Here is a 54,635-nt window from a genome sequence, read left to right on the forward strand (position 1 = left end):
GCTCGGTCTCCTCGCCGCGCGCGGTCAGCATGATGATCGGCACCCGCTCGGTGTCACGCCGCGCCCGCAGACGCCGGCAGAGCTCGATGCCGGACAGACCGGGCAGCATCCAGTCGAGCAGCACCAGATCGGGCGTGTTGTCACGCAGGTGCAACTCGGCGTCGTCGCCGCGCGCAACGCTGTCGACCTCGAAGCCCTCGGCCTCGAGATTATAGCGCAGCAGCAGGGTCAGCGGCTCCTCGTCCTCGACGATCAGGATGCGGGCGGGCATGGCGCGGTTCCATTTCGGTCTCTGGGCCGATGCACACCGTCATGCCCGCCCTCGTGGCGAGCAGCCACATCTTGAACACCGCATTCGAGCAGCGAAGACATGGATGGTCGGGACAAGCCCGACCATGACGCGGGAGACCTCAGCGCAGTCAAATTATCTCAGTTTCCCGTCACCGCCTCGACGCTGATGTCGGTGGTGTCGAGCTTGGGTCGGTTCAGGTCGAGCGACTCGCCAGTGACGAGATAATGGATCGTCTCGGCGATGTTGGTGGTGTGGTCGCCGATGCGCTCGACATTCTTGGCGCAGAACAGCAGATGCGTGCAGAAGGTGATGTTGCGCGGGTCTTCCATCATATAGGTCAGGAGTTCGCGGAACAGCGAGGTGTAGAGCGCGTCGATCTCGCCATCGCGATGCCAGACCTCGAGCGCCTTCTGCTCGTTGTTGGCCGCATAGGCGTCGAGCACGTCCTTGAGCTGGGCCTGGACGAGCCGGCTCATATGCTCCAGCCCGACCACGGCGCGGTGCGGCGGCGAAAACTGGCCGGAGATCGCGACGGCCCGCTTGGCGATGTTCTTGGCGAGGTCGCCGACGCGCTCGATGTCCGCGGCGATGCGGATCGCCGAGATCAGCTCGCGCAGGTCGTTGGCGAGAGGCTGGCGCCGCGCGATGGTCAGCACGGCGCGTTCCTCGACATCGCGCTGCAGGTTGTCGAGGCGCTGGTCGGCCGAGATCACCTTCTGGGCGAGCGTGGTGTCGCGGCGGACGAGCGCCACGGTGGAGTCGCCGAGCATGCGCTCGGACATGCCACCCATCTCGGCAAGGCTGCGGCGCAAGCCCTCGAGCTCGGCATCGTAGGAACGGACGATATGTTCGGTCATCGACGTTTTATCCCTGTGCAGCGCGTGCGGTTCAGCCGAAGCGGCCGGTGACGTAGTCCTGCGTCTGCTTCTTGTTCGGGTTCATGAAGATCGTGTTGGTCGGCGCGAACTCGATGACCTCGCCCAGATACATGAAGGCGGTGTACTGCGAGATACGCGCCGCCTGCTGCATGTTGTGGGTCACGATCACGATGGTGAAGTCGCTCTTGAGCTGCTCCAGCAGGTCCTCGATCTTGCCGGTCGAGATCGGGTCGAGCGCCGAGGTCGGCTCGTCGAACAGGATCACTTCCGGCTTCTGCGCGATGGTGCGGGCGATGCACAGGCGCTGCTGCTGGCCGCCCGAGAGGCCCATGCCGGAGGTCTTGAGCTTGTCCTTGACCTCGTCCCACAAGGCCGAGCGGCGCAGCGCGCCTTCGACGCGGTCGTCGAGTTCCGACTTCGGCGGCTTCTCGTAGAGGCGGATGCCGAACGCGACGTTGTCGTAGATCGACATCGGGAACGGCGTCGGCTTCTGGAAGACCATGCCGATGCGCGAGCGCAGCTCGTTCACGTCGATGTCGTTGGAGATGACATTGCGGCCGTCGAGCATGATCTCGCCGGTGGCGCGCTGTTCGGGATAAAGCGAGTAAATCCGGTTGAAGATGCGCAGCAGGGTCGACTTGCCGCAGCCCGACGGGCCGATCAGCGCCGTGACGTGCCGGTCCCGGAAATCGAGATTGATGTTCTTCAGCGCCTTGTGCTCGCCATAGTAGAAATCGAGGTTCTTGACCGCGATCCGCACGGGGGCGTCGGCATCGAGCGTTTGGGGGCTTAGTTCCAGCGTCGAAAGCATCGACTTTTTCCTTCAGATCGAACGCGACGAGGGTTCAGTTTCACTGCTCACTTGGAACCGCGCACAATGCGGCGGGCAACAATTGAGAGCAGCAGGATCGACATGGTGATGATCAGAGAGCCGGCCCAGGCGAGCTGCTGCCAGTTCTCGTAAGGCGCCGAGGCGAACTGGTAGATCGTCACCGGCAGGTTGGAGACGCCGCCCGAAAGGGTGGGCGAGAACCAGAAATTATTGTTCAGCGCGGTGAAGATCAGCGGCGCCGTCTCACCGGCGATGCGGGCCAGCGCCAGCAGAATGCCGGTGACCATGCCCGACTTCGCCGCCCGCCAGGTGATCGCGGTGATGACGACGGAAGGCGGCGCACCGAGAGCGGCGCCAGCCTCGCGCAGCGGGCCGGGCACGAGACGCAGCATGTCCTCGGTGGTGCGCACGATGACCGGGATGGCGATGATGCCGAGTGCGACGCCGCCGGCCCAGCCGGAATAGCCGCGGAACGGCTCGACCATGATGACGTAGACGAACAGGCCGATCAGGATCGACGGCGCCGAGAGCAGGATGTCGTTGATGAAGCGGATCAGGTTCGCGAGCTTGGATTTCTTGCCGTATTCGGCAAGATAGGTGCCGGCCAGCACGCCGACCGGCGTCGCCACGGCGATGCCGAGGAAGGTCAGCACGATCGAGCCGACGATGGCGTTGGCGAGACCGCCGCCTTCCGAGCCCGGCCCCGGCGTGATCTGGGTGAAGGTCGCGACGGAGAGCCCGCCGAGACCCTTCACGATCAGCATGCCGAGGATCCAGAACAGCACGAAGATCGCGAGGAAGGTGAAGCCGGCGGCCGTGACCTTCATCAGGCGGTCGGCATTGCGGCGCGACTGACGCACGCGGCCCCAGGTCGCAGGGGGCAGTGCGCGGACGGTGGAGGGGGTCGTCAGGCTCATGATCCGCTTGCCTTATCAGTAGCTCTTGACGCGCGAGACGAGGATGCGCGCGATGATGAGGACGACGAAGGTGACGAAGAACAGGATGCAGCCGAGCGCGATCAGCGCGTTCAACTGCAACCCCATGGCCTCGTTGAACTCGTTGGCGATGCGCGACGCGATGGTCGAGCCCGGATCCATGATCGAGGCCGAGAGCCGGTTGGCGTTGCCGACGACGAAGGTCACCGCCATCGTCTCGCCGAGCGCCCGGCCGAGGCCCAGCATGATCGCGCCGATGATCGAGACGCCGGCCTGCGGCACCAGCACATGGCGTACGACCTCCCAGGTCGTCGCGCCGATGCCGTAGGCGCTCTCGCGCAGCACGGAGGGAATCTGCTCCAGCATGTCGCGGGTGATCGAGGCGATGAAGGGGATGATCATGAAGGCCAGGATGAAGCCGGCCGTCAGGATGCCCAGCCCCGAGGGCGAGCGCGAATACAAGACCGTGCCGACGATCGGGATGCCCTCGACGATGTTCGAGAGGGGGATCTGCACATAGGCGGCAAACAGCGGCACGAAGACGAACAGGCCCCACATGCCGTAGATGATCGAGGGCACGGCGGCGAGAAGCTCGATGGCGGTCGAGACCGGCTGCTTGAACCAGGGCGGCGCCAGCTGGGTGAGATAGACCGCGATGCCGAGCGAGAGCGGCACCCCGATGACGAGCGCGATCAGCGCGGTCGACAGCGTGCCGACGATCGCCGGCCAGGCGCCATACTGCTCGTTCTGCGTGTCCCAGACGCTGGAGGTGATGAAGCCGAGGCCGAATTCGCGGAAAGCCGGCCAGCCGCCGATAACCATCGACAGCATGATGCCGGCGAGCAGCACCAGCACGAGCAGCGCCGCCAGGAGACTGGCATTGCGGAAGACGACGTCGAATGTGCCCTTGGGAGTCTTGCGAATGACGGGGGCGGCAGGCCCGGTCATCGTGTCGGTCACGGCAGCCATCCGTGGGTACTCCGGTCGCGAAAGCAGGGATACGGGAAAGCAGAAAGCACGGTCAAAGAACCTGTGTCGAACCCTCAGCCCTGATCCCGAGGAGCGCGCTTCGCGGGATCAGGGCTGAGGGGAACTGGCGAGGCAGGGGAAACCCCGCCTCGCCAGGGACGTCGTGGCAATCAGAAGATCGGCTTGCCGGCCGGGTCGGTCACGCCCTTCCAGGCGTTGCGGACCTGATCCTTGACGTTGGCCGGGAGCGGCACGTAGTCGAGGTCGAGGGCGAGCTGGTCGCCGCTCTTGTAGGCCCAGTCGACGAATTTCAGCGCAGCCTGAACCTCTTCCGGCTTCTCCGGCTTGGCGTGGACCAGCAGGAAGGTGGCGGAGGTGATCGGCCAGGCCTGGGCACCCTTCTGGTTGTTGAGCGAGATGCCGAAGCCGGGAGCCTCGTTCCAGTTGGCGTTGGCGGCGGCGGCCTGGAATGCCTTGTCATCCGGAGCCGGGAAGTTGCCGTCGGCGTTCTTGACGAGGGCATGGGCCAGCTTGTTCTGCTTGGCATAGGCATACTCGACATAGCCGATTGAGTTGGCGACCTGCTTCACCGAAGCCGACACGCCTTCATTGCCCTTGCCGCCGATGCCGACCGGCCACTGCACGGCCGTGTTGGTGCCGATCTTCGTCTTCCATTCCGGCGAAACCTTGGAGAGGTAGTCGGTGAAGACGAAGGTCGTGCCCGATCCGTCCGAACGGTAGACGGGGTTGATGTTGGCGTCGGGCAGGGTCACGCCGGCATTGATCGCCGTGATCTTCGGGTCGTTCCACTTCTTGATGGTGCCCAGATAGATCTCGGCGATGATGTCGCCCGAGAGCTTGAGCTGGCCCGGCGCGACGCCGGCGATGTTCACGGCCGGGACCACGCCGCCCATCACGGTCGGGAACTGGATCAGGCCGTCCTTGGTCAGGTCCTCGCCCTTGAGCGGGGCGTCGGTGGCGCCGAACGCGACCGTCTTGGCCTTGATCTGGCGGATGCCGCCACCCGAACCGATCGACTGGTAGTTGAGACCGATATTGGTCTCCTTCTTATAGGCCTCGGCCCACTTGGCATAAATCGGGAAGGGGAAGGTGGCGCCGGCGCCGGTGATGTCGGCAGCCTGGGCCACGCCGGACAGACCGATCGTGGCGGCCGCGAGAATGAGAATTTTGCGCATGAGATGTCCTCTCTGGATCGCACGTTTAGCGAGCCGTTCAGAACACCTTCTGCATGACAGCTTCATGACACATCGTCACGCACTCTGTCATAAAGCTTTCATTAAGGCTTTCGTCACGGCTTTCTTGGCGGCGCTCCGAAGCGCGGCAGCACGGCCCGGAAAGTCGCCCCCTGCCCGAGCGCGCTCTCGATCGTCAGCCGGCCGCGATGACGCAGGACGATGTGCTTGACGATCGCCAGCCCCAGCCCGGTGCCACCCGCCTCGCGGCTTGCCGCCGTATCGACGCGGTAGAAGCGCTCGGTCAGACGCGGCAGATGCTCGGGCGCGATGCCCGGCCCGTCGTCGCGGACGCCGACGCTGGCCTCGAGCGGGCCATCCTCGACATCGATCACGACCTCGCCGCCGCGCTTGCCGTATTTGATCGCGTTCTCGACCAGATTCTCCATCAGCCGCAGCAATTCGTCGCGGTCGCCGGCGACTCTGACCGGCTCGGGCGGCGCGCGCAGCGTCAACGTGACCTCGCGCTCGCGCGCCATCAGCGTCAGCGAATCGACGATCTCGCGCGAGATGCCTGCCAGATCCACGGGGGTCTCGGGGGCCAGGTGGGCGCGCAATTCGATGCGCGACAGCGAGAGCAGATCGTCGACGAGCCGCGCCATGCGCAGGCCCTGCTCGCGCATGATCGCGAGGAAGCGGTCGCGCGCGCCGGCATCGTTGCGCGCCGGGCCCTGCAGCGTCTCGACGAAGCCGAGCAGCGAGGCCAGCGGCGTGCGCAGCTCATGGCTGGCATTGGCGACGAAATCGACGCGCATCCGCTCGGTGACGCGCTGTTCGCTCAGATCCTCGAAGGTCAGCACCACGGGTAGCCGCCAGCCAATGCCGGCCAGCGCCGCGATATGGATGCGGAAGGTGCGTTCGACGGGCACGCGCTCGATCAGTTCGATGACCTGCCGGCCACCCTGGCGGGCGACGCCGTCGATCGCCTCGATCAGATCGGGATCGCGCATGACGAGCGTCAGCGGCTGCCCGGTCTCCAGCGCCGGCATCAGCGCGCGCATGGCCGGGCTCAGCACCTGCGCCACCCCCTGCCCGTCGAGCAGGACGACGGCCGAGCCCATCGCCTCGATCAGCGCATGCGTCGCGGCGGCGTTGGGATCGACGGCATCGGGCATCGCTGGCGCCACCTTGACCTGCTCTGCCGTCACGATCCTCTTGGCACGATCCTGTCGCGGGACAGGGCGAGACCGGGGACGCGGCAGGCCGCCTTCCTGATCGGATCGGTTGCTTCCGTCAATTCCCTTCCGCGCGACGCGCCGCCGGATTCCCGAAGTCCGAGGCATTGCCGACGTGAAAACGGGTTCCCACTTTTTCACCCAATGCTCTAGCGTGGCATCCGATACAGGAACGATGCCATGGCTAAGACCTCCTCCGGCAAGAAGCCGAAGCATACCCGGGCCGCCGGGCGCGCGGTGAAGGACACCCTGCCCGTCGCGCCCGACGACCCGAGGCCGACCCGCACGGAACGCAAGATCTTCGACATCGAGGCCGCCTCGCTGCCCGAGCCGATCGTCGCCGCCGCCTTCCGCAGCGGCGGCTTTCCGTTCTCGAGACGGATGAAGCGCAAACCTTACGAGCGCGAGCTCGCGCCGCTGCAGATCGAGTTGCAGAAGCTGCTGCGCTGGACGCGCGAGACCGGCGAACGCATCGTCGTCGTCTTCGAGGGACGTGACGGCTCCGGCAAGGGCGGCACCATCGCCCGCTTCACACAGCACCTGAATCCGCGACAGGCCCGGGTCGTGGCGCTGCCGAAACCCTCCGACACAGAAAAGGGCCAATGGTATTTCCAGCGCTATGCGGCGGAACTGCCCACGGCCGGTCAGATCGCCTTCTTCGACCGCTCCTGGTACAACCGGGCTGGCGTCGAGCGCGTGATGGAATTCTGCACGCCCGAGCAGTCGGACGCGTTCCTGCGCGAGGCACCGGCCTTCGAGGGCATGCTGGTGCGCGACGGCATCCGGCTGATCAAGATCCTGATCGATGTCGGGCGCGAGATGCAGATGACGCGATTGCATGCGCGTTGGCACGACCCGCTCAAGCGCTGGAAGCTCTCGCCGATCGATTTCCAGGCGATCCCTCGCTTCGACGGTTATTCGCAGGCATTCGGCGAAATGCTGGAGCGCACCACGACGGACTGGGCGCCCTGGCATGTCGTGCGCGGCAACGACAAGCTGCGCGCGCGGCTCAACGCCATCCGCCACGTCCTCCTCTGCGTCCCCTATGAGGGTCGGAACGAGGCGGCGATCGGCGAACTCGACCGCAAGGTCGTGGTCAGCGCCGAGGATTATCTCCGCAAGGATAGCGAGAGCTGAGCACCGATCCGACCCGCCCCTCAACCGTCGTCCCGGGCGGCCGCAGGTCGTCCCGGGATCCATCGGAGGGCTCCGGAGCCTTGCGATGGACCCCGGAGCGGCGCGGCTTGTCCGGGATGACGATGCGGTTCCGGCCGCATTGATCCCGTTTTCGAATCCACCGCCACAGACCAACGACGAGGCACCACGATGAGCAAGACCATCCTGATTTCGGGCGCGACCGCCGGCTTCGGCGCCGCCACCGCGCGGCGCTTCATCGCGGCCGGCTGGCAGGTGATCGGGACCGGGCGGCGCACCGACCGGCTCGACGCGCTGAAGGCGGAACTCGGCGAGCGCTTCCACGGCGCAGCCTTCGACATCACCGACGAGGCGGCGATGTCCACGGTGCTGGCCGCCCTGCCCGAGCCTTTCAAGGCGATCGACGTACTGCTCAACAATGCCGGCCTTGCGCTCGGCACCAAACCGGCACCGCAGACCTCGCTCTCCGACTGGAAGACGATGATCGGCACCAACGTCACCGGGCTCGTGACGCTGACGCACCAGCTCCTGCCGGGGCTGATCGCGCGGCGTGGCGTGATCGTCAACATCGCCTCGGTGGCGTCGAACTGGCCTTACTCCGGCGGCAACGTCTATGGCGGCACCAAGGCCTTCGTGCGCCAGTTCTCGCTGGGCCTGCGCTCCGATCTGCACGGCAAGGGCGTCCGCGTCACCTCGATCGAGCCCGGCCTCTGCGAGAGCGAATTCACCCTCGTCCGCAATGGCGGCGACAAGGCGGCCTATGACGCGCTCTATGGCGGGGCCGACCCGCTGCAGCCGCAGGACATCGCCGAGACGGTTTTCTGGGTCGCGACGCAGCCGGCGCATGTCAACATCAACAGCCTGGAGATCATGCCGGTGAGCCAGTCTTTCGCCGGCTTCCAGATCCACCGCAACGCTTGACGCGCCGGGCCGTCATGAAGCCCAACATCCTGCTCGTGACGGCCGACCAGTGGCGCGGTGACTGTCTCTCGGCGCTGGCGCATGCATGCGTCAGGACGCCGAATCTCGACGCGCTGGCAGCGGAGGGCACGCTCTTCGCCCGCCATTATGCCGGGGCGGCGCCGTGCTCGCCGGCACGCGCCAGCCTCTATACCGGGCTCTACCCGATGAACCACCGGGTCTGCCAGAACGGCTCGCCGCTGGATGCCCGCTTCGACACCCTGGCGCGGCTCGGCCGCCGCGCCGGCTACGACCCGACCCTGTTCGGCTATACCGACACCGCGCCCGACCCGCGCGGCATGGCGCCGGGCGATCCGCATCTCACCAGCTATGAGGGCGTGCTACCGGGCTTCAGCGTCCGCCGGCTGCTGCCCGAGCATGAACGGCCCTGGCTGTCCTGGCTGCGCGAGCGCGGCCATGCCGATGCCACCGACCGCTCGGTTCACCGCGCGCGGGGACAGGTAGCCGAGATCGGCAACGGCCCGCCGGCCTATGGCCATGACGAGACCCAGACCGCCTTCCTGACCGACGAATTCCTGCGCTGGCATGGCGAGCAGGACGAAGCCTGGTTCGCGCATCTCTCCTTCCTGCGCCCGCACCCGCCCTTCGTCGTGCCCGGGCCCTACAACGCGATGTTCTCTCCGGAAGACGGACCCGCTTTCCTCGGTGCGGGCGACCGTGCGACGGAACGCGCCCTGCATCCCTATCTGGCCTGGCAGATGGCCGGGCAGACGAAGGGCAGCTTCGTGCAGGATGCCGACGGCCGCGTCGAGGATTGGGACCGGGCCGACTTCGCCGCCCTGCGCGCCGTCTATTACGGCATGATCGCCGAGGTGGACGCGCAGATCGGCCGCATCTGCCAGACCCTGCGCCAGCGCGGCGACTGGGAGAACACGCTTGTCGTGTTCTGCTCCGACCATGGCGAGATGGCCGGCGACCATTGGCTGCTGGGCAAGGGCGGCTTCTTCGAGGCGAGCTATCATATCCCGCTGATCATCCGCGATCCGGCAAGCGCCGCCGAGGGCGGCCGGCAAGTCTTTGCCTTCACCTCCGCCGCCGACATCCTGCCGACGCTCGCCGCGCGCCTCGGCATCGCGCCCGGGAACCATCAGGACGGCGCGTCGCTGTTGCCTTTCCTGAACGGCGCGGTGCCGGCCGGCTGGCGCGACGCCGCCTTCTGGGAGTTCGACTTCCGCGACATCGCGCAGGGCCGAGCCGAGGCCCATTTCGGGCTGGCGTCCAACGCCTGCAATCTCGCCGTGATCCGCGACGAGGCGTGGAAATACGTGCATTTCGCCGGGCTGCCGCCGCTGCTCTTCGACCTCGCCAACGACCCCGGCGAGACGCGCAACCTCGCCGGCGACCCGGCCCATGCCGGCATCAGGCTGGCCTATGCCGAGACGCTGCTGTCGCTGCGGGCGCGCCATCTCGACCAGACGCTGGCCTATACGCATCTCGGCGAGAGCGGGCCGGTGACGCGCCGGCCGGGTGCATAGACCCGGCCAGCCTTCTCGGAAACGCACCGCCGGGTCCTTCCATGGCCCGGCTAAAGGCCTCACCCGATGGCGGCCTGTCCGGCCGCGAAGCACAACCCTGTCCACCAGATGCCAGACCACGCCCGGCCGCGCCGGACGTGGCGCCGATCTTGCTTGGTTCCCGGACAGACCAATGGCGGCCCGACAAGGCCGCACCGGGCATCCGCCCGGCCACGATACCGAGGCCTTTCGACCAAGAAGCCAGCAAAACAACAGGGGATCACGATGTTCAAGACGCAGAGCAGGGGAACCGTCGGCCGCCGTGACTTTCTGAAGCTTGCCGCCGCCGCCGGAGCGGGCGTCGCGATGCCCGCGATCATCAGCAGCAGTGCGCTCGCCTCGTCCGGCGAGATCAACATCATGATGTGGTCGGACTATCTGCCCGAGAGCTTCGTCAAGGCGTTCACCGCGAAGACCGGGATCAAGGTCAACTTCACCGGCATCGGCTCCAACGACGACATCCTCAACAAGATGAAGGCCAGCAATGGCCAGGGCTTCGACATCGTGACGCCGACGGTGAACCGCAGCCCGCTCTGGGCCGATCTCGGCCTGCTGCAACCCTTCGACATGAAGAAGGTCCCGATCGAGAAGGTGAACCCGGCGATGGCGCTGGGCGAGACGCACTGGAACTTCGGCAACAAGGGCGTGCACTGGCTGCCGCATATCTGGGGCACCGAGGGCGTCTCCTGGCGCACCGACAAGTTCACGCCGGCCGGTCCGGCGCCGAGCTATTACGACGTCTGGGACGACGCCAACGCCGGCAAGACGATGGGGCGCGGCCATTCGATGATGCTGGGGCTGGGGCTCGGCCTCGAGCGGCGCGGCGAGATGGCGCCGGGCTCGATCTGGGAGGCCTACAAGACGCCGGAAAAGATGACGGAGGTCTGGACCAAGCTGGCCGAGATCGCGATCAAGAAGAAGAAGAACATCAAGCTGATCTGGAACGATGCCGACGCCCAGAAGAACGGCCTGCTGAACGAGGGCGTCATCGTCGGCCAGACCTGGGACGGCCCGCCGATCGCGCTCAAGACCGCCGGTGAGCCGGTGATGTACCGCGCGCCGGTCGAGGGCGCGATGGCCTGGGTCGACGGGCTTTCGCTGCCGATCGGCGTCAAGAACGTCGACCAGGTCTATGCCTTCATCGCCGCGGCCTATGACGCTCAACTCGCCGGCGAGGCGATCAAGACGCATGGCTACAACTCGCCGGTCGTCGGCGCCGACAAGTTCGGCGGCGAGATCTACGCCAAGAACTTCGCCGACGCCTATCCGGGCGATGCGCTGGCCAAGCTCAACCCCTGGCCGGCCGAGGCGCCGTGGTACGCCGCCAAGCGCTCGGAGTTCGTGAACAAATTCATGAGCGCCTGAGCGAGACATCGGTCGACGCGCCTTCAACGACCGCCGCCGTCATCCCGGGCCAGCCGCGAAGCGGCGCCGCTCGGGGATCCATCGCAGAGCGCAGTTCCCTGCGATGGATCCCGGAGATCCGTTTCGCTGCGTCCGTGATGACGGCGCGGTGAACCGGAAGCGGTGCGCCAGGCAGACCGGCTCACCACCCCCAGACCCTGATCCGATCCAGGACCCGCATGACGAAGGACGTCGTCCTCGAACACGTTTCGATCCGCTTCGGCGGCTACACCGCCGTCGACAACGCGCATCTGACGATCGCGGGCGGCGCGTTCTTTTCCTTCCTAGGCCCGTCCGGCTGCGGCAAGACCACGCTGCTGCGCTGCATCTCGGGCTTCGTCTCGCCGACGCAGGGCCGCGTCCTGATCGGTGGCGAGGACATGCGCAATGTCGGGCCCAACAAGCGACCGACCGCGCTGATCTTCCAGAATCTCGCGCTCTTCCCGCTGCTGAGCGTCGCGGAGAACATCGCCTTCCCGCTCGAGGTCCGCGGCATCGGGCGAAAGGCCCGCCGCAAGCGCGCCGACGAACTGCTCGAGATGATCGCGCTGCCCGGCACCGGCGACAAGAAGGTGCACGAGCTCTCGGGCGGCCAGCGCCAGCGCGTCGCGATCGCGCGCGCCCTGGCGGCCGAGCCGGACATCCTCCTGCTCGACGAGCCGCTGTCGGCGCTCGACCTGAAGCTGCGCCAGCACATGCGCACGGAACTGCGCGCGATCCAGCAGCGCGTCGGGCTGACCTTCATCTACATCACCCATGACCAGGGCGAGGCCCTGACCATGTCCGACCAGGTCGCGGTGATGAATGCCGGCGTCGTCGAGCAGATCGACGATCCCGAGACGATCTACAACCGGCCGAAGACGCCCTTCGTCGCCGCCTTCGTCGGCGAGACCAACGCGATCCCCGGCATCGTGCTGTCGCAGACAGGCAAGCTGGCGACGCTCGACACCCCGCTCGGGCCGCTCACCGGCCAGGCGGCGGGCGGGCGCAGCTACCAGCCGAAGGAGCGCTGCACGCTGTTCGTCCGGCCGGAGCAGCTCGTCATCTCCGAGACAGCACCGGAAACGAACGCGATCAAGGCGAAGCGCGTCAGCGAGCAGTTCGAGGGCTCGGTCCGCACGCTCCATCTCCAGGCCGGCGGCGAGACGCTTCGCCTCTACCATATGAATGCCGCCGTCTCGGCTGCGCTCGCCTCCGGCGACGGCGCGGTCACGGTCTCGTTCCTGCCGGAACAGGCAACAATTCTGCCGACGGACCCGGCTCCGAGCGGCTGACGCGATGACAGGTCTCGCCCACTTCTTCCGCGACTTCAGCAGCCGGCACGGCACCGGCGCCGCGAGCTTCGTCGGCGCAGCCGTGCTGTTCTGGATCGTCTTCCTGATCCTGCTGCCGCAGCTCGCGATGCTGGACGTCTCCTTCCGCCACAACCTGCCGCGCCCCGAGATCGGCGGGCCCAAGGACGTCCACACGCTGGCGAATTACAGCTATTTCCTGTTCGGCGGCAGCGGCGGCGCCGCACTGAACACGCTCGACATCGGCGTGCTGGCGAAGACGCTGGTCGCAGCCGTGCTGGTGACGCTGCTCGACATCCTGCTGTGCTATCCGATCGCCTTCATCCTCGCGCATTCGGCCAGTGGCGCGGGCGCCAGGCTGATGGTGATCGGGCTGATCGTGCCCTTCTGGATCAACGACATCCTGCGCGCCTTCGCCTTCCGCATCCTGTTCGGCGCCACGGGCGTGATCAACGGCGTCGGGCTGGCGCTCGGGCTGTGGAGCGCGCCGATCGACTTCATCCGCGCCGATGTCGCGCTCTATGCCGGCCTCGCCTACACCTATGTCCTGCTGATGGTGTTCTCGATCTACAACGCCGTCGAGACGCTCGACCGCAACCAGATCGAGGCGGCGCGCGACATGGGCGCGAGCTGGTGGCGGGTGCACTGGCGCATCGTGCTGCCGGTGGCCAAGCCCGGCATCGCGTCCGGCGCCACCATGGTGTTCATGCTCACGGCCGGCGCGCTCGCCGCCCCGCAGATCCTCGGCGGGCCGTCGAATCTCTGGTTCACCCAGTTGATCTACCAGTGGTTCAACGATGCCGGCGACTGGCAGCGCGGCTCGGCCTACGCCACCATCCTGCTCGTCGTCTGCCTCGCCTTCGTCTTCCTGATGATGCGGATCTTCCGGGTCTCGATCGGAGCGATCGGGCGATGACGCGAGGTCTTCTGCGATGACGCGAGGTCTTCTGCAATGACGCGTCTTGGCGGCGGCCTCTTCGCATTCAGCTACACCCTGCTGTTCTTCCTGTTCCTGTTCGGGCCGCTGATCATCATGGTGATCACGGCGTTCAACTCCTCGGCCTTTCCGAGGGTGGTGCCGTGGGAGTGTTTCACCACCGACTGGTTTCGCGTGCTCGTCGGCAACGAGCGGCTGATGACCGGGCTGTGGACCAGCCTGGCGATCGGCATCGCCGTGGTCGCGATCGCGGTGCCCTTCGGGCTGGCCGGGGCGCTCGCGCTCGCCGATATCGGGCCGCGCCTGCGGGCCGGGCTCTATGCCGTGCTGATCACGCCGATCCTGATCCCGGGCGTCGTGCTCGGTATCTCGACGATCGTGTTCTGGAGCCTGATCGGGCGCGGGCTCGGCGCCGGCTACGACACCATCTTCTATAACGGCCTGTTCCTGACCCTGCTCGGGCAGGTCGCCTTCATCGCCTCCTACGCCATGCTGATCCTGAGCGCGCGGCTGCAGCGCTTCGACCCGACGCTGACCGAGGCCGCACTCGACCTCGGCGCGACGCCGGGCCAGGCCTTCCGCAAGATCCTGCTGCCCTTCCTCAAGCCGGCGCTGGGCTCGGCTGCCTTCATCACCTTCCTGGCCTCGTTCGAGAACTACAACACGACGGTCTTCACCATCCTCTCCGGCAACACCTTCACCACCGCGCTGGCCTCGAAGATCAGGCTCGGCACCGACCCGTCGCTGTCGGCGCTCGCCGTCATCATCATCGCGCTGACCCTGATCGGCGCGATGGTGCAGGAGGCGCATCACCGCAGACGGGACCTGCTGCGCAGCGGCAGGCCGGAGCGCTCGCGGCTCTACGCCAATCCGCTGACGCGGCTCCTGACCCATCCCGGCGCGGTGCTCGCAATCCTTGTCGCTGTCACCGGCGCGATCATCTGGCAGGCCGGCCACCATGATGCAGAGGCCTGCCGCACCGGCATCCTGATCGAAAAGCAGCGCGTGCAGGAAAGGCTGCTGCAGGAGCAGCAGGAGCGGATGCGCCAGCGCCAGAGCGAGACGCCGGCCGCGCCCGCGGCACCGGCCGCACCGCGCAACAACCCCTCGCCTTTCGGCGGCGCCTTCAATCCGAACGCGCTGGCGCCGAAGTAGGCGGCCCCGTCAGCGCCCCATCACCAGCTTCGGAAGCCAGGTCGTCAGCGGCGGCCACAGCGTGATCGCGACGAGGACGGCGAGCAAGGGCAGCAGCCAGGGCACGATCGCCCGCGACATCGCCTCGAAGCTGATCTTCGCGATCTTCGAGGTGATGAAGAGCACGACGCCGACGGGTGGCGTGATCGTCCCGATCATCAGGTTGAGCACGAAGATCAGGCCGAACTGGATCGGATCGATGCCGAACTGCGCCGCTGCCGGCGTCAGGATCGGGATCAGGATCAGCATGGCGGCGAGCGCCTCCATGAAGCAGCCGACGAAGAGCAGCAGCAGATTGACGATCAGCAGGAACATCAGCGGGCTGCCGGCGAGATCGACCAGCATCGGGCCGACGACCTGCGGGATGCGCGAGATCGACAGGCACCAGCCGAGCGCCGCCGCCGTCATCACCAGCGCCAGCACGACGCCGGTGGTCTCGACGGTCTGGACGACGAGCTCCGGCAGGTCGTCGAGGGCAAAGCTGCGATAGACAAAGAGCCCGAGCACCAGCGCATAGGCCGTGGCGACGGCAGCGGCCTCGGTCGGCGTGAAGATGCCGGCCATCATCCCGCCGAACAGGATGACCGGCGTCATCAGCGCCCAGTGCGCTTCCTTGTAGGCGATCCAGAGCTGCGCCATGCCAGGGAAGGGATGACGCGGCAGATCACGCTTCTTTGCGACATGGACGACCATCGCCATCAGTGCGCCAGCCATCAGCAGGCCGGGGATGACACCGGCGAGGAAGAGACCGCCGATCGAGACATCGGCGGAAACGCCGTAGATCACCATCGGCAGCGAGGGCGGGATGATCGGGCCGATCGTCGCCGAGGCCGCCGTGATCGCGGCCGCCGTCTCGGCATCGTAGCCCTCGTCCTTCATCGCCTTGATCTCGAGCGTGCCGACGCCGCCGGCATCGGCCACCGCCGAGCCCGACATGCCCGCGAAGATCACGCTGGCGAGGATGTTGGCGTGGCAGAGCCCGCCGCGCAGCCAGCCGACGCAGGCCGTGGCGAAGGCGAAGATCCGGTCGGTGATGCCGGCCGAATTCATGATGTTGCCCATCAGAATGAACAGGGGCGCCGCCAGCAGCGGGAAGGAATTGGCCGATTGCGCGATCTTCTGCGGCACGATGCCGAGCGGGAAGCCGCCGAGGAAGGCAAAGGCGATCGCCGCCAGCCCCATCGAGACGAAGAGCGGCACGCCGATCAGGAGCGCGGCGAACCAGACCGGCAGGATCTGCAGCATGATGTTCGTCATAGCGGCTGGCTCCCGGGCTCCGGCGCCGCGAATTTGCGGCCGGCCACCACGTCGGCGATCTCGGCTGCGGCCTGCAGGATCAGAGCGAGGCCGGCCAGCGGCATGACGACATAGAGCGCCGCGCTCGAGACCGGCAGGGCGATCGATTCGACGTCCCAGTTGCGTTCGATCAGCCCGAAGGAATAGCGGATCAGCACGGCGGCAAAGACGATGATCGCGATCTGCGTGACGACCTCCAGCACGCGTCCGGCGCCCGCCGGCAGCTTGTCGGCGAAGACGGTGATGCGGATATGCGAACGCCGCCTTGCCGCGATGATCCAGCCGACGAAGCCGGTCCAGACCAGCAGATACTGCGCGAGTTCATCCGTCCAGGCCAGCGGCGCATTGAGCTGGCGCGAGAGCACGCCGAGCAGCACCGCCGCCAGCAGCGACAGGAGCAGGGCGACGGCGGACCAGCGCACGAGGCGGTCCGAGAGGTGGAGCAGGGATTTCATCGGCGTCCGTCCGGAGGCGCGGGGAACCCCTCTCCTGCATCGACGTCGGTATACCCGACTTCGACACTTTGGATACTGACCTCGGGCAAGCCCGAGGTCAGTGAGAGGGGCAGGGGGGAGGTGTCGGCCGTTGGACCAGTCGAGCACCGGATGCGCGGGTGCGGCGGGAAGATCGCGGCTACTCGCTAAGCGGCCGACCCCTCACCCTGCCCTCTCCCTACGGGAGAGGGTTCCCCGCGACCTTTACGGTTAGAGTACAGCCCTTAAAGCGCTGCGAGCGCGTCCCAGGTGCCCTTGCCCCATTTGGCTTCGAACTGCTTCGGCAGCGTCGCAAGGACCGGCTTCGAGAAGCTTTCGAGGTCGGGCTCGGTCACGGTCATGCCGGCGGCCTTCAAGGTCGCGACCAGGCTGCCCTCCTGGCTGGCGAGTTCCGCGTCCTGCCAGGCGACGCCGTCGGCAATGGCGGCCTCCAGCAGGCTCCGGTCGGCATCCTTCAGGCCCTTCCAGAAATCGCTGTTCACGATGACGAGGCGCGGCGTGATGATGTGCCCGGTCAGGATCAGGTGCTTCTGCACCTCCTGCAGCTTGGCCGAGTGGATCGTCGGCAGCGGGTTCTCCTGCCCGTCGACGGCGCCCTGGCTCAGCGCCAGATAGAGCTCGTTGAAGTTCACCGGCGTCGCCTTGGCGCCCCAGGCCTCGACCATGGCGCGGAAGGTATCGACCGGCGGCACCCTGAGCTTGAGACCAGCCACGTCGGCCGCGCTCTTCACGGCCTTCGAGCCGGTGGTGAGGTGGCGCTTGCCGTAATAGGTCACGGCCGCCATGCGCATGCCGCGCTTCTTTTCGAGATCGGCGTTCATCTGGGTGAAGACCGGGGCCTTGGCGACCTTCGCCATATGGGCGGCATCGCGCCAGAGATACGGCGCCTCGATCACCGAAAGCTGCGGCAGGAAGGAGCCGAGCGCGGCCGCCCCGTCCGTCGTCATGGTCAGCGCACCGGACGCAACCGACTCCATCATGTCCTTGCCGGAGCCGAGCTGGCCGGCCGGGAAAGACTGGATATCGACGCGGCCGGAGGTCTTCTCCTTCACCTGTTTGGCGATGCGCTCGACCATCTGCACCTGCGGATGGGTCGCCGGCAGCATCTCGCCCCAGCGCAGCACGGTCGCCTGCGCGCGCAGGATGGTCGGCATGAAAACGGCCGCGCCCGCGGCGGCGGATGCGGTCAGGAAATCGCGCTTCGTCAGCTTCGTCATGGTCGTTTCCCTCCGGGGTACGGCCGGTTTTCCCGGCTCGCTGAAAGTCTAGGGGTGATGATGGGTCGCCTGCCTCGTCAGTAGGTCATGGCCCGCGTCCGGGCGTTGCCGATATGCATGCTCATCGCCTCGGCGGCGCGGATCGGGTCACGGTCCTCGATGGCGCCGATGATCCGCAGATGGTCCTGCATCACCGGCACGATGATGCTGTTGTGGATACGCGTCTCGTATTGCCGGATCAGCCTGATCTTGAGCCAGGTGACGCGAAACGCCTTCGAGACGATGTCGTTGTCTAGATGATCGATGATCGCCTCATGCATCAGCCGGTCGACGTCCTCGGCCTCCTCGATCAGCGTCGGGTCGCCGCCGGCCTCGGCACGGGCAATGATCGCCTCGTGCCGGGCGCGCTGCTCGGCGATCTCGTCATCGGTCGCATTGGCCGCATAGAGCGCGGTCGCCTCCTTCTCCAGGAAGAGCCGGAACTGGAAGGCGTTGCGGATCAGGTTGAGGTCGACATGGGCGACCTGCATGCCCCGCTGCGGCACGGTCTTGATCAGTCCCTCGGCCTCGAGCCTGGGGATCAACTCACGGATCGCGCCGAGCGGCAGGCCGGTCAGCGCCACGAGCTCGCGCTGGGTGACGAACTGCCCGGGCTTGATCTCGCGTGCCAGCAGCCGCTCGGTGAAGGAGGCATAGGCGCGCTCCCTCAGCTTCAGCGGCTCAGCCTCGCGGGCATCGGGCTCGGGCTGGTTCAAGACTTGTTCTCCTCTCAGGCGGCCTTGTCAGGCGGCCCTGGTCAAGCTGCCTTGGCCTGCGTGATCCTGTCGAAGGCAGCGAAGAGCCGCTTGCGCGTGGCTTCGTCCAGTGCCTCCAGCGGCGGGCGCATCGCGCCGTAGCCGGCATCGCCATGCAAATGCCCGACCAGCGCCTTCACCGCCGGCAGCACCGGATGCGAGCAGATCTCGTCGACCAGCGCGTTCACCACAGGAGAGTCGGTGCCCTCATAGACCATCGGTCGCAGGAGATGGGGCACGAGATTGGCGACACCGCAGATCGAGCCCTGCGCGCCGTTGCGCACGGCCTTCGCCAGCTGGCGCTCGTCGCCGACGAGAATGGCGAGTTCGCCATGGGCCTTCAGCAGCGCCTCGGTGTTGGCGTAGCTGCCCGACGAATCCTTGACGCCGGCAACGATGCCGGGGAACGCCGTCTTCAGCCGCTGGACGAGGTCGACGCTGATGTCGACGGCGGTCACGGACGGGATGTGGTAGAGAATGACGTTGCGGACCGAGGGGCCGAGCTTCTCGAAGAGCTGCGAGAACCAGCGATAGAGCCCCTCGTCGCTGACGCCCTTGAAGTAGAAGGGCGGCGCGACCAGTAACCCCCTGGCCCCGGCATCGAGCGCCAGCCGGCCCTGCTCGACCGACTCGTTCAGCGAAGCGGCGGCGACGCCGGCATAGACCTGGCTGGCCGGGTCGATACCGGCACCGATCAGCGCGCCCATCATCGCGCCGCGCGCCGGCAGGCCGAGTGCAGCACCCTCGCCAGTGGTGCCATACAGCGTGACGCTGTCGCAGCCCTGCGCCAGCACATGCAGCGCGTGCTTGACCAGGCGCGGCAGGTCGACGCTGCCGCCCTCCTTCATCGGTGTGGTGATGGCGCAGGACAGGCCGAAACGGTTCGGATCGAGGGGCATGGAACTGGTCTTTCGGAAGGATGCGGCAACTGACATGTTAGAGCGATGATAGAGGCTGAAACAAGAGCGGGATGCAGGCTTCAGCCATCCTTGAGCCCTCCGGCGGAGAGCCCGGCGACGATCTGGCGCTGGGCCAGCACAGTCACCAGCAGCACCGGCAGCGTCACCAGCAGCGCGGCGGCCGCCAGCGGTCCCCAGGAGATCTGCTCGAAGGTCAGCGAGTTGTAGACGGCCGAAGGCAGCGTGCGGCTGTTCTTGCCGCCGAGCACGACCGAGAAGATGAAATTGTTCCAGGAGAAGATGAAGGCGAGGATGCCGCCGACCACGATGCCCGGACGTGCCAGCGGCAGCGCGACATGACGGAAGGCCTGCCAGGTGGTGGCGCCGTCGATGCGGGCTGCGTCCTCCAGTTCGATGGGAACGTTCTCGAAATACCCGATCATGATCCAGACGATGATCGGGATGGTGATGACGAGATGGGTGATGACGAGCGCCGTGATGGTGCCGACCAGCCCCGTCATCTGGAAGAGCAGGAAGAGCGGGATCAGATAGGACAGCGCCGGCGTCATCCGCGCGACCAGGATCAGGATCGCGAACTTGGTCGCCTTGCCGCGCGCGATGCCGTAGCCGGCAGGCACGCCGACGCCAAGGCCAATCAGGACGGCGCCGCCGGTGACCAAGATCGAATTCCAGAGGTAAAGCGCGAAATTGTTCTGCGCGAAGACGTCGACATAATTCTTCAGCGTCGGCGGGTTCGGAATGAAGACCGGCGGGAAGGCGGTGTTGTCGAGTTCGTTCTTGAAGGACAGCGAGATCATCCAGAGGAAGACCAGCACCGCCGGCGAAACGAGCACGAAGACCGAGGCGTAGAAGCCGAGCTTGGTGGCGAGGCGCTTCATGGGAAGGCCCTCGTCCCGTTCGCGATCCCCTCACCGTCATTCCGGACAAGCGGCACCGCCGCGCAGCTCCGGAATCCATCGAAGGGCGCCAGCGCTCTACGATGGATTCCGGGTCGCCCTTCGGTCGCCCGGAATGACGTGGAGGGTGTGAGTGCGCGCAGAGACATCACGCGTTCCACTTCGACTTCTGCCGCGCATAGAGCAGGAGCAGCGAGAGCATGATGATGACGACGAAGAAGATCACCACCACGGCCGAGGCGTAGCCGATCTTGTAGAACTGGAAGGCCTGCAGATAGAGGAAGATGTTCAGCGTCTCGGACGCCGTGCCCGGCCCGCCCTGGGTGATGACGAAGATGGTGTCGAAGGCCTTCAGCGCGTCGATGGTGCGGATCACGATCGCCACCATGATGAAGGGCCAGACCAGCGGCAGCGTGATGTGACGGAACATGTGCCAGGCATTGGCGCCGTCGATCAGCGCGGATTCGTAAGGCTCGCGCGGCAGGCCGGCGAGGCCGCCGAGCACGATCAGCATGACCAGCGGCGTCCAGTGCCAGACCTCGACCAGGATCAGCGTCGGGATCACGGTGTCGGGCGCATAGACCCAGGCCTGCGGCCCGATGCCGACGAGCGAAAGCAGGTAGTTCAGCACGCCGAGCTGCGGGTGGAACATCATCGTCCAGACCAGCGCGACGGCGACCGGCGTCGCCATCATCGGCATCACGAAGATCGTCCGGAGCAGGCCACGAAACGGGAATTCGCGGTGGAAGACCAGCGCGGCGGCCGTGCCGAACAGGATGGGGAGCACCACGGCCAGAATGGTGAAATAAAGCGTATGCCCCATCGACTCGATGAAGCGCGTATCGCGCCAGAGCTCGGCGAAGTTCTGCAGGCCGACGAATTCCGGCCCGCCGCCGATCTTCCAGTCATGGCCGGACATGTAGAGCGTGAACAGCCACGGGAAGACGATCACCGTCGCCACGACCAGCACGGCGGGCGCTGCGAACAGCCAGTAGCGCGGCGTGAAATCGGCCGAGTGGATGAAGGGCGCAGGCTGCGGCGGGGCGGCCGAGGTCGCCGATGGAAATGCTGTGGCTGTCATTCTGTCTGCCCGAGCCACGTCGTCATGCTCGGCCTTGTGCCGAGCATCCACGACTTGAACACCGCCTTCGATCGACGAAGACGTGGATGGTCGGCACAAGGCCGACCATGACGGCGTTGTCGCTTACCCCTGCTCGCTCTTGGCGAGCACCGGGGCGAAGGTCTCGGTCGCCTTCTTCAGCTCGGCTGCGACATCGGCACCGCCCAGCGCATTGGTCAGCGCCACGCCGAAGACGTCGCGGAACTCCGTCACCGGCACGATCTGCGGCAGCGCCGCGCGGGCGACCTTGGCCGAGCCGAGCAGGCAGTCGAAATACTGCTTGCCGAATTTCGACTGCGCGATCGTCTCGGTGTCGAGATAGGCCGAGGCGCGGCCAGGCGCGCCGGCACCGGCCTTGAGCATGGCGAGTTGCTGAGCCTTGCTGGTCATGAACTGGAGATAGAGCCAGGCGGCCTGCTTCTTCTGGGAGCCGCGCGAGATGCCCATGCCGTCGGCGAACATGCCGGCGTGATGCGCCTTCGGTCCCGGCGGCGTGATGCCGTAGCCGACCTTGCCGACGATGCGCGACTTGCTGGGATCCTCCAGCGGCGTGGCAAAGCCGATGCCGTCGAGCCACATCGCGGCGCGGCCCTGCATGAAGGTGGTCTGGCACTCGTTCCAGTTGAAGCCGACCTGGCCGACCGGGCCGGAGTCCTTGTTGAGCTTCTTGTAGAGTTCGCCGGCCCAGACGGCCTCCGGCGTGTCCGTCAGCAGCTTGCCCTCGGGCGAGGTCGTCTCGATGCCCTGGCCGAGCACGAGGCTGGCCCAGACCGGGACATTGGCGTTCTTCAGGCCGCGCGAGACGAAGCCGGCGATGCCCTTGGCAGGATCGTGCAGCTTCGCGGCGACGGTGGCCATCTCGTCCATCGACTTGGGGTAGGCCACGCCCTTCGCGTCGAAGATCTCCTTGTTGTAGTAGACCATCCAGTAGTCGACGAAGAACGGAATCGTATCGAGCGAGCCGTCGGCCTGGCGCGCATAGGCGACGGGGCCGGCGCCGAAATCCTCGAAGTTGAAATCGGGCGCGGTCAGCGAGGCGTCCTTGATATAGGGCGTCAGATCCTCGAACCACTTGCCCTTGGCGGCCATGCGCTTCTGGACATGCAGCGAGATGCCGCTCACATCGAAGCTCGGCTTGCCCGAGGCGAATTCGATCACCGCCTTCTGGCGTTGCTGCTGCTCGGGCACCTGCTCGGCCGAGACCTTGATGCCGGTGAGCTCGGTAAATTCCTTCTCGGCGGCCTGCATCAGGTCCGAACGCGGGTTCTTGACGAGCAGCACGTCGATGGTCGTGCCGGAGAAGCGCTTCCAGTTGAAAGCCGCCTGGGCACGCACCTCGCGCAGCACGAGCGGCGAGACGATCGCGCCCGTGGCGCCGAGCGCCGCGGCACCGCGCATCAACGCCCGACGGGTCGGCTTGAGTGGGGTCTCGCTCATCGACTTGTCCTCCCTGGACTTCATGATCCAGCCCTTTGCGGGCCTGTTGACGCGGCAGGCAGCGCCGGATTTCATCCGGTCGAGCCCACCATCTTGGGGTCGACGCTAATCCGGTTCGAAGACGGTTGCAAGCTAACATGTTGGTATGCACATAGTGCTGCCAACGATAACGGAAACGCCCCTATGCCTGCCGTCACCGCCCTCACGCTGCGCCGGCTCGGCCGCAGCGGATTGCCTGTCTCGACGCTCGGTTTCGGGGCCGCGCCGCTGGGCGACCTCTATGCGAGGCTCGACGAAACGCGGGCCGTCGCCACGGTGGAGGCCGCGATCTCGGGCGGCGTCACGCTGATCGACACCTCCCCGCTCTACGGCCATGGCCTGTCCGAGCATCGCATCGGGGCAGCGCTGCGCCGCGCCGGGCGCGAGGGCATCGCGCTCTCGACCAAGGTCGGCCGCGTCGCGGAGCCCTTCGCCGGGCGCGGCGACGGCTCCGGCTATCGCGGCGGCCTGCCGCATGGCTTGCGCTTCGACTATTCCTACGATGGCGCGATGCGCTCGCTGGAGCAGTCGGCCCTGCGCCTCGGCGTCGACCGCATCGAGATCGTCCTGATCCACGACGTCGATGTCTGGACCCATGGCGCCGCGATGATCGAGCAGCGCTTCTCCGAGGCGATGGCGGGGGCTTATCGCGCGCTGGAGAAACTGCGCGCGTCCGGCGCGGTCAAGGCCATCGGGGTCGGCGTCAACGAAGCGGAGATGTGCGAGCGCTTCGCCCGCGCCGGCGACTTCGACACGATGCTGCTGGCCGGGCGCTACTCGCTGCTCGAGCAGCCGGCGCTGGCCTCGTTCATGCCGCTGGCGCAGGAGAAGGGCATCGGGCTGATGCTCGGCGGCGTCTTCAACTCCGGCATCCTCGCCACTGGGCCGGTGCCGGGCGCGACCTACAACTACAACCCGGCTCCGCCTGCAATCGTCGCCCGCGTCGGCGCGATCCAGGCCGTCTGCGAACGCCATGACGTGCCGCTGCGCCGCGCCGCGCTGCATTTCCCGCTCGGCCATCCGGCGGTGGCGAGCCTCGTCATGGGCGCCGTCTCGCCGGCCGAGGTCGAGGACCAGATCGCGGAGCTGTCGAAGCCCGTCCCGGCCGCGCTCTGGGCGGAGCTCAAGGCCGAGCGCCTGCTCGGCGCCGATGTGCCGGCGCCGAGGTGACGCCGATGCGGATCGACGCCCACCAGCATTTCTGGCAGATCGCGCGCGGCGATTATGGCTGGCTGACGCCGGCGCTGGGCCAGATTCACCGTGATTTCGGCCCCGAAGACCTCGCCCCCCTGCTCGCCCGCCACGGCATCGCGCGCAGCATCCTGGTCCAGGCCGCGCCGACGCAGGCCGAGACGCGCTTCCTGCTCGACATCGCGGCGCGCACGCCCTTCGTCGCGGGCGTGATCGGCTGGTGCGATTTCGAAGCGCCCGGCGCCGCCAGACGGATCGCCGCGCTGGGCGCGAACCCGCTCCTGCTGGGCTTGCGGCCGATGGTCCACGACATCGAAGACGAAGGCTGGCTCGCGCGGCCTGCGCTCGCACCGGCTTTCGACGCGATGATCGCCCATGATCTCGTCTTCGACGCCCTGCTGAAGCCGCGCCATATCCCGGCCACGCTCGCCCTGCTCGACCGTCATCCCGCGCTTGCCGTGGTGATCGACCACGCCGCCAAGCCCGATCTCGTGGCGGGCGATCTCGGTCTCTGGCGCGACGGCATCGACGCGCTCGCCGCCCATCCGCAGGCATCCTGCAAGCTCTCCGGCCTCGTCACGGAGGCTACCGCCGGCTGGACGATCGAGACGCTGGCCCCGGTGGTCGAACATCTCCTCGCCCGCTTCGAGCCGCAGCGCCTGATCTTCGGCAGCGACTGGCCGGTCGTGACGCTGCGAGCCGACTATGCCCGCTGGTTCGAGATCGTGACCGCGCTGCTCGGCGGCTGCAGTCAAGCCGAGCGGGAGGCCATCTTCGGCGGCAACGCCGCGCGCATCTATCTCTCCCGCCGGGGACGGCGATGATCCCGGCTCTGCGCTTCGCTCCGCCCGGGATGACATGCGCTCCAGATGTCAGGACGACGCCGCCATGCTGAAGAACCTCGACCCCGTGCTGTCCGCCGACCTGCTCTGGGTGCTCGCCGCGATGGGGCATGGCGACGACCTCGCTCTCGTCGATGCCAACCACCCGGCCGAAACGATCGCCCGCGCCACCACCAGCGGACGGCTGGTCCGCCTGCCGGGGCTGACGATGGAGCGGGCGGCACGGGCCATCCTGTCGGTGCTGCCGATCGACGATTTCGAGGCGGATCCTGTGCGTCGCATGCAGGTCGTCGGCGATGCCGATGCCATTCCGGCGGTGCAGGCCGCCGTGCAGCGCGAACTCGACCACGCGCGGGGAGCGCCCGCGCCGCTCGCCGGCATCGAGCGCTTCGCCTTCTACGATGCGGCGCGCGCGGCCTTCGCCGTGGTGCAGGTCGGCGACCCGCGGCCCTATGGCTGCTTCCTGCTGCGCAAGGGCGTCATCGCCGGCGAGCCGGGCTAATTGTGCCCTGCGTTCCGCGAGGCTAACCCTCCGCCTTCGCCACGGCCTGCCGCAGCCGCGCCAGTGCCTCGGTCGCGCCGGCCTTGAGCGTGACCTCGGCGGATTCGGCGTCCTTCGCGATCAACTCCGTCAGCGCAGCGACGCTGATCGTCTCGCCAGCGGCCGTCAGCTTCAGCACGGCGTTGGCGATGATGTTGGGCCAGAACGCCGCACCGCCCTTGGCCAGCCCCTTGGCCTTGCGGCCCTCGAATTCGCGAGCGAGCTGTTCGGGGGTCTTCTTCGCCATGATGGGGCTCCGTCGGGATCGAAGCCGCCCGGTTAGCACATCGCGCCGACGCGCGCCTGCCATTCTCCGGGGCCGGGCGAATTTCGCGCCGCGAGACGGAGGACCCGGCAAGGGTCGCGGGCCATCGCTCTACTGGCCCGGCGGGGGGCGGCGACACCCTGTCATCGGACGCAAACCGTGAGACGCCATGAGGTGCTGAGGCAGGGGCGCTGATCGGCCATCTCTCCGGCGGGTTCCATCCGGCAAAGCATGGCCGCCAGACCCTGCTTGCTTGTCCTGCCTCTGGTGCATGGCTTTGGGTACTTATAGACTGTGCACCGCACAAAGACGCACGGACAGGCGCTGGATTTGATGGACAAACGGGTCGAGACGCAGGCGCATCAGGCGCCGATCGGCGCCGCGCCGCTGACCCATGAGGACATCCGCAGCATCCTGTTCGGCATCATGCTGGCGATGTTCCTGGCGGCACTCGACCAGACCATCGTCGCCACCGCGATGCCGACAATCGGGCGCGAACTTGGCGACGTCACGCATCTGTCCTGGGTGGTGACCTCCTATCTGCTGGCCTCGACGGCCGTGACCCCGCTCTACGGCAAGCTCGCCGATATTCACGGCCGCCGGGTCGTGCTGCTGTCCGGCATCGTCGTCTTCATGCTGGGCTCACTCGCCTGCGCGGTCGCACCGTCGCTCTGGCTCCTGGTGCTGGCGCGCTTCATCCAGGGATTGGGCGGCGGCGGGCTGATCGCGCTGGCGCAGACCATCGTGGCCGACATGGTCTCGCCGAAGGAACGCGGGCGCTATCAGGTCTATATCGCGACCGTCTTCATGTCGTCCTCGCTGCTCGGACCCGTTCTGGGCGGGGTGATCGCCGAGCGGCTGCACTGGTCGGTGATCTTCTGGATCAACCTGCCGCTGGGCGCCGCCGCCTACTGGATGACGAGTTCGGCGCTGAAGCGGCTGCCGCGGCATGAGCGACCGCACAAGCTCGACGTGCTCGGCGCCGTGCTGATCACCAGCGCGACGATGACGCTGCTGCTTGCGCTGTCCTGGGGCGGCACGCGCTACCCCTGGACATCCCCGCCGATCGGAGGGCTGGTCGGCCTGTCACTCGTACTCTGGCTCGCCTTCGCCCGGCGCCTCCGGACGGCCGATGAGCCGCTGATCCCGCTCGACATCCTGGCCAATCCGGTGGTCCGCATGGGCACCATCGCGGCCGGCTTCGGCATGGGCACCTTCATCGGGCTGACGATCTACCTGCCGGTCTATTTCGAGACGGTCGTCGGCCTTAGCGCCGCCTCCTCGGGGCTCGGCCTGCTGCCCCTGACCTGCGGCACGGTGTTCGGCGCGACGATGTCGGGCCGGGCGATGACGCGGCTGACGCATTACAAGCGCGTGCCGGTGATCGGGCTTTCGCTCGCGCTGGCCGGTGTCGCCCTGCTCACCGTCTATGCCGGGCGGATGCCGCTGGTGCCGTTCTGCATCCTGCTCGGACTGATCAGCATCGGGCTCGGCACGATGCTGCCGGTCTCCACTGTCTCCATCCAGAACGCCGTCGCCCCGCACCAGCTCGGCACGGCGACGGGAACGGCCAATTTCTTCCGGCAGATCGGCGGGGCGCTGATCGTGGCGGTGTTCGGGGCGATCGTGCTCGGCGGCGTCGGCGCCTCCGGGGCGGGCCTTTCGCATGAGGCGGTGAAGCTCGACGCCGTCGACCGCGACACGATGATCCGGCTCTTCCAGTACGTCTTCGGGGCGACCTGCATCGGTTTCGCCTGCGCGCTGTTCTTCCTGCTGCGGATGAAGGAACTGCCGCTGCGCGGCGGCGCGGTGGAGGCGGCAAAGGCGGCGGCCGGCGATTGAGAGACATCAAGACGTCCATCGCGCTTTGATCTAGCTTGCCACGTGCCCGTCACGAAGCGGGTCCAGGTCCTTACTCCTCAACCTCTTTTCACGCCTAACCCTGGCAGGAGAGCCCCATGTCCGATCTCGTCGTCATCGTCTATCCGACCGAAGCGCGCGCCGAGGAGATGCGCCAGAAGATCTTCGCGCTGCAGAAGGAATACCTGATCGAGATCGGCGACGCCGCCATCGCGGTGATGCATGAAGACGGCAAGGTGAAGCTGAACCAGCTCCTCAACACCACGGCGATGGGCGCCGTCTCGGGCTCGTTCTGGGGCCTCCTGATCGGCGCGATCTTCCTAATGCCGCTCGCAGGTGCCGCCCTCGGCGCGGCGTCCGGCGCACTCGGCGGCGCGCTGACCGATTACGGCGTCGACGACAAGTTCATGAAGGAACTGTCGACCAGCCTGCAGCCGGGCAATGCCGCGCTCTTCGTCCTGGTCAAGCGCGTGACCGGCGACAAGGTGCTGGAAGCCATCAAGGGCACGGGCGGCGTGGTGCTGAAGACCTCGCTCGACCACACCCGCGAGCAGGCGCTGCGCGATGCGCTGGCGGGTGCGACGACGGTGGCGCCCGAAGCCGGCGCGCCGACGCCGGTGGGCTGAGGAATACGCGTCATGGTCGGGCTTGACCCGACCATCTCGGAAACCGGCGCCTTCTCGTCCTGAGATTCTCGGGTCGAAGCTTTGCTTCGCCCGAGAATGAGGCGATGGCTCAATCGCGCAGCAGCTCGTTGATGCCGGTCTTGGAGCGCGTCTGCGCATCGACCGTCTTGACGATGACGGCGCAGGAGAGCGAGGGGCCCGGCGTGCCATCCGGGAAGGGCTTGCCCGGCAGCGAGCCCGGCACGACCACCGAATAGGGCGGCACCTTGCCGATGTGGACTTCGCCGGTGGCGCGGTCGACGATCTTGGTCGAGGCCGAGATGAAGACGCCCATCGAGAGCACCGAGCCCTCGCCGACGATCACGCCCTCGACGACCTCGGAGCGGGCTCCGATGAAGCAATTGTCCTCGATGATGGTCGGGTTGGCCTGCAGCGGCTCGAGCACGCCGCCGATGCCGACACCGCCGGACAGATGCACATTCTTGCCGATCTGGGCGCAGGAGCCGACCGTCGCCCAGGTGTCGACCATGGTGCCGGAATCGACATAGGCGCCGATGTTGACGAAGGACGGCATCAGCACGACGTTCGGGGCAATGAAGGAGCCCTTGCGAGCGGCGGCCGGCGGCACGACGCGGAAGCCGGCGGCGCGGAAGCGGTTCTCGCCCCAGCCCTCGAACTTGGACGGGACCTTGTCCCAGAACACGCCTTCGCCCGGGCCGTTGGCGATGATCATGTTGTCGGTCAGGCGGAAGGAGAGCAGCACCGCCTTCTTCAGCCACTGATGCACGGCCCAATCCGCGCCATGCTTTTCGGCGACGCGGGCCTGGCCGGCATCGAGCATCTCGATCGCCTGCTCGACCGCCTCGCGCACCGCGCCTTTGGTGTTGATGCCGATCTCGGAGCGGGCCTCCCAGGCGGCGTCGATGGTGGCGGCGAGATCGGTCAGCGACATGGCACGGCTCCGGCGGTTACGAAAACGCCGGAGCGATGGCGGAAGGCGGCGGCGACGTCAAGCATCGCGCGCCGGGCAGGCGATGCGCCAACGGCGTTCCCGGGGAACGACGGCGCCTGCAGTGTGTTAGGATGAGACCGCAGCCAGAGGTTCGCAGGAGGCCATCATGACGCGTTTCACCCTGTCCCTGATACTGGTGCTGGCGAGCGGCGCCGCGCTCGCCCAGCCGCGCCCCTCGACCCTCGACAGGACCTGCAACGTCAACCGGCAGAGCGTCGCCGCCAGCGGCGCGATCGTGCTCGGCACCGGCGGGCATACCTTCGACCGCTTCGTGCGCGACCGCGGCTTCTGCTCGCATGGCGACTTTCTCGAACCGGCCTGGGTGCCCAGTCGCGACACGCCGAGCTGCTTCATCGGCTATCGCTGCAAGGTCGATTCGCCCTGGGACTGAGGGGGCCCAGCATTTTATCCCCTCAATCCTCATCAACTCGGCCGGAACAGATCATGCGCCTCTGGATCAGGAATCCGCTCGGCATCGTCGCGGAGGCGGCCGGCGGCGGCGTCGTGGTCGAGGGCTCGCGCATCGTCGAACTGGTTCAACCCGGGCAGGCCCCCGCCCGGCCGGTCGACGACATCTTCGACGCCTCGAACCATGTCGTGCTGCCCGGGCTGATCAACACCCACCACCATTTCTACCAGACGCTGACGCGGGCCCACCCGGCCGCGATCGACCGCGAGCTGTTTCCGTGGCTGACCGCGCTCTACCCGCTCTGGGCCAGGCTCAACCCCGACGATCTGCGGCTGGCGGTCAGGGTCGCGCTGAGCGAGCTTCTGCTCTCGGGCTGCACCACGGCCGCCGACCACCATTATCTCTATCCGAAAGGGCTGGAGAGCGCGGTCGACATCGCGGTCGAGGAGGCGCGCACGCTCGGCATCCGCGCGACTATCTCGCGCGGCTCGATGAACCTGTCCCAGAAGGATGGCGGCCTGCCGCCCGACAGCGTGGTGCAGGACGAGGACACGATCCTCGCCGACAGCGAGCGCGTGCTGAGCCTGTTCCACGATCCGGCGCCGGGCGCGATGATCCAGATCGCGCTTGCGCCCTGCTCGCCCTTCTCGGTGACGCCCGCGCTGATGGCCAGGAGCGCGGAGCTGGCGGCGCGGTTTGACGCGCCGCTGCACACCCATCTCGCCGAGACCAGGGACGAGGACGCCTATTGCCTCGAAACCTATGGCAAGCGCCCGCTCGACCTGCTGGAGGAGACCGGCTGGATGCGGCCGAAGACCTGGCTGGCGCATGGCATCCATTTCTCCTGCGAGGAATGCGAGCGGCTGGGCAAGGCCGGGGTCGGGGTCTGCCACTGCCCAACCTCGAACGGCGTTCTGGCCTCGGGCTTCTGCCGGACGCGCGAGCTGGAGGCGGCCGGCGCACCGCTGGGCCTGGGCGTCGACGGCTCCGCCTCGAATGACGGCTCGAACCTGATGGAGGAGTTGCGCCACGCTCTCCTGATCAACCGGCTGCGCTATGAGAGCGCGACCGCGGTGACGGCGCGCGACGTGATCCGCTGGGCCACCGAAGGCTCGGCGCGCTGCCTCGGCCGCTCCGACATCGGGCGGATCGCGCCCGGGTTGGAGGCCGATCTTGCGCTCTTCCGGCTGGACGAGCTGCGCTTCTCGGGCGCGCATGACCCTGTCGCGGCACTGGTGCTCTGCGGCGCCAGCCGCGCCGACCGGGTGATGGTCGCCGGGCGCTGGCGCGTCGTCGACGGCGCGGTGCCGGGGCTCGATGTCGCAGCGCTCAGGCTGGCGCATGGGGCGGCTTCGCGCCGCTATGCCTGAGGCTCTTTCTCAATCTCGACGCATTTGCGGCCTTGGCTGTCGCGATGCCACGCCAAGCCGAAGGATGACGGGACATGAAGATCGCAGCGATCGCCGCCCTGGCCCTTTCACTCCTGGCCGGCGGCTGCATCACCATCGAAGAGCGTCGCGCGCTCGATGCCGAGCAGTGCCGCGGCTATGGCTTCCGCACCGGGACCGATGCCTTCGCGCAATGCCTGCAGGAGATCGATCTCGACCGCGCCGACAGGCGCCGAAGCTATGGCTATCAGGATTTCAGCGGCCCCTATGGCGGGTACGGCTTCGGCTACGGTTACCGGCGCTGGTGACAGGGGCGATGGCCCGGCTGCGCCTCACTCGCCGGCCCCGAACTGCCGCAACTCGGGCAGGCGTGCATGCAGCCGGCGCAGGAAGCCGATCAGTTGCGTGCGCTCCTGGGGCGTGAAGTCCTCCAGCATCAGCCCTTCGCGCGCCGTGGCCAGCGCGATCAGACCGTCATGCAGGGCATAGCCGCTCGGCGTCAGCTCCAGCAGCAGGCGGCGCGCATCGCGATCATCCGCGCTTTCCGCGACATGGCCGGCCGCGACCAAAGCCGCGACGCCACGGCTGACCGCGCCCTTGTCGAGCCCGATGACCTCGCAGATGCGCTGCGCCGCGATGCGGGGTTCGATGGCGAGCTGCGAGATCACGCGCCATTCGGTGACGCCGACGCCGAAGCGCTCCAGATAAAGCCGCGACGAGCTGCGCGACCAGGTGTTCGAGATCGCCGTCAGGAAATAGGGGACATAGCCGCCGAGATCGAGAACATCCCGTTCTTCGCCGCCGTCTCCGGCGGCCCTGTTGCGCTTCGTCGAAGGCATGGCTCGTCCTGCAATCCGTGGCGCGCATCTCACATGCGGCCGCCGCACGGGGCAAGCGGCGGCTTCCTGCGTCGGCGGAGGCGCAGGACCAGCGGCCGATCCTCGTCACCGCGCGCCCCAACGCAGACCGCCTCGCATCCGCTCGCGAGTCGGCCCGACGATCCTTTTCAGTATCTGCGGCGCCTCGTCGATGAGGCAAGATAGCCCAGCGCCAGCATCATGGCGGAGACCGAGAGGCCGACGCTGATCACGCCTGCCGGCGTGATCCTGGCACTGCCCTGCAAGGTCATGTGCCTGCCCAGGCGCAGTTCGAAAGCCGACCTGATTTCCTCGGGATGCGAGGGGACCGGGGCTGAAGGCTCGTCCGGAACAACCGACATTCTGAAACTCCCCATCGCGTGGGCCACCGCTCGCAGGAGCATGCATCCGCGACCGAGCCACTTGGAAGCCCCCATGATTCACCCGGGCCTTAAAGGCGCTAAGCCTCGCGACGCCGCAGCAGATAGGTATCCATGATCCAGCCATGCCGCTGGCGCGCCTGGGCGCGGACCTGTTCGATCTCGCCCGCTACATCGGCGAGGCGGCCCGCGATCAGGATTTCGTCCGGCGTTCCGAGATAAGCGCCCCAGTAGATGTCCAGATCCCCGGGCGCGATCCGGGCGAAGGCCTGCTCGCCATCGAGCATGACGACGACGCTGTCCTGCCCCGCCGGGAAGCCGGCAGCGAGCTTGCGCCCGGTGGTGATCATGACCGGCTCGCCGATGCGGTTCAGCGCGATCCTGTGACGCGCGGCCAGCACCTGCACGCTGCTGATGCCGGGAATGACCTCCCAATCGAGCGCCAGACCGCTGGCGCGGACACGCTCGACGATGCGCAGCGTGCTGTCATAGAGGGCGGGATCGCCCCAGACGAGGAGCGCGCCATGCTGGCCCTCCGCCAGCTCGGCGCGGAAGAGGCGCTCGTAGTTTTCCGCGATGCGCGCATGCCAGTCGTCGACGACACCGCGGTAGTCGGACGCAGCCGGCGCGCGCTGCGGCGTCTCGACCGTGACCGTCTTGCAGGGCTTCTCGATGAAACGCGCGCAGATCTCCTCGCGGAGATGGCGCAGCGCCGCCTTCTCCTCGCCCTTGTCCGGCAGGAAGACGACATCGGCCCGGTTCAGCGCCCTGATCGCCTGGACCGTCATATGGTCCGGGTCGCCTGCGCCGATGCCGACGATCAGCAGTTTCCGCATCCGCGCCTCGCGATCTGTCGTGAAACGGGCCGCATAGCATGCCGCGCCGCGCGAAGGGATAGGGTTCAGGCGCGGCCGGCGACCTCGGCGCGGGCGAGGTCGATGCCGGGCGGCGGCGCAGCGATCAGCGTGAGCGCCGCCTGAAGCGTCGCCAGATCCGCCGGGAGGCTCGGATGCCAGCCGCAAGGGCATGGCCGATCGCCGAGATGAGCATCCGCGACCTCCCTGTAGATCGAGCCGACCGCCTCGGCGGCGAGTTCGAGAACCGCGATCGGCGGCAGCCGCGTGGCGTGCAGCACGCCACAAAAGGCGCTCATCAGCGCCTGCCGGATTTCGAGACGGGCCGCGTCGAACGGCATCCCGGCGTCGGGCTCACGCCGCATGGCGCGCCGTCCCGTTCTGCCGGCCGAAGCCATGGCGCGAGGGCAGGCGCTCGGGCTCGGGCAGCGCGACCATCAGCAGATCGACCAGCCGCTGCATCCGCGGCGGCAGGGCGCGGCCGGCCTCGACACCGAGCGGCTGCCGCGCCAGCAGGAGCGCGCGGCGCAGCTCGTGGCGGCTGGCCTCCGTCCGGACGACCTCGCGGATGATGATCTCGTCGATGCGCCCGATCGCGGCGGCGACATCCGCTTCACTGACTCCGCCCATCGGCCATCTCCATCCGTGCTGGTGAATCGGATCGGGCGAACAGATAGGCGCGAATGAACGCGTCAGCAAGTCTTTGTTTTTATTAAAGAAATAGAACTATCCGAATGCACGGACGCCCACAGGCCGGGCCAGTTCCGAGCGCTCGCGCGCGACATGGCAGCCCTGCCCCGGCTTGCCGGCCAGCGCGCCGTCGCGCACCACGACCTGCCCGCGCAGAATCGTGGTGACCGGCCAGCCCGTCACCGCGATGCCTTCATAAGGGGTGTAGTCGCTGCCGTGATGCAGCAGCGACTGGCTGATCGTGACCTCGCGCTTAGGGTCCCAGATCGCGATATCGGCATCCATGCCGATCGCGATCGAGCCCTTCTTCGTCAGGCCATAGGTCTTCGCGTGATTGGTCGAGGACAGGGCGACGAACTGATTGAGCGTGATCCTGCCCTTGGCCACCCCCTCCGAGAACAGGATCGGCAGCCGGGTCTCGACGCCGGGAATGCCATTGGGCACCCAGCGGAAGGAGGTGCGGCCCTTCGGCGTCAGCTTGCCGGCCGGATCGTCATAGCGGAACGGGCAATGGTCGGAGGAGAAGACGCTGAAGATGCCGTTCGCCAGCCCCTCCCAGCAGGCCTGCTGCGATGCCGTATCGCGCGGCGGCGGCGAGCAGACATATTTCGCGCCCTCCATGTTGAGGCCGTCCATGTCCTTCTCGGTCAGCACGAGATATTGCGGACAGGTCTCGCCATAGACCTTGAGGCCGCGCGAACGGGCCCGCGCGATCTCCTCCATCGCCTCGCGGTTCGAGACATGGACGATCATCACGGGGACGTCGACGAGTTCGGCGAGCGAGATCGCGCGATGCGTCGCCTCGCGCTCGACCGGGATCGGCCGCGAGGTGCCGTGGAATTTCGGCGCGACATGGCCGCCGCGTTCGAGCCTGTCGGTCAGGAAGCGGATCGCGTCATCATTCTCGGCATGGACCATGACGAGTGCGCCGGTCTCGCGGGCGACCGACATCACCTCGAGCATCTCGCGATCATTCAGGGCGAGCCCGTCATAGGTCATGAAGACCTTGAAAGAGGTGTAGCCATCCTCGATCAGCGCCGGCAGGTCCTGGCCGAGCACCTGCTCCGTCGGGTCGCTGATGACGAGGTGGAAGGCGACATCGGTGTAGCAGCGGCCGTCGGCCTGCCTGTGGTAATCCTTCACCGTCTCGCGCAGGCTCGTTCCCTTCTCCTGCATGCAGAAGGGCATCACCGTGGTGTTGCCGCCGAAGGCGGCCGAGAGCGTGCCCGAGGCAAAGTCGTCGGCCATGACGATGCCCTCGCCGCTCGGCTGGGCGATGTGGACATGGCTGTCGATGCCGCCGGGCAGGACGAGCAGGCCGCTCGCGTCGATCGTCTCCGCCGCTGCGCCGAGATCATGGCCGAGCGCGACGATGGTGCCGCCCCGGATGCCGATATCGCAGGAAAAGACGTCTGAGGCGGTGGCTATCGTGCCGTTGGCGATGATGAGATCGTAAGCCATGGGATGCCTTGAAGTCTTCCGGTTGTCGCTCTGCGCCAAGGCGGCAGCCCCATCGTGATGCAAGCGATGGGCCTGAAACAAGTCACGGACCTGAAACAAGCCATGCGGTCATTGACGCCGTCATTCCGGGCCAGGGAAGCGCAGCCCCGGAAGCCATCGTAGCGTTCGGCCCCTTACGATGGATTCCGGATCGGCGCGGCTTCGCCGCTTGTCCGGAATGACGGTGCATGTGGTGGCGCGCCCCTCACAGGGCCTTGACGATCTCCAGCCTGGCGCCATGGGCGAGCGCCCGGTCGAGGCAGCGATCGGCGGGGCCGAAGAAGGATATCGCATAGGCGCCCTGCCCGCGCCGGCCGAGATGGCGCGTCAGGCTCTCGCAGGCATCGCTGCGCGCTTCCGTCAGCGACAGCACCTGCCGGCCGAGCCTGAACTGGGCGAGGCCGAAGCCGAGGCCCGGCACGGTGCCGCAGGCGACGGGCTCGAGCCCGGTCAGCGCACGATAGCGCGCGACCGAGGCCGCGAGGTTGCGCACCGCGACCGTGACCCCGGCAACGCCGGTGACGCCATTGGCATGCTTGCGCGCCTTGCCCTCTGGCACGCGCAGCGCGCGCGGCGTGACATCCTCGCAGATGAAGGGAATGTCGGGCTCGGGCGGGCGAGCCGAGCGCCAGGCGATGCGCGTGCCGTCCGGCTGCAGGCGCTCGCCATCGATCGGGCCTTCGATCTCGATGCCAGCCGCGCGGGTGCGGGCGAGATCGAGATCGAGCGTGTCGGCCGGCAGCAAGGCGTAGTCGACGAGGCCGCTGCCGGCCTCGTCCAGCACCTTCCACCAGCGAAAGCTTGGCACCGGCCGCGCGAAGGCGATGATCTCGAGATAGGCGCCGTCCGCCAGCACCACGAGCGCATTGCGCGAGCCGCGCGGATGCTCGCCGCCCGGCAGCACGGTGAAGCCCAGCGTCTCGTAGTCGCGCACCGCCTGGTCGAGATCGGCGACGGCGATGACGATATGGTCGATGGACTGCGGCATGAATGTGGTTCTCCGGATGCAGACAGGGTGGTGGGTTCAGGCGCCGGCGGCGATGGCCTCGATGCGGTCGAGCCCGCCGAGCTTCGACGCGAAGGCGGCCCAGACCTTGCGGGCGCCGGCCTCCCAGGCCGGCCGGTCCTCGGGTTGCGCGACCTTGCCGCCCTCGGCGGCGGCCTTCGCCATCGAAGCCTCCTCGTCGGTGACGATCAGTTCGTCGAAATAGCTGGTTCCCTCGGCGGCAGCAGCGGCAAGCGCCTCCCTGTCGCCGGCCGAAAGCCCCTTCCAGAACGCGGCCTGGACCATGATGACGCCGCTCGCCCAGATATGGCCGGTCTCGATCAGCCAGGGCACGACCTCGTGCAGCCGGAAGCCGACATAGGCCGATTCGGTCAAATCCATGCAGTCGACCACGCCGGTCTTCAGGGCGTTGTAGGTCTCGGGGATCGGGATCGGCGTCGGATAGGCGCCCAGACCCGACCAGAGCTCGGTGTGGAGCGGGCTCTGGATGACGCGGATGCGCTTGCCCCGAATGGCGGCCGGCGTGGTGAGCGGCTCCTTGGCGAGGAGATGGCGCGCGCCGTAGTTGATGAAGCCGAGCACGACGAAGCCCTGCGCCTCGTATTTGCCCTTCAGTTCGGCGCCGAGCGGCCCGGCCAGAACGCGCTTCAGATGGCCCCGGTCGCGGAAGAGGAAAGGCAGGTCCAGGAGCTGGCCATCGGGCACCCACCCCGAAAGCGCCGAGATGGTCGAGAGCGAGGCCTGCACCGAGCCGAGCCGCATGCCCTCGGCGACCTCCTTCTCGCCGCCGAGCGCGGCATTGCCGACGATGCGCAGATCGAAGCGGCCGGGCGCCGTCCGCTCCAGGATCTGCGCCATGCGCCGCCAGATCCTGGTCTCCGGCTTGTCCTCGCCGAAGAGCGAGGCGACCGTCACCGGCCGGCCGGCGGCCTGGCCCGTGCGGGCGGCGAGAAGGGCGGGGGCGGCCAGCAGGCCGGCACCGACCATGCGGCGGCTCGGAAACATCACGGGAACTCCTCGGCAGGGCCGCTGAAACGCCTGAGCGGGGCCACTTCCTGCCTCGGCCGGAATGCGCCCCACCGCAAGATGGGCCGACGCATCGCTGGAATGTAAGGGCGCAGCTTGACGCAGCCATCCCCAGCCAAAGCAACAGACAGCGCGTCCCAAGGGCGGCAGCACAAAATCTCGTATTGATACGATTCGCGAAGAGTCGATAGTTTGATTCACTGATTCGCGTTGGCGTTCCCGAAGCTCCTCAAGCGCGATTTTCGAGGCCCTCACTTGAACGCCCTCCCGGTTGCCCGTTCGAACGATTGGCTGGGCTCTCCCTCGCTGCCCGAGGCGCAGCCCGGCGGGTCGTCGGCATTTCCGGACGACGCCAGCCGCCCGGCGCCGGAGGCCGGCAGTTTCGCGCAGGATGCCGACCCCATCCACAGGCTGTCTGCGGCGCAGCAGGCCTTCCTGGAATTGCGCCTTGAAGCCGCGCTCGGCCGTCTCGCGGCGACGGAAACCCTGCTCGGAGCGGAGCGGCTGCATGCGCGCGAGACGCAGGCGGCGCTTGGCGTGGCCGAACGGTCCCTGCAACGCCACCGCGAGACGATCGTCGCAGCCGATCAGCTCCGCCGCACGGCCGCTGCGGAGATCGAGCGGCTGAAACAGGGCCTGCACGAGGCCGCCCTGGAGAAGACCCGGCAGGACCATCACATCGCCGCGCTGGCCGCAGCGCTGGCCGGCAAGACGGCCGAGATCGAAGAACTGCGGAACGCCGGCGCCGCCGTCGAGAGCGATCTGCGCGCGAGCAGGACGAAGCACAGCGCCGCCTCGGACGCGCTGCAGCGGGAGTGCCTGCGCCTGGAAGAAGCCTTGCAGGGCGAGCGTCGCGACACGCTGCTGCTGCAGCGCGCGCTGAATCTCGCCCGCGCCAACCGGCGCGCGCTGGAGGATCAGATCCGCCTGCAGCCGGTCCTGCTGCCGCCGCCGGAGCCGAGACTGGCCCTGCGCGGGCCGGCTCGCCTCGATGCCATTCCGGCGCATCTGACCGCTCTGCCTTCCCCGCAATCCCTCGAACACGCGGCCGCCGATGCGGCCGTCCTGCTCGGCTCGAACGGAGCACATCATGCAGCCTGCCGTTAGCGACCTCGCCACCGTCACCACCCTGCCGCGACAGAATGCGCAGTCATCGGACTCGTTCCTGAACGCCTCGGACAAGATCGCGGCGTTTCCGGCCGCGCTCTCGGCGCCGCAGGACATGCTCAGGCCGGCTTCGCTGCCGACCACGGCGACCACCCAGCAGCGTGACTGGCCGTCGGCGCTGGCGCTGATCGAGGAGACCAGCGAGGCCATCCGGATCAGCGATCTCCGCTATGCCCAGCTCGAGGAACGGCTGCAGCAGACGATCACCCAGGCGGCGGTCAACATGCGCGAGCTGGAAGCGCAGATCGCGACAGCCAACGAGATGCTGTGGCGCTCAGAGGAACGGGCCCGCCAGGCCGAGGCCCGCGCCGTCGAGGCCGAGGCCTGGCTCGCCCGCCTGCACGACGCCGTGACCACCTCCTTCGCACCGGCCAACCGCCCGCAGTCGCGCGGCTGACCGTGACACACAACATGCCCAGCCTGAGCCGCGCCATGCTTCGGTCGCCGGGCTGGCGAGAGACTTCGGACAGGACTGTGCCTTCGCCGCCTTCAGCGTCGGCACCGCGCGCCGAGATGCGCCGTGCGGCGGGCCGGCCGCATCCGCAGGATACCCTGGCCCTGGTGGAGGGCGCGGGCGAGGCCTTCGAGACACTCCAGTTCCAGTTGCTGTCGGTCCTGCAGAAAGCGAAGAGTTCGCTCCAGGACGCCCAGGCGGAGAACGCCCAGCTCCGCGAGGACGTCGCGGCACTGGCGCAGGAGAAGGACGGCTGGAGCGAGCGCGCCCGGAAGGCGGAGGCGACTCTCGACCGCGCCAACCAGGTGCTGCAGACGCAGCAGAGCATTCTGGAAAAGGCCCTGCTGCGCGAGCGCGAGGCGGTCCAGCGCGCCTATATGCTCGAGCTGAGACTGCGCCAGAACGGGGCGGCGGCACGGCCGGCCTGACCGGCTCCGGGCGGCATCCTCGCCGGATCGCCGCGGCCATCGCGCTCTCGCCTCGACCACGTCCAAAGAAGTTGTTCGCAACTCATCAAAATCGACGTTCGGAGATTGCCATGCAGCGCGCCGCGCCGTCTGCTTGCGCATCGCCTCCCGTACTGCCCTGAATGCCCCAGCGGCCGGGCTGCCGGAAGGCGACACGTCCCGCGTCAATCGGGGCAAAGTGGGGTGGCTTAGATGATAGGTGCAAGTCTGAGGCGTCTCATCGGCGGACGCAGCGAGGAGCGTGACGTGCGACCGTCACCGGCTTTCCACACGCCTGACTTCGCCGCCAACGAGCCCGGCGAACCGCCCGCCACTGTCCATGAGGAGCGCCCCAAGCAGAGCAGCTCGCATGAGGTCGGCCAGCTCATGGCCGCGATCAGCGACCAGTCCAACGAACTCCAGACCGAATTCGCCAAGATCTCGAACTGGTCCCTGCAACTCGACCTGCTGATGACGCGCACGGCGACGATGCAGCAGATCCTGCCGAAGTTCATCCAGACGTCGCAGGACCAGGCCACGCAGATCGAGGAGCTCGCCAGCGCCTGCAGCCGGCAGGATCGCGAGATCGCCGGCCTGCAGACGGAGCTCGGCCATTACCGCCCGCTGGCGCTGCGCTACGAGGAAGAGCTGCACCGCAGCCGCGCCACGCTCGACCAGACGCAGACCTCGCTCTCGACGCTGGAAGCCGAGCACGGCAAGTTGCAGGGCGAGTTCAACGGACTGCTGCAGCGGCTCTCCAGCACCGATTCGCGCGTCCAGCGGCTCTCCGAGGAGCGCCAGGTCGTCGACCAGAAGCTGCTCGAGAAATCAGCCGCGACGCAGAACCTGTCGAGAGAGGTCGCGATGCTGCGGTCCGATCTGGTGGCCGCCGACGGCGAGAACCAGCGCCTGCAGCGCGACATCGCCGCACTGACCGAGAAGATGATCGGCGAGCGCGAAGCCGCCAACGAACTGGCGAGCCAGGCGCAGGCGCGCATCGTCGTCGCCCTGCAGACGATCAAGGAGCTGGAAGCCCAAGCGATCGCGGCGGCCGAACGCGAGCGCAAGCTGGCCGAGGATCTCGCCCGGCGCGACAAGGGCGTCTACGATCTCGAGATCAAGCTCTCGGCCCTGCAATCCAAGGCCGATTTCCTGACGGGCGTGAACCAGCAGCTTCGCAACGACCTGCGCCACCATATCGACCATGTCGGGACGCTGGAGCATTCGAACCGCCAGCTCATCGACGCGATGTCGCGCAACCGCCAGGCGACCGAGGCCATCGGCCCCGACGGCTATGACGCCCCGCCGCTCAAGGCCGCCGCCGGCGAGTGAGCCTCGCGGCATGGTCTCTCCACACTCCACAGACGAACGGCCGCTGAATAGCGGCCGTTCGCGTTTTCGCGGGTACAGGGCGGGCGTTGCCGGCCCGGCGGACCGGCTTCAGCCTGCCGCGTCGAGTTCGGCGAAGGCCTCGCGCGCGATGCGGAACGAGTCCACGCCCGCCGGGATGCCGGCATAGATCGCGACCTGGAGGAAGACCTCGCGGATCTCGTCCTTGCTGACGCCGTTCCGGAGCGCGCCCTTGACGTGCATTTTCAGCTCATGGGGGCGGTTCAATGCGCTGATCATGGCGAGGTTCAGCATCGAACGCGTCTTGCGCGGCAGGCCGTCGCGGCCCCAGACGGCGCCCCAGCAATACTCGGTCGTGAGTTCCTGCATCGGCATGTTGAATTCGTCCGCCGTCGCCAGCGACTTCTCGACGAACTCCCTGCCGAGCACGTCCTTGCGGATGGCGAGACCACGATCGAAGACGTCCTTGCTCATGTCATTCTCCAGGTTGAGCGGGCAGTGATGCCCCGGGCGGCGCCCGGGGCGGGGGCGGCCGGCCTGTGAGAGCCAGCCGCGATCGGCGTCATATGATCTGCGTCACTTCTTGGACCAGATGGCCTGGCTGACCGCGAGATCGGGCGGGAAGACGGTATTGGGCACGCCGCTTTGCCACTGCACGATGGTCAGGCCGGCATTCACGCGGCGGCCCTTGTCGTCGAACTTGATCAGGCCGCCGGGGTAGTATTTCGACGGGCCGAGATCGAGCGTGCGCAGCGCCTGGGCGACGGCTTCCTTGTCGGCCTTGCCGGCCTTTTCGAGGGCCGCGGCGACGACCCACATATCGGCATAGGTCGAGATGCCGTTCTGGGTCATCCACGGCTCGCCATATTTGGCCTTGAGCTCGGCGATCAGCGGCTCATGGCCCTTGGAACCCCAGCTGCCGACGCAGGTCATGACGCCCTGCAGCATGTCTGCGCCCATCGTCTTGAGGATTTCCGGCTCGGCGATGGCGATGCCGAAGGAGATCATCGGAATACGCGCCTGGCCGAGGCCGAACTCGTTCATCTTCTCCATGATGAGCTTGCCGTCGGAGATCACCGTCGGCAGGAAGAACAGCAGGTCGGGCCTGGTCGCGCGGACCTTCTGGATGAGCGGCGTCGCATCCGACAGCGGCGGGGTGAAGGTCTCGTCGACGACGAGGGTGAGCCCATGCTCCTTCAGCAGGCGTTCGCGCATCGGCTTGACCGAGGCGACAGAGGCGCCGGTGTTGTCGGTGATGATCGCGACCGTCTTGGGCCGGACGCCGGTCGCCTTCTCGGCGACCTTCATCACCTCGGGCAGGCACTGCTCGGCCTGGGAGGCCGCGGTCGCCGAGGTCTGGAAGACGTATTTGAAGCCGCGATCGGTGATCAGGTCCGAATAGGACAGGGTCAGCATCGGCAGACTGGCGCGTTCGGTGACTTCGGTTGCGGCCAGGGTGAAGGAGGAGAGATACGAGCCGCTGGCGGCGACGAGATCGGTCTCCTGCGCGACCATGCGCTGGGCCGCGTTCTTGGCCTTCTCGACCGTGTCGCCGGAATCGAGCAGGACGAGCTTGAGCTTGGCGCCACCGAGCGCCTTGATACCGCCCTGCGCGTTGATGTGCTCGATCGCCATCTCGGCGCCCATCTTCATGACCTGGCCGGGGCGGGCATAGAGGCCCGACAGCGGCACCAGCAGGCCGACCTTGACCTCGGCCGGGTTTTGGGCGGCGGCAGGGAAGGCCAGTCCGAGGGCCGCGAGCGCGGGCAGAGCGGCCAGATTGCGGGTCAGGGAACGTCTCGTCGTCATGGTTTCGTCTCCTCCAGGGTGGTGCCGCTGTCGCCGCGGCTTTCGGGTCTTCGGTGTGGCTCGGTCAGATGGCCGGACAGGCCAGATGCCGAGAGAATGTCACATGCCCAGATAGGCCTGCCGGACGCGGTCATCCGCGCGCAGCGTTCGGTTGTCGCCTTCGAGAACGACGCGGCCGGCCTCGAGCACATAGCCGTGGTCGGCCGATTCCAGCGCCTCGGCGACGCGCTGCTCGACCAGGAGAATGGTCAGCCCCGTGTCGCGGCGGATCTCGATCAGCTTCTCGAAAATGAAATCGGCGATGGCGGGCGCGAGCCCCATCGACGGCTCGTCGAGCATCAGCAGCTTCGGCGAGGAGGCGAGCCCCCGGCCGATCGCGACCATCTGCTGCTCGCCACCCGAGAGCGTGCCGGCGAACTGGCCGCGCCGCTCGGCCAGCACCGGCAGCCAGGTGAAGATGCGCTCGATGTTGCGCTTCCAGTCGCGCTGGCCAGCGGCCGTATAGGCGCCCATCTCGAGGTTCTCGAGCACGCTCAGCGAGGGGAAGACCTGCCGCCCCTCGGGCACATGCGCGATGCCAAGATGGGCCCGGCCCGAGGGCGGGACGCTGGCGAGATCGATGCCCTCGAAGGTGATGCGGCCCTGGCGCGGCCGCAGGATGCCCGAGATGGTCTTGAACAGGGTCGTCTTGCCGGCACCGTTGGGGCCGACGACGGCGACGAACTGCCCGGCATCGACCGAGAGCGAGACATCGCGCAGGACGGGGATGGCCGAGTAGCCGGCCAGAACAGTCTCAAGCCTGAGCATCGACCACCCATTTCTTGCCGAGATAGGCCTCGATCACGCGCGGATCGCGCGTCACGGCGGTGGGCTCGCCATCGACGAGGACGGCGCCGTGATCGAGGACGAGGAAATGATCGACCAGCTTCACCATGGCCTGCATGGTGTGCTCGATGATCACGATGGTGACGGAGTCGGCCGCCAGACGCCGGATGACGGCGACAACCTCATCGGCCTCGCCATGGCCGAGGCCCGCCAGCGTCTCGTCGAGCAGCAGGAGCTTCGGCTGGCCGGCGAGCGCGCGCGCCAGCTCCATCAGCCGCAGCTCCTTGGTCATCAGTTCGCCGGCGAGCTTGTCGGCGACATGCGAGAGACCAACGCGCGCCACCGCCTCGGCGGCGAGGCGCTTCGCCTCCTCATCGTCGGGTGTCGCGACATAGGCGCCGAGCACGACGTTCTCGGCGACGGACATGCGCAGGAAGGGGCGCATCACCTGGAAGGTGCGGCCGACGCCGAGCGCGCAGATCTGGTGCGGCTTCATGCCGACCGTTTCGCGGCCATAGACCTTGACCTCCCCCTGGTCAGGCTTGAGGAAGCCGTTGAGCAGATTGAACAGCGTGGTCTTGCCGGCGCCGTTGGGACCAATGATGCCGAGGATCGCGCCCTCGGGCACGTCGAAGGAGATGTCCCGGTTGGCCTTGAGCCCGCCGAAGGACTTCGAGACATTGCGGACGCTGAGCGCGACCGGGGCATCCTTAGCCGGCTTCGTGCGCGCTGATGCCGCAACGGGCTCCGAGACGGCGGGGAGGATCGCCACAGCGCCGGCGCGCCCGCGCTTGAGGACGCGGTCCCGCAGTTTCCAGTAGACGCCCTCGGGCGCGATCAGGATGACGCCGATGATGGCGAGGCCGTAGACGACGCCCTGAATGCCGGGAAAGCGCGAGCCCAGCTCCGCATGCAGGATTTCAGCAACGGGGATCAGGAAGGCCGCGCCGATGACCGGGCCCCAGACCGAGCCGATGCCGCCGAACATGGCGACCGTCAGCGCCTGCGCCGAAACCAGCATGCCGAAGACGGATGGCGGCGTCACGACCAGCAGGACGATGGCGTAGAAGCCGCCGACCATGCCGGCGATCGCGCCGGAGATGGCGATGGCCTTGAGCTTCCAGGCGAGTGTGTCGATGCCCGCGGCTTCCGCCGCCGCCTCGTTCTGCTTGATCGCCATCAGGGCGCGGCCGAAGCGCGAACGCTCGATCCATTGCGAGAACAGCATCACCGCGACGAGCAGCCCGAGCGCCAGCAGGGTGTAGACCCTGTGATCGGCGAACTGCATGTAGGCGGCCGGGTTCTCGCGCTTGATCGGCAGCGTCAGCTCCTGATAGCCGAGCCATTCAAAGACGTAGAGCAGCGCCAGCGGGTAGGCGAGCATGGCGAGCGCGAAGTAATGCCCGCGCAGCCGGAAGGTCGGGAAGCCGACGGCAAGACCGGCGAGACCGCCAACCAGCGCCGAGACCGGGATCATCAGCCAGGGCGTCAGGTCGAAATGGATCTGACCGAGGGCGGTCGTGTAGGCGCCGAGCCCGAAGAAGGCGGCGTGGCCGAAAGAGACAAGGCCCGTATAGCCGGAGAGAACGTTCCAGGAGAGGCCGAAGCAGGCCCAGACCAGCACCAGCGTCAGCATGAGCTGGTAATAGGAATTGGTCACCAGCAGCGAGAGCAGCGCATAGGCCGCCGCAAACGCCAGGACCGGGACGAGAGAGGACAGACGCATGTCAGGTCCTCTCCACGACGCGGCCGAAGAAGCCCTGCGGGCGCAGGAACACGATCAGCAGGAAGACCACGAAGATCGCGGCATTCTGGAGCTGCGTCGGCAGGATCAACGTCGAGAGCTGCTGCACGAGGCCGATGGTCATGCCGCCCCAGAAGGCGCCGACGATCGAGCCCATGCCGCCGAGGACGACGCCGGCATACATGACGATGACGTATTCGAGCCCGATATAGGGCTGGAACGGGTAGTTGGTGGCGAGCAGGCCGCCGGCGATGGCGGTGATGCCGACGCCGAGCGCGAAGGCAATGCGATGCGCCTTGTCGACGTCGATACCCATATAGGTCGCGGCCTCGGGATTGTCGGCCGCGGCGCGCAGCGACTTGCCGAGCCGCGAACGGGCGATCATCAGCGCCAGCACCGCGATCGTCGCGATCGAGAACAGGGCCGCGATGCCGCGCGACTTGTTGACGAAGATGCTGACGAAATCGCCCCAGAACGGACCAAGCTCCCAGGCGCTGCTGGAGAGCGGCGTGCGGATCGAATGCAGCTCGGAGCCGAAGACGATCATGCCGCCGTTCTGGAGGACCAGCGCGATGCCGAGCGTCAGGATGAGCTGGGCGTAATGGCCCTCGCCGTCGAGCTGGGCAGTGCGCGTGCCGGTGACCTTCGAGATCAGCGCCTTGTGGATGCCGTAGCCGAACAGGAAGAGCAGCGGCCCGGCCAGCAGGATCGCGATATAGGGGCCGATGAGGCTGCCCGCGAGCGCCTGGATGCCGAGCGCGCCGAAGAGGAAATAGGCGGCATACATGCCGAGCATCATGAAGTCGCCATGGGCGAAATTGATCACCCGCATGACGCCGAAGATCAGGCCGAGGCCGACGCACATCAGCCCGTAGATCGCACCGGCGAGCAGCCCCGCGGCGAGCGCCTGCAGGATGTTCTCGATCAACTGCGCCGTCATCGCACGGCCCTCCGGGCGGCCGCGCCCTGCGGTCGTCTGGTCACGACAGGCATTCCTCACTCCCCATTCGTTCACGCCGGATCGTGTCGCCCGGCCTTCGTCTTCCGCACGCCCGATGGGGCGCGCGGTCAGCCTTTCGCGGCTGCCCGTCTGGTGCGGGCCGGGACGGCGCCGTCGCCGGCCAGGCAGAGCCGGCCGATGCGCCCGGCATCGGTCAGGGTTTCGAGCCCGTCGATCAGGGCTTCGATCTCGTCGGCCCGGCGCAGGCCGAGGCGCTCGCCGGCCGAGGCGCGGAAGCGCGCCCGGATTTCGGATTCCGTCGCCGGCACGACATCGGACAGGCGGTGATTGATGCGCGTGCCGTTGCGCAGCGTGACGGCGACCTCGGCGCCCTGACGAGCCGGGAAAGCGGCCGTGAAGCCAGCATCGCGGCGCAGGCTGGCGAGACGCGCCAGATGCAGGATCACCGGCTCGTCGAGGCGGGCGTAGTTCGCCTCCTCGACGACGCCGCGCCGGAGCGCGGCGGCGACACCGTACTGGATGCTCATCTTGGCCTGCAGCGCATGGGCGAAGGGGCCGGCGAAGTCGCAGCCGGGATAGCGGATCGCGGCGTCGGGCAGATCCACCGTCAAGGTCTCGATCTCGCCCGGATCCTCGATCTGGTCGGCGACGCGCAACGCCGCCTGACAGGCCGTCTGGGCGAAATTGCACGCGGGGACGGGCTTGTTGTAGACGGCAAGAATCTCGGCCTTGCCGTCGGCAAAGAGCGCGACGGGCGCGCGCGGCGGGCCACGGCGGAAGGCGGCGAAGAGCCCGGCCTCGCCTTCGAGGATCGTCTCCGAGGCATAGGCGCCGGCCGCCGCCAGCTCGACCGCGGTGACGGCACTGCGCGCAGCGAAGCCCGGATGGAAATACATGTCCCCGGCGCCGGTATGGGGCCACTGGTTGAGGCCACCGGAGGTGTTGGCGGCAAGACCGAGAGCGGCGACGATCTCGTCCTCGCTCAGGCCGAGCAGGATGGCGCCCGCGAGCGCCCCGCCGATCGGCCCGACCGTGCCGGTCGGCCGGAACAGGCGCGCCAGATCAGCGTCGAACAGGGCACGCCCGAGACGGGCGCCGCCCTCATAGCCGACCAGCGCCGCCTTGAGCAGGGCGGCACCCGAGCAAGCCTGATCCTGGCTGGAACGATCCTGGGCCAGCGCCAGCAGCGTCGGCCAGACGACGACGCCGTGATGGCTGATGCTGCCGGCATGCATGTCCTCACGGACGAGGCCATGGCCGGTCGTGCCATTGGCGAAGGCGGCCTCGCCCGGTGTCGCGAGGATGTCGGAGCCGATGATGGCGGCCCCGTCGGCGCGCGATCTGGCGATCGCCCGCGCCTGCCGACTCGTCGGCAGGTCGTAAGCCTCGAAGCAGCAGGAGAGGAAGTCGATCAGGCAGATCTTGAGCTTGGCCTGGACTTCCTCGCCGAAGCCGGCGGGCTCGGCTGCCAGCGCGGCCCGCGCAAGCATGCGCGTCAGCGAGGCGGCCGGTCCGTGCGACGGTTCTGGCATATCGGCGTGGACAGCGGCCATGGCGCGCTCCTTCCGAAACCGGCCTGATCGGGAGCAGGGTCAGCCGCGGATCTCGACCCCGGCCCATTCCTCCAGCACCTTGGCAATGCTGGTGAAATCCGACTGCGCGCCGAACTTCGCCTGCGTCACCGCGAGCATCTGGCGCACCGCCGCGCCGACCACCATCGGCACGCCCATCGCCTCGGCCTCGTCGACGCAGAGACGCACGTCCTTGTAGGACAAGCCCGTCGCGAAGCCGAAATCGAAGGTGCCCGGCAGGACCGAGCGCGGGAACTTGTCCTCGCTGGCGCTGTTGCGGCCGCTCGACACGTTGATGATGTCGATCAGGACCTTGGCATCGAGCCCGGCCTTGACGCCCATCGCCATCGCCTCGGAGGTGATGACCAGCGCGGCAGCCGCCATCAGGTTGTTGGCGAGCTTGGCGGTCTGGGCCAGACCCGGCTTCTCGCCGGTGAAGAAGATCTTGCCGAAGGTCTTCAGGATCGGCTCGAGTTCGTCGAAGGTCGCCTTCGGGCAGGAGACCATGACGGCGAGCGTGCCGTTGGTCGCGCCCTTGATGCCGCCACTGACCGGGCTGTCGACCGAGATGATGTTCTTCTTCGCCAGGCCTTCGGCGACGACGACCGCAGCGCCCGGGCCCGAGGTCGAGAGATCGACCATGACGCGGACGCGCTTACCGTCGCTGACGCCATCGGGCCCCAGCGCCACCGCCTTGACGATGTCGGGCGTCGGCAGGCTGACCAGAACGATCTCGGCTTCGTCCGCGACCGCCCTCGGCGAAGCCACGACCTTGGCGCCCTTGGCGGCAAGCGCATCGGTCGCCTGCTTCTGGGTGTCGAAAATAACGAGCTGGTGCCCGGCCTCGATGAGGCGGGAGACCATCGGTCCGCCCATGCGGCCGACGCCAACAAAGCCTAGAACTGCCATCCCTGATCTCCCTGCGCCGGACGCTGCGGCCCCGGCGTCTTCATTCGTTGTCACTACGCTAGCGAAACCGTGCAGCCGGCGGCATCGCCAAGGGTCGAATATCAGTCATGTCGTATCCGTCATGCCGAGCGCGGGCCGGCCGGCGGTTCGCCTCAGCGGCAACCGTTCCGCTCAACGCCCCTTGGGCAGCCAGAGCCCCTGCTCGGTCAGGCTGCGGACCTCCTGGCGCACCATGGCGACGAGCGAGCGCATCGCGGGCGTGGTCGGGCGCTGGCTGGAGGTCGCGAGGATGAGCTGGCGGGTGATGCCGGGCTCGACGATGCGCCAGGCACGCATGCGGCCGGCCTGCACGCGGGCATGCGCCGTCGAATAGGACAGGATGGTGTAGCCGACGCCGTTCTCGACGAGGCCGAGCGTGGACGGCATCGCCTCGACCTCGATCTCGACGCGCGGCACGATGCCGGCCTCGCCCAGCATCGAATCAACCAGCATGCGCAGGCCGTGCGGGCGCGCCGGCAGGATCAGCGGAATCTCGGAGAGCAGGCGGGCAGTCACGCTTTCGGCGTCCGGCACAATACCGCCCTCGGCCGGGCCGAGCAGGAAGAGTTCGTCGGTCAGCAGCGGCTCGGCCCGCAGGCTGCCGGTGCGCGGCGCGTTGTAGAGCACCGCGACGTCGATCTTGCCGGTGAGCAGCCATTCCAGCACATGGCCGCTGAAGCCCTCGATGACGCGCAGCGAGATCAGAGGGAAGGCCTCGCGGAAATGCTGCACCAGCGGCACCGTCAGCACGATGCCGACCGAGGGCGGCAGGCCGATCACGATGGTGCCGCGCGGGCTCGACTTCAGCGCCATCACCTCGCTGGCGGCGCGGTCGACCGTCTCGACCAGGTTCTTGGCATACTGGTTCAGGACCTTGCCGGCCTCGGTCAGGACCGTGCCGCGGCCGTTGCGATAGAACAGCTCGACGCCGAGCTCCTGCTCCAGCGCCTTGATCTGGCGGCTGAGAACCGGCTGGGCGACGCCGAGCACGCCGGCCGAGCGCGAGAAGCTGCCGAACTCGGCCAGCGTCGAGAACGCCTTGAGTTGCTTCAGGTCGATCATCGCCCGCCTGCTCCGAAGCCAGTTCCGGCATAACAGCTAGCACTCCCGCGACGGCGGACAGTCCGGAGCCGCTGTGGCAGTTTCAGCGCCGAGGAACGTTCACGAGCGGGGCGCCGGAGGCGAACCCGCCGAAGGAGAGAGACATGACCGTCGAGAACACCCGCACCGTCCTGCTGACCGGCGCTGCCGGCGGGCTGGGCCGCGCCTTCGCCAAGGCTCTCGTCGCCAGCGGCCGGCGCGTCATCCTGGTCGACCGCAACAAGGAACGGCTCGAGGAACTTGCGGCCGAGCTTGGGCCCTCGACCTGTCCGATCGTGCTCGACATCAGCGACGCGGCGGCGGTCGACGCCCTGCCCTCGAAGATCCCGGCCGAATTCCAGCCGGTCGACGTGCTGTTCAACAATGCCGGCCACGACATCGGCGGACGCACCGCCTTCGCAGAAGGCTCGCCGGATGACTGGACCGCGATCATCGAGACCAATCTGATCGGCCTGATGCGCGTCACCCGCGCCATCCTGCCGGCGATGATCGCGCGCAACCGCGGCCATGTCCTCAACATCAGCTCGATCAACGCGGTGCGGATCGTCCCCGACATGACCGCCTACAGCACCAGCAAGGCGGGCGTGCACATGTTCACGCAGACGCTGCGCGGGGAACTGGCGGAGACGGCGCTGCGCGTCACCGAGTTCCAGCCGGGGCTCGCGCGCACCGGCATCATCGTGACGCGCTATCGCGGCGACACGGAGAAGGAGAAGGCGTATTTCGACCAGTTCAAGATGGCGCTCGACCCCGAGGATGTCGCCCGTTGCGCGCTCTTCGTGCTCGACCAGCCGCCGCATGTGCAGATCGCCGAGATGATGATGCTGCCGGTCAACCGGTTCTAGCACCCGCTCGAATGCAGGGAGCATGATCGCGAACGTTCCAGCCCCCTTGCATCGGGGGCTGGACGATCGTGGCCTTGCTGACCGCTCCCGGATCATTCCGGCTTGACGCCGGCCTTGGCCATCACCGCCGACCACTTCTTCAGCTCAAGGCCGAGGAAGTCGGCCAGCGCCTTCGGGGTCGCCTGCTCGCGCGTCACGGGCTCCATGCTGAGATCGGAGAAGCGCTGGATGGTGACGGGATCGGCCAGAGCCGTCTGCAATGCCGCCGTCAGCTTGGCGATGACGGGCTCTGGCGTTCCCGCGGGAGCGTAGAGCCCGTACCAGGTCGAGACCTCGAACCCCGGCAGCCCGGCCTCGTCAGCCGTCGGCAAATTCGGCAGCGTCTTGAGCCGCTTCTTGGTGGTGACGGCATAGGCCTTGATCTTGTCGGCCTGGATCAGCGGCGTCGTGCCGGTGGCAGGGTCGCAATAGATATCGATCTGACCCGACATCAGATCGTTGACGACCTGCGAACCGCCCCGATAGGCGACCCAGGTCAAAGGCTTGCCGAGCGCATCCATGAACAGCACGCCGCACAGATGCGCGGCCGATCCACGGCCGTTGTGACCGAAGGTGACCTTGTCGCCACGGGCCTTGAGATCGGCGACCAGTTCCTGGAGGTTCTTGGCGGGGTAGTCCGGCCGGCCGACGAGCGTCATCGTGACATCCGTCACGAGCCCGATCGGTGCCAGGTCCTTCGTGGGGCTGAAGGGCAGCTTGTCGTAAAGGGCGGGCGCCGTGGCAAGGCCGGTGTGCATGAGCAGCACGGTGTAACCGTCCGGAGCGGCCCTGGCGGCGCGCGCGGTGCCGGTCGTGCCGCCAGCCCCGAGTGCGTTCTCGACGATGACATTCTGGTTGAGCGCCGACTTCATCGCCACACCCAGGAGACGCGCGATCGTGTCACCGGGGCCGCCTGCGGCGAAGGGCACGACAATGGTAATCGGTTTGGCACTGGGGAAGTCCTGCGCCACGGAGGCGCTTGCCGCGGCGAGAGCCGCAGCCATAACAGCGATCTTCAGCATCCTATCCTCCCGTTGCAGCCCCCCGCGCCTCAGCCGGCAGCGGTCTTCATGGATTTCGAGAAAGCGGCGATATCCGCCTCAGCCGGCGGCGGTCTTCTTGCGCCTCAGCCGGCGGCGGTCTTCCTGGGTTTCGAAAACGGATCGACCTCCTGCTGGGAGGTCGGCTTGTAGGGGATCTCGGCCGGCAGGCCGGCGAGTTCGCGGATGACCGGATAGATCGCGGTGTAGTCCTGGGCACCGCGCCCGAGCGAGCGTGCGACGGAATAGCTCTGCAGCGCCGCTGCCCCCATGAAGACCGGGACGTGGTTGCGTGCGGCGAGTTCGATCGCGAGGCCGAGATCCTTATGGGCGAGATCGACCTGGAAACCGGCCGAGAGATCGCCGCGCAGCACCTTGTTGGGATAGGTGATGCTCATATGGCCGAGGCCGGCGATGGTGCCGCGCATGACGTCGAGCGCGAGCTCGATGGTGATGCCCGCCGCTTCCGCCAGCGTCAGCGCCTCGGCGGTGAGGGCATTGAGCGAGATGCCCATGAAGTTGTTGACGATCTTGGCGCGCGAACCGCCACCGAGCGCACCGCAATCGACCGTCTGGCTGCCCATGACGTCGAAGGCGAACTGCGCCTTGCGAATGTTCTCCGGCTCGCCACTGGCGAGGATCAGGAGGGCACCGCGCCTGGCCTCGATCGCCGAGCGGCCGACCGGCGCATCGAGCATGCGCAGGCCGCGCGCCTTCATGTCTGCGGCGAGAGCATCGGTCTCCTGCGGCAGGATCGTCGACATGTTGATGAAGACGGCATCCTTGCCGAGCGTGTCACTGATGCCGAGCGGACCGAGCAGAGCGCCGCGGACATGCGAGGCGTTGGGCAGCATGGCGATGACGATGTCAGCCCCGTCCGCCGCCGCGGCCGCCGAGGCCGCGATGCTTCCGCCCGAGGCGGAGAGCGCCTGGCAGGCCCTGGGGGCCAGGTCGAAGCCCGTGACCCTGAAGCCGGCCGAGACGAGATTCTCGGCCATGGGCAACCCCATCGTGCCCAGTCCGACGAAGCCGATCCGCTTCTCTTGTGCCATCGCGTTCACTCCCGTCGTTTTTTCCGGGACCGCTTCAGCGGCCCTCGTCGATGTCCTTGAAGACCTCGACCGCGACCTTCATGCAGTCGAGCGCGGCCGGCACGCCGCAGTAGATCGCCGCCTGCAGCACGATCTCTTGGATCTCCTCGCGGGTGACGCCGTTGTTGAGCGCGCCGCGGACATGGAGCCGGATCTCGTGGGGGCGGTTCAGCGCGGTGAGGAAGGCGAGGTTGAGGAAGCTGCGGGTGCGCCGGTCGAGCCCCGGACGGCCCCAGACCTCGCCCCAGCACCATTCGGTGACGAGCTTCTGCAGTGGCGCCGTCATGTCGGTCGCGCCCTGCACGGACTTGTCGACATAAGCCGAGCCCAGCACCTCGCGGCGGATCTCGAGGCCTTTCTGGAACTGCTCACCTTGGAATTCCGGGCGGGTCGTCATGAGGGCTATCCTGTCTGGGCTGGTCCGGCATGTCGGGCAGCGGCGGCGTCTGCCGCCATGCATAAGGCAGAGATCGGCCGAGCGTCAATTATTGTATGATGGTATTATTGTGTGCTGATATGAAGTCCGCGCGGCGATGCGGAGACAGCGCCAGCGGCGATGACGGGAGGAGAAGGCCAGAATGACGACGACGCAGCCTAACCGGGCCGGCGCGCCCGAGCCCTTCGCGCTCTATGCGCTGCGCTATGCCAACCATGGCGGGCGCAAGGCCTGGGACAACATGATCGGCGGCGACCCGCATGAGGCGGGCTCGGATCTCGATTACTTCGTCTGGGTGGCGCAGCGCTCCGACCGGACCTTCGTCATCGACACCGGCTTCGACACCGAGCAGGCCGTCGCCCGCAAGCGCGACCTGATCCGCAAGCCGCATGAGGCGCTCGCCCTGATCGGCATCGACGCCGCGAAGGTGGACGAGGTGATCCTGACCCATCTGCACTACGACCATGCCGGCACGCTCAGCGCGTTTCCGCGGGCCTGCTTCCATGTCCAGGATTCGGAGGCCGCCTATGCCACCGGGCGCTGCATGTGCCACGGCTTCCTGCGCCACCCCTTCCATGTCGAGGACGTGGTCTCGTTCGTGCGGCATGTCTATGCGGGCCGCGTCGCCTTCCATGACGGCACCGTCGAACTGGCGGACGGCCTGACGCTGCATCGCACCGGCGGGCATTCGGGCGGGCTTCAGGTGGTGCGGGTCTGGACCAAGCGCGGCTGGGTCGTGATCGCGTCGGACGCCTCGCATCTCTACATGAACATGCAGAAAGGCCTGCCCTTCCCGGCCGTGCACGACGCCGGCGCGATGATGGAGGGCTACCGCACGATCAACCGGCTGGCCGATTCGCCGCAGCATGTCGTGCCGGGCCATGATCCGCTGGTGATGGCGATCTATCCCCCGGTTTCGGCAGAGCTCGCCGGCATCGCGGTCAGGCTCGACGAGACACCGAAGGAGCTGCCATGACCGGCGCGATGCTGGCGGGGCGGCACGCGCTCGTCACCGGCTCGGTCGCAGGGCTTGGCTATGCAATGGCGCGCGGGCTGGCGCTGCAGGGGGCGGCGGTCACCCTGAACGGCCTCGCCGCGCCTGGCGTCGGCGAGGCCGCCGCAGCCGCGCTCGCCGTAGAGGCGGGCGTTCCGGTCGCGTTCGACGGCGCCGACCTGAGCCAGGTCCCACAGATCGAGGCGATGATGGAGGTCGCTGAGAAGCGCTCCGGGCCGGTCGATATCCTGGTCAACAATGCGGTGATCCGGCATTTTCAGCCGATCGAGAGCTTCACCGCTGTGCAGTGGGACGCGTCGCTGGCGGTCAACCTGTCGGCCGC

Annotated in this window: 58 protein-coding genes (2 of these 58 only partly in view); 22 read left to right on the forward strand and 36 right to left on the reverse strand. The window is 67.5% G+C overall.

Going from position 1 to position 54,635, the window contains the following annotated elements:
* The 7 genes from phoB to C8D03_RS06035 all read right to left on the reverse strand — a co-directional run.
* On the reverse strand, positions 1-271 hold the 5' portion of the coding sequence (phoB, locus tag C8D03_RS06005; RefSeq protein ID WP_108045450.1) for a phosphate regulon transcriptional regulator PhoB. Its footprint begins 428 nt before the window's first position; only the first 271 of its 699 coding nucleotides appear in the window; the start codon lies at positions 269-271; its stop codon lies off the left edge, out of view.
* Positions 272-429: 158 nt separating this feature from the next.
* Positions 430-1,149 carry a phosphate signaling complex protein PhoU gene (phoU, locus tag C8D03_RS06010; protein ID WP_108045451.1) on the reverse strand — a complete coding sequence of 240 codons (720 nt, stop codon included), beginning with the start codon at positions 1,147-1,149 and terminating at the stop codon, positions 430-432.
* A gap of 31 nt (positions 1,150-1,180) precedes the next feature.
* Positions 1,181-1,981 (reverse strand): phosphate ABC transporter ATP-binding protein PstB, encoded by an 801-nt coding sequence (gene pstB, locus C8D03_RS06015; protein WP_108045452.1) that lies wholly within the window; start codon positions 1,979-1,981, stop codon positions 1,181-1,183.
* A gap of 47 nt (positions 1,982-2,028) precedes the next feature.
* Complete coding sequence (gene pstA / locus C8D03_RS06020; RefSeq protein WP_108045453.1) at positions 2,029-2,919, reverse strand: phosphate ABC transporter permease PstA; 891 nt, start codon at positions 2,917-2,919, stop codon at positions 2,029-2,031.
* A gap of 15 nt (positions 2,920-2,934) precedes the next feature.
* Entirely contained in the window at positions 2,935-3,906 is a 972-nt protein-coding gene (gene pstC, locus C8D03_RS06025; RefSeq protein ID WP_108045454.1) for a phosphate ABC transporter permease subunit PstC, read from the reverse strand.
* A gap of 170 nt (positions 3,907-4,076) precedes the next feature.
* Positions 4,077-5,102, reverse strand: coding sequence for a phosphate ABC transporter substrate-binding protein PstS (pstS, locus tag C8D03_RS06030; protein WP_108045455.1), 1,026 nt, complete (start codon positions 5,100-5,102; stop codon positions 4,077-4,079).
* A 113-nt stretch (positions 5,103-5,215) separates the two neighbouring features.
* A complete protein-coding gene (locus tag C8D03_RS06035) occupies positions 5,216-6,307 on the reverse strand; it encodes an ATP-binding protein (RefSeq protein ID WP_248308366.1) in 1,092 nt (363 codons plus the stop codon).
* 207 nt (positions 6,308-6,514) lie between these two features.
* Between C8D03_RS06035 and ppk2 the strand changes: the two genes are divergently transcribed.
* The 7 genes from ppk2 (at position 6,515) to C8D03_RS06070 (ending at position 14,772) form a co-directional block, all read left to right on the forward strand.
* The gene (gene ppk2, locus C8D03_RS06040; protein WP_108045456.1) at positions 6,515-7,471 is read left to right on the forward strand and encodes a polyphosphate kinase 2; all 957 of its coding nucleotides are present in this window, start codon (positions 6,515-6,517) and stop codon (positions 7,469-7,471) included.
* Positions 7,472-7,660: 189 nt separating this feature from the next.
* Entirely contained in the window at positions 7,661-8,410 is a 750-nt protein-coding gene (locus C8D03_RS06045) for an SDR family NAD(P)-dependent oxidoreductase (RefSeq protein ID WP_108045457.1), read from the forward strand.
* 14 nt (positions 8,411-8,424) lie between these two features.
* Entirely contained in the window at positions 8,425-9,945 is a 1,521-nt protein-coding gene (locus C8D03_RS06050) for an alkaline phosphatase family protein (protein WP_108045458.1), read from the forward strand.
* A gap of 264 nt (positions 9,946-10,209) precedes the next feature.
* Positions 10,210-11,349: an extracellular solute-binding protein gene (locus C8D03_RS06055; protein WP_108045459.1), complete on the forward strand. Its 1,140-nt coding sequence runs from the start codon at positions 10,210-10,212 to the stop codon at positions 11,347-11,349.
* A gap of 218 nt (positions 11,350-11,567) precedes the next feature.
* Positions 11,568-12,662, forward strand: coding sequence for an ABC transporter ATP-binding protein (locus C8D03_RS06060; RefSeq protein ID WP_108045460.1), 1,095 nt, complete (start codon positions 11,568-11,570; stop codon positions 12,660-12,662).
* Between the two features lie 4 nt (positions 12,663-12,666).
* Positions 12,667-13,596 (forward strand): ABC transporter permease, encoded by a 930-nt coding sequence (locus C8D03_RS06065; RefSeq protein WP_108045461.1) that lies wholly within the window; start codon positions 12,667-12,669, stop codon positions 13,594-13,596.
* Between the two features lie 36 nt (positions 13,597-13,632).
* Complete coding sequence (locus tag C8D03_RS06070; RefSeq protein ID WP_108045462.1) at positions 13,633-14,772, forward strand: ABC transporter permease; 1,140 nt, start codon at positions 13,633-13,635, stop codon at positions 14,770-14,772.
* 9 nt (positions 14,773-14,781) lie between these two features.
* Here the strand turns inward: C8D03_RS06070 and C8D03_RS06075 are convergent, their stop codons facing one another.
* From C8D03_RS06075 to C8D03_RS06110, 8 genes are all read right to left on the reverse strand, one after another.
* The gene (locus C8D03_RS06075) at positions 14,782-16,068 is read right to left on the reverse strand and encodes a TRAP transporter large permease (protein ID WP_108045463.1); all 1,287 of its coding nucleotides are present in this window, start codon (positions 16,066-16,068) and stop codon (positions 14,782-14,784) included.
* Entirely contained in the window at positions 16,065-16,562 is a 498-nt protein-coding gene (locus C8D03_RS06080) for a TRAP transporter small permease (protein ID WP_108045464.1), read from the reverse strand. The genes C8D03_RS06075 and C8D03_RS06080 overlap by 4 nt, the downstream gene beginning before the upstream one ends.
* A 263-nt stretch (positions 16,563-16,825) precedes the next feature.
* Positions 16,826-17,818: a sialic acid TRAP transporter substrate-binding protein SiaP gene (locus tag C8D03_RS06085; protein WP_108045465.1), complete on the reverse strand. Its 993-nt coding sequence runs from the start codon at positions 17,816-17,818 to the stop codon at positions 16,826-16,828.
* A 77-nt stretch (positions 17,819-17,895) separates the two neighbouring features.
* Entirely contained in the window at positions 17,896-18,573 is a 678-nt protein-coding gene (locus C8D03_RS06090; protein ID WP_108045466.1) for a GntR family transcriptional regulator, read from the reverse strand.
* A 41-nt stretch (positions 18,574-18,614) separates the two neighbouring features.
* Entirely contained in the window at positions 18,615-19,511 is an 897-nt protein-coding gene (locus tag C8D03_RS06095; RefSeq protein ID WP_108045467.1) for a dihydrodipicolinate synthase family protein, read from the reverse strand.
* An 80-nt stretch (positions 19,512-19,591) separates the two neighbouring features.
* Positions 19,592-20,410: a carbohydrate ABC transporter permease gene (locus C8D03_RS06100; RefSeq protein ID WP_108045468.1), complete on the reverse strand. Its 819-nt coding sequence runs from the start codon at positions 20,408-20,410 to the stop codon at positions 19,592-19,594.
* A 166-nt stretch (positions 20,411-20,576) separates the two neighbouring features.
* Positions 20,577-21,509, reverse strand: coding sequence for a carbohydrate ABC transporter permease (locus C8D03_RS06105; protein WP_108045469.1), 933 nt, complete (start codon positions 21,507-21,509; stop codon positions 20,577-20,579).
* A gap of 123 nt (positions 21,510-21,632) precedes the next feature.
* On the reverse strand, positions 21,633-22,985 hold the full coding sequence (locus C8D03_RS06110) for an ABC transporter substrate-binding protein (RefSeq protein WP_108051262.1): 1,353 nt from the start codon (positions 22,983-22,985) through the stop codon (positions 21,633-21,635).
* 183 nt (positions 22,986-23,168) lie between these two features.
* Here C8D03_RS06110 and C8D03_RS06115 point away from each other — a divergent pair, with 183 nt between their 5' ends.
* The 3 genes from C8D03_RS06115 (at position 23,169) to C8D03_RS06125 (ending at position 25,559) form a co-directional block, all read left to right on the forward strand.
* On the forward strand, positions 23,169-24,194 hold the full coding sequence (locus C8D03_RS06115) for an aldo/keto reductase (RefSeq protein ID WP_108045470.1): 1,026 nt from the start codon (positions 23,169-23,171) through the stop codon (positions 24,192-24,194).
* A 5-nt stretch (positions 24,195-24,199) separates the two neighbouring features.
* A complete protein-coding gene (locus C8D03_RS06120) occupies positions 24,200-25,039 on the forward strand; it encodes an amidohydrolase family protein (protein WP_108045471.1) in 840 nt (279 codons plus the stop codon).
* A 64-nt stretch (positions 25,040-25,103) separates the two neighbouring features.
* A complete protein-coding gene (locus C8D03_RS06125; RefSeq protein ID WP_108045472.1) occupies positions 25,104-25,559 on the forward strand; it encodes an RbsD/FucU family protein in 456 nt (151 codons plus the stop codon).
* Between the two features lie 22 nt (positions 25,560-25,581).
* Here the strand turns inward: C8D03_RS06125 and C8D03_RS06130 are convergent, their stop codons facing one another.
* Positions 25,582-25,845, reverse strand: a complete 264-nt coding sequence (locus C8D03_RS06130) for a hypothetical protein (RefSeq protein WP_108045473.1) — start codon at positions 25,843-25,845, stop codon at positions 25,582-25,584.
* 351 nt (positions 25,846-26,196) lie between these two features.
* Between C8D03_RS06130 and C8D03_RS06135 the strand changes: the two genes are divergently transcribed.
* Together C8D03_RS06135 and C8D03_RS06140 are read left to right on the forward strand one after the other, a co-directional pair.
* Entirely contained in the window at positions 26,197-27,705 is a 1,509-nt protein-coding gene (locus C8D03_RS06135; RefSeq protein WP_108045474.1) for an MDR family MFS transporter, read from the forward strand.
* Positions 27,706-27,821: 116 nt separating this feature from the next.
* Positions 27,822-28,349, forward strand: a complete 528-nt coding sequence (locus C8D03_RS06140; protein ID WP_108045475.1) for a DUF1269 domain-containing protein — start codon at positions 27,822-27,824, stop codon at positions 28,347-28,349.
* 109 nt (positions 28,350-28,458) lie between these two features.
* On the opposite strand, the gene dapD is transcribed toward C8D03_RS06140, so the two are convergent.
* Positions 28,459-29,301 carry a 2,3,4,5-tetrahydropyridine-2,6-dicarboxylate N-succinyltransferase gene (gene dapD, locus C8D03_RS06145; RefSeq protein ID WP_108045476.1) on the reverse strand — a complete coding sequence of 281 codons (843 nt, stop codon included), beginning with the start codon at positions 29,299-29,301 and terminating at the stop codon, positions 28,459-28,461.
* Positions 29,302-29,467: 166 nt separating this feature from the next.
* Between dapD and C8D03_RS06150 the strand changes: the two genes are divergently transcribed.
* The 3 genes from C8D03_RS06150 (at position 29,468) to C8D03_RS06160 (ending at position 31,466) form a co-directional block, all read left to right on the forward strand.
* Positions 29,468-29,752, forward strand: a complete 285-nt coding sequence (locus tag C8D03_RS06150; protein WP_108045477.1) for a hypothetical protein — start codon at positions 29,468-29,470, stop codon at positions 29,750-29,752.
* Positions 29,753-29,805: 53 nt separating this feature from the next.
* Positions 29,806-31,140 (forward strand): 8-oxoguanine deaminase, encoded by a 1,335-nt coding sequence (locus C8D03_RS06155; RefSeq protein WP_108045478.1) that lies wholly within the window; start codon positions 29,806-29,808, stop codon positions 31,138-31,140.
* 74 nt (positions 31,141-31,214) lie between these two features.
* Positions 31,215-31,466, forward strand: a complete 252-nt coding sequence (locus C8D03_RS06160; protein ID WP_108045479.1) for a hypothetical protein — start codon at positions 31,215-31,217, stop codon at positions 31,464-31,466.
* Between the two features lie 24 nt (positions 31,467-31,490).
* On the opposite strand, the gene C8D03_RS06165 is transcribed toward C8D03_RS06160, so the two are convergent.
* The 8 genes from C8D03_RS06165 to C8D03_RS06200 all read right to left on the reverse strand — a co-directional run bounded on the left by C8D03_RS06165 (position 31,491) and on the right by C8D03_RS06200 (position 37,450).
* Entirely contained in the window at positions 31,491-31,997 is a 507-nt protein-coding gene (locus C8D03_RS06165) for a MarR family winged helix-turn-helix transcriptional regulator (protein WP_108045480.1), read from the reverse strand.
* Between the two features lie 167 nt (positions 31,998-32,164).
* Positions 32,165-32,377: a hypothetical protein gene (locus C8D03_RS06170; protein WP_108051264.1), complete on the reverse strand. Its 213-nt coding sequence runs from the start codon at positions 32,375-32,377 to the stop codon at positions 32,165-32,167.
* 98 nt (positions 32,378-32,475) lie between these two features.
* Positions 32,476-33,231, reverse strand: coding sequence for a precorrin-6A synthase (deacetylating) (gene cobF / locus C8D03_RS06175; RefSeq protein ID WP_108045481.1), 756 nt, complete (start codon positions 33,229-33,231; stop codon positions 32,476-32,478).
* A 65-nt stretch (positions 33,232-33,296) separates the two neighbouring features.
* Positions 33,297-33,614 carry a hypothetical protein gene (locus C8D03_RS06180; RefSeq protein WP_108045482.1) on the reverse strand — a complete coding sequence of 106 codons (318 nt, stop codon included), beginning with the start codon at positions 33,612-33,614 and terminating at the stop codon, positions 33,297-33,299.
* Positions 33,604-33,879 (reverse strand): hypothetical protein, encoded by a 276-nt coding sequence (locus tag C8D03_RS06185; protein ID WP_108045483.1) that lies wholly within the window; start codon positions 33,877-33,879, stop codon positions 33,604-33,606. Before C8D03_RS06185 ends, C8D03_RS06180 begins: the two co-directional genes overlap by 11 nt.
* A gap of 96 nt (positions 33,880-33,975) precedes the next feature.
* The gene (gene hydA / locus C8D03_RS06190; RefSeq protein ID WP_108045484.1) at positions 33,976-35,400 is read right to left on the reverse strand and encodes a dihydropyrimidinase; all 1,425 of its coding nucleotides are present in this window, start codon (positions 35,398-35,400) and stop codon (positions 33,976-33,978) included.
* Positions 35,401-35,644: 244 nt separating this feature from the next.
* The gene (locus C8D03_RS06195; RefSeq protein ID WP_108045485.1) at positions 35,645-36,427 is read right to left on the reverse strand and encodes a VOC family protein; all 783 of its coding nucleotides are present in this window, start codon (positions 36,425-36,427) and stop codon (positions 35,645-35,647) included.
* A 36-nt stretch (positions 36,428-36,463) separates the two neighbouring features.
* Positions 36,464-37,450: a TRAP transporter substrate-binding protein gene (locus C8D03_RS06200; RefSeq protein WP_108045486.1), complete on the reverse strand. Its 987-nt coding sequence runs from the start codon at positions 37,448-37,450 to the stop codon at positions 36,464-36,466.
* 276 nt (positions 37,451-37,726) lie between these two features.
* On the opposite strand from C8D03_RS06200, the gene C8D03_RS06205 reads away from it, so the two are divergent.
* The 4 genes from C8D03_RS06205 to C8D03_RS06220 all read left to right on the forward strand — a co-directional run bounded on the left by C8D03_RS06205 (position 37,727) and on the right by C8D03_RS06220 (position 40,870).
* Complete coding sequence (locus tag C8D03_RS06205; protein ID WP_108045487.1) at positions 37,727-38,578, forward strand: hypothetical protein; 852 nt, start codon at positions 37,727-37,729, stop codon at positions 38,576-38,578.
* Complete coding sequence (locus tag C8D03_RS06210) at positions 38,562-39,035, forward strand: hypothetical protein (RefSeq protein WP_108045488.1); 474 nt, start codon at positions 38,562-38,564, stop codon at positions 39,033-39,035. Before C8D03_RS06205 ends, C8D03_RS06210 begins: the two co-directional genes overlap by 17 nt.
* 116 nt (positions 39,036-39,151) lie before the next feature.
* Positions 39,152-39,520, forward strand: coding sequence for a hypothetical protein (locus C8D03_RS06215; protein ID WP_108045489.1), 369 nt, complete (start codon positions 39,152-39,154; stop codon positions 39,518-39,520).
* A gap of 285 nt (positions 39,521-39,805) precedes the next feature.
* Positions 39,806-40,870 (forward strand): coiled-coil domain-containing protein, encoded by a 1,065-nt coding sequence (locus tag C8D03_RS06220; protein WP_108045490.1) that lies wholly within the window; start codon positions 39,806-39,808, stop codon positions 40,868-40,870.
* Positions 40,871-40,978: 108 nt separating this feature from the next.
* On the opposite strand, the gene C8D03_RS06225 is transcribed toward C8D03_RS06220, so the two are convergent.
* From C8D03_RS06225 to C8D03_RS06260, 8 genes are all read right to left on the reverse strand, one after another.
* Positions 40,979-41,362: a carboxymuconolactone decarboxylase family protein gene (locus C8D03_RS06225; RefSeq protein WP_108045491.1), complete on the reverse strand. Its 384-nt coding sequence runs from the start codon at positions 41,360-41,362 to the stop codon at positions 40,979-40,981.
* Positions 41,363-41,464: 102 nt separating this feature from the next.
* Positions 41,465-42,697 carry an ABC transporter substrate-binding protein gene (locus C8D03_RS06230; RefSeq protein WP_108045492.1) on the reverse strand — a complete coding sequence of 411 codons (1,233 nt, stop codon included), beginning with the start codon at positions 42,695-42,697 and terminating at the stop codon, positions 41,465-41,467.
* A 99-nt stretch (positions 42,698-42,796) separates the two neighbouring features.
* Positions 42,797-43,504 carry an ABC transporter ATP-binding protein gene (locus tag C8D03_RS06235; protein ID WP_108045493.1) on the reverse strand — a complete coding sequence of 236 codons (708 nt, stop codon included), beginning with the start codon at positions 43,502-43,504 and terminating at the stop codon, positions 42,797-42,799.
* The gene (locus C8D03_RS06240) at positions 43,491-45,248 is read right to left on the reverse strand and encodes a branched-chain amino acid ABC transporter ATP-binding protein/permease (RefSeq protein ID WP_108045494.1); all 1,758 of its coding nucleotides are present in this window, start codon (positions 45,246-45,248) and stop codon (positions 43,491-43,493) included. The genes C8D03_RS06235 and C8D03_RS06240 overlap by 14 nt, the downstream gene beginning before the upstream one ends.
* 1 nt (position 45,249) lies before the next feature.
* On the reverse strand, positions 45,250-46,206 hold the full coding sequence (locus C8D03_RS06245; protein ID WP_248308367.1) for a branched-chain amino acid ABC transporter permease: 957 nt from the start codon (positions 46,204-46,206) through the stop codon (positions 45,250-45,252).
* A 128-nt stretch (positions 46,207-46,334) separates the two neighbouring features.
* Complete coding sequence (locus tag C8D03_RS06250; RefSeq protein ID WP_248308368.1) at positions 46,335-47,780, reverse strand: MmgE/PrpD family protein; 1,446 nt, start codon at positions 47,778-47,780, stop codon at positions 46,335-46,337.
* A gap of 39 nt (positions 47,781-47,819) precedes the next feature.
* The gene (locus tag C8D03_RS06255; protein WP_108045495.1) at positions 47,820-48,707 is read right to left on the reverse strand and encodes an NAD(P)-dependent oxidoreductase; all 888 of its coding nucleotides are present in this window, start codon (positions 48,705-48,707) and stop codon (positions 47,820-47,822) included.
* Positions 48,708-48,878: 171 nt separating this feature from the next.
* Positions 48,879-49,808 (reverse strand): LysR substrate-binding domain-containing protein, encoded by a 930-nt coding sequence (locus C8D03_RS06260; RefSeq protein WP_248308369.1) that lies wholly within the window; start codon positions 49,806-49,808, stop codon positions 48,879-48,881.
* A gap of 143 nt (positions 49,809-49,951) precedes the next feature.
* On the opposite strand from C8D03_RS06260, the gene C8D03_RS06265 reads away from it, so the two are divergent.
* Positions 49,952-50,692, forward strand: a complete 741-nt coding sequence (locus C8D03_RS06265) for an SDR family oxidoreductase (RefSeq protein ID WP_108045496.1) — start codon at positions 49,952-49,954, stop codon at positions 50,690-50,692.
* A gap of 92 nt (positions 50,693-50,784) precedes the next feature.
* Here the strand turns inward: C8D03_RS06265 and C8D03_RS06270 are convergent, their stop codons facing one another.
* From C8D03_RS06270 to C8D03_RS06280, 3 genes are all read right to left on the reverse strand, one after another.
* On the reverse strand, positions 50,785-51,753 hold the full coding sequence (locus C8D03_RS06270) for a tripartite tricarboxylate transporter substrate-binding protein (protein WP_108045497.1): 969 nt from the start codon (positions 51,751-51,753) through the stop codon (positions 50,785-50,787).
* Between the two features lie 104 nt (positions 51,754-51,857).
* Positions 51,858-52,823: a sulfolactaldehyde 3-reductase gene (gene yihU / locus C8D03_RS06275; RefSeq protein WP_108045498.1), complete on the reverse strand. Its 966-nt coding sequence runs from the start codon at positions 52,821-52,823 to the stop codon at positions 51,858-51,860.
* Positions 52,824-52,857: 34 nt separating this feature from the next.
* On the reverse strand, positions 52,858-53,259 hold the full coding sequence (locus C8D03_RS06280) for a carboxymuconolactone decarboxylase family protein (RefSeq protein ID WP_108045499.1): 402 nt from the start codon (positions 53,257-53,259) through the stop codon (positions 52,858-52,860).
* Between the two features lie 181 nt (positions 53,260-53,440).
* Here C8D03_RS06280 and C8D03_RS06285 point away from each other — a divergent pair, with 181 nt between their 5' ends.
* A complete protein-coding gene (locus C8D03_RS06285; RefSeq protein WP_108045500.1) occupies positions 53,441-54,274 on the forward strand; it encodes an N-acyl homoserine lactonase family protein in 834 nt (277 codons plus the stop codon).
* Positions 54,271-54,635, forward strand: the beginning of a protein-coding gene (locus C8D03_RS06290) for an SDR family NAD(P)-dependent oxidoreductase (protein ID WP_108045501.1). The gene runs 430 nt beyond the window's last position; only the first 365 of its 795 coding nucleotides appear in the window; the start codon lies at positions 54,271-54,273; the stop codon falls past the right edge of the window. Before C8D03_RS06285 ends, C8D03_RS06290 begins: the two co-directional genes overlap by 4 nt.

Origin of the sequence: Bosea sp. 124 (genome assembly GCF_003046175.1) — a bacterium.
Classification (GTDB): domain Bacteria; phylum Pseudomonadota; class Alphaproteobacteria; order Rhizobiales; family Beijerinckiaceae; genus Allobosea.

Bases quoted from the DNA above. Each gene is read 5' to 3' on its own strand.
- phoU (WP_108045451.1), bottom strand. From the start codon at position 1,149: ATGACCGAACATATCGTCCGTTCCTACGATGCCGAGCTCGAGGGCTTG.
- pstB (WP_108045452.1), bottom strand. From the start codon at position 1,981: ATGCTTTCGACGCTGGAACTAAGCCCCCAAACGCTCGATGCCGACGCC.
- pstA (WP_108045453.1), bottom strand. From the start codon at position 2,919: ATGAGCCTGACGACCCCCTCCACCGTCCGCGCACTGCCCCCTGCGACC.
- pstC (WP_108045454.1), bottom strand. From the start codon at position 3,906: ATGGCTGCCGTGACCGACACGATGACCGGGCCTGCCGCCCCCGTCATT.
- pstS (WP_108045455.1), bottom strand. From the start codon at position 5,102: ATGCGCAAAATTCTCATTCTCGCGGCCGCCACGATCGGTCTGTCCGGC.
- ppk2 (WP_108045456.1), top strand. From the start codon at position 6,515: ATGGCTAAGACCTCCTCCGGCAAGAAGCCGAAGCATACCCGGGCCGCC.
- C8D03_RS06045 (WP_108045457.1), top strand. From the start codon at position 7,661: ATGAGCAAGACCATCCTGATTTCGGGCGCGACCGCCGGCTTCGGCGCC.
- C8D03_RS06050 (WP_108045458.1), top strand. From the start codon at position 8,425: ATGAAGCCCAACATCCTGCTCGTGACGGCCGACCAGTGGCGCGGTGAC.
- C8D03_RS06055 (WP_108045459.1), top strand. From the start codon at position 10,210: ATGTTCAAGACGCAGAGCAGGGGAACCGTCGGCCGCCGTGACTTTCTG.
- C8D03_RS06060 (WP_108045460.1), top strand. From the start codon at position 11,568: ATGACGAAGGACGTCGTCCTCGAACACGTTTCGATCCGCTTCGGCGGC.
- C8D03_RS06065 (WP_108045461.1), top strand. From the start codon at position 12,667: ATGACAGGTCTCGCCCACTTCTTCCGCGACTTCAGCAGCCGGCACGGC.
- C8D03_RS06070 (WP_108045462.1), top strand. From the start codon at position 13,633: ATGACGCGTCTTGGCGGCGGCCTCTTCGCATTCAGCTACACCCTGCTG.
- C8D03_RS06075 (WP_108045463.1), bottom strand. From the start codon at position 16,068: ATGACGAACATCATGCTGCAGATCCTGCCGGTCTGGTTCGCCGCGCTC.
- C8D03_RS06080 (WP_108045464.1), bottom strand. From the start codon at position 16,562: ATGAAATCCCTGCTCCACCTCTCGGACCGCCTCGTGCGCTGGTCCGCC.
- C8D03_RS06085 (WP_108045465.1), bottom strand. From the start codon at position 17,818: ATGACGAAGCTGACGAAGCGCGATTTCCTGACCGCATCCGCCGCCGCG.
- C8D03_RS06095 (WP_108045467.1), bottom strand. From the start codon at position 19,511: ATGCCCCTCGATCCGAACCGTTTCGGCCTGTCCTGCGCCATCACCACA.
- C8D03_RS06100 (WP_108045468.1), bottom strand. From the start codon at position 20,410: ATGAAGCGCCTCGCCACCAAGCTCGGCTTCTACGCCTCGGTCTTCGTG.
- C8D03_RS06105 (WP_108045469.1), bottom strand. From the start codon at position 21,509: ATGACAGCCACAGCATTTCCATCGGCGACCTCGGCCGCCCCGCCGCAG.
- C8D03_RS06110 (WP_108051262.1), bottom strand. From the start codon at position 22,985: ATGAGCGAGACCCCACTCAAGCCGACCCGTCGGGCGTTGATGCGCGGT.
- C8D03_RS06115 (WP_108045470.1), top strand. From the start codon at position 23,169: ATGCCTGCCGTCACCGCCCTCACGCTGCGCCGGCTCGGCCGCAGCGGA.
- C8D03_RS06120 (WP_108045471.1), top strand. From the start codon at position 24,200: ATGCGGATCGACGCCCACCAGCATTTCTGGCAGATCGCGCGCGGCGAT.
- C8D03_RS06125 (WP_108045472.1), top strand. From the start codon at position 25,104: ATGCTGAAGAACCTCGACCCCGTGCTGTCCGCCGACCTGCTCTGGGTG.
- C8D03_RS06130 (WP_108045473.1), bottom strand. From the start codon at position 25,845: ATGGCGAAGAAGACCCCCGAACAGCTCGCTCGCGAATTCGAGGGCCGC.
- C8D03_RS06135 (WP_108045474.1), top strand. From the start codon at position 26,197: ATGGACAAACGGGTCGAGACGCAGGCGCATCAGGCGCCGATCGGCGCC.
- C8D03_RS06140 (WP_108045475.1), top strand. From the start codon at position 27,822: ATGTCCGATCTCGTCGTCATCGTCTATCCGACCGAAGCGCGCGCCGAG.
- dapD (WP_108045476.1), bottom strand. From the start codon at position 29,301: ATGTCGCTGACCGATCTCGCCGCCACCATCGACGCCGCCTGGGAGGCC.
- C8D03_RS06150 (WP_108045477.1), top strand. From the start codon at position 29,468: ATGACGCGTTTCACCCTGTCCCTGATACTGGTGCTGGCGAGCGGCGCC.
- C8D03_RS06155 (WP_108045478.1), top strand. From the start codon at position 29,806: ATGCGCCTCTGGATCAGGAATCCGCTCGGCATCGTCGCGGAGGCGGCC.
- C8D03_RS06160 (WP_108045479.1), top strand. From the start codon at position 31,215: ATGAAGATCGCAGCGATCGCCGCCCTGGCCCTTTCACTCCTGGCCGGC.
- C8D03_RS06165 (WP_108045480.1), bottom strand. From the start codon at position 31,997: ATGCCTTCGACGAAGCGCAACAGGGCCGCCGGAGACGGCGGCGAAGAA.
- C8D03_RS06170 (WP_108051264.1), bottom strand. From the start codon at position 32,377: ATGTCGGTTGTTCCGGACGAGCCTTCAGCCCCGGTCCCCTCGCATCCC.
- cobF (WP_108045481.1), bottom strand. From the start codon at position 33,231: ATGCGGAAACTGCTGATCGTCGGCATCGGCGCAGGCGACCCGGACCAT.
- C8D03_RS06180 (WP_108045482.1), bottom strand. From the start codon at position 33,614: ATGCGGCGTGAGCCCGACGCCGGGATGCCGTTCGACGCGGCCCGTCTC.
- C8D03_RS06185 (WP_108045483.1), bottom strand. From the start codon at position 33,879: ATGGGCGGAGTCAGTGAAGCGGATGTCGCCGCCGCGATCGGGCGCATC.
- hydA (WP_108045484.1), bottom strand. From the start codon at position 35,400: ATGGCTTACGATCTCATCATCGCCAACGGCACGATAGCCACCGCCTCA.
- C8D03_RS06195 (WP_108045485.1), bottom strand. From the start codon at position 36,427: ATGCCGCAGTCCATCGACCATATCGTCATCGCCGTCGCCGATCTCGAC.
- C8D03_RS06200 (WP_108045486.1), bottom strand. From the start codon at position 37,450: ATGTTTCCGAGCCGCCGCATGGTCGGTGCCGGCCTGCTGGCCGCCCCC.
- C8D03_RS06210 (WP_108045488.1), top strand. From the start codon at position 38,562: ATGCAGCCTGCCGTTAGCGACCTCGCCACCGTCACCACCCTGCCGCGA.
- C8D03_RS06215 (WP_108045489.1), top strand. From the start codon at position 39,152: ATGCGCCGTGCGGCGGGCCGGCCGCATCCGCAGGATACCCTGGCCCTG.
- C8D03_RS06225 (WP_108045491.1), bottom strand. From the start codon at position 41,362: ATGAGCAAGGACGTCTTCGATCGTGGTCTCGCCATCCGCAAGGACGTG.
- C8D03_RS06230 (WP_108045492.1), bottom strand. From the start codon at position 42,697: ATGACGACGAGACGTTCCCTGACCCGCAATCTGGCCGCTCTGCCCGCG.
- C8D03_RS06235 (WP_108045493.1), bottom strand. From the start codon at position 43,504: ATGCTCAGGCTTGAGACTGTTCTGGCCGGCTACTCGGCCATCCCCGTC.
- C8D03_RS06240 (WP_108045494.1), bottom strand. From the start codon at position 45,248: ATGCGTCTGTCCTCTCTCGTCCCGGTCCTGGCGTTTGCGGCGGCCTAT.
- C8D03_RS06245 (WP_248308367.1), bottom strand. From the start codon at position 46,206: ATGACGGCGCAGTTGATCGAGAACATCCTGCAGGCGCTCGCCGCGGGG.
- C8D03_RS06250 (WP_248308368.1), bottom strand. From the start codon at position 47,780: ATGGCCGCTGTCCACGCCGATATGCCAGAACCGTCGCACGGACCGGCC.
- C8D03_RS06255 (WP_108045495.1), bottom strand. From the start codon at position 48,707: ATGGCAGTTCTAGGCTTTGTTGGCGTCGGCCGCATGGGCGGACCGATG.
- C8D03_RS06260 (WP_248308369.1), bottom strand. From the start codon at position 49,808: ATGATCGACCTGAAGCAACTCAAGGCGTTCTCGACGCTGGCCGAGTTC.
- C8D03_RS06265 (WP_108045496.1), top strand. From the start codon at position 49,952: ATGACCGTCGAGAACACCCGCACCGTCCTGCTGACCGGCGCTGCCGGC.
- C8D03_RS06270 (WP_108045497.1), bottom strand. From the start codon at position 51,753: ATGCTGAAGATCGCTGTTATGGCTGCGGCTCTCGCCGCGGCAAGCGCC.
- yihU (WP_108045498.1), bottom strand. From the start codon at position 52,823: ATGGCACAAGAGAAGCGGATCGGCTTCGTCGGACTGGGCACGATGGGG.
- C8D03_RS06280 (WP_108045499.1), bottom strand. From the start codon at position 53,259: ATGACGACCCGCCCGGAATTCCAAGGTGAGCAGTTCCAGAAAGGCCTC.
- C8D03_RS06285 (WP_108045500.1), top strand. From the start codon at position 53,441: ATGACGACGACGCAGCCTAACCGGGCCGGCGCGCCCGAGCCCTTCGCG.